The sequence below is a fragment of the Loktanella sp. S4079 genome, assembly GCF_000967725.1.
Lineage (GTDB): Bacteria > Pseudomonadota > Alphaproteobacteria > Rhodobacterales > Rhodobacteraceae > Yoonia.
The window spans coordinates 1-57,671 of the sequence record NZ_JXYE01000002.1 but is presented as its reverse complement, the minus strand read 5'-3'; the positions used below and the strand labels follow the sequence as shown (position 1 = coordinate 57,671).

The 57,671-nt window shown below is 55.1% G+C and carries 46 protein-coding genes, 1 tRNA gene and 1 pseudogene (1 of these 48 running past the window's edge); 24 read left to right on the top strand and 24 right to left on the bottom strand.

Annotated features, from left to right (window positions below):
• The 6 genes from TW80_RS01310 to TW80_RS01285 form a co-directional block, all read right to left on the bottom strand.
• On the bottom strand, positions 1 to 325 hold the 5' end (the start) of the coding sequence (locus TW80_RS01310; protein WP_045996930.1) for an NAD(P)/FAD-dependent oxidoreductase. Its footprint begins 878 nt before the window's first position; only the first 325 of its 1,203 coding nucleotides appear in the window; its start codon is at positions 323 to 325; its stop codon lies beyond the left edge, outside the window.
• On the bottom strand, positions 325 to 2,010 hold the full coding sequence (locus TW80_RS01305) for a hydantoinase B/oxoprolinase family protein (RefSeq protein ID WP_045995572.1): 1,686 nt from the start codon (positions 2,008 to 2,010) through the stop codon (positions 325 to 327). Before TW80_RS01305 ends, TW80_RS01310 begins: the two co-directional genes overlap by 1 nt.
• A complete protein-coding gene (locus tag TW80_RS01300) occupies positions 2,007 to 4,082 on the bottom strand; it encodes a hydantoinase/oxoprolinase family protein (protein ID WP_045995571.1) in 2,076 nt (691 codons plus the stop codon). Before TW80_RS01300 ends, TW80_RS01305 begins: the two co-directional genes overlap by 4 nt.
• A gap of 128 nt (positions 4,083 to 4,210) precedes the next feature.
• Positions 4,211 to 5,098, bottom strand: coding sequence for a LysR family transcriptional regulator (locus TW80_RS01295; RefSeq protein ID WP_045995570.1), 888 nt, complete (start codon positions 5,096 to 5,098; stop codon positions 4,211 to 4,213).
• Between the two features lie 15 nt (positions 5,099 to 5,113).
• Entirely contained in the window at positions 5,114 to 5,791 is a 678-nt protein-coding gene (locus TW80_RS01290; RefSeq protein ID WP_084625739.1) for a DUF4166 domain-containing protein, read from the bottom strand.
• Positions 5,792 to 5,827: 36 nt separating this feature from the next.
• A complete protein-coding gene (locus TW80_RS01285) occupies positions 5,828 to 6,388 on the bottom strand; it encodes a GbsR/MarR family transcriptional regulator (protein ID WP_045996928.1) in 561 nt (186 codons plus the stop codon).
• Between the two features lie 445 nt (positions 6,389 to 6,833).
• On the opposite strand from TW80_RS01285, the gene TW80_RS01280 reads away from it, so the two are divergent.
• The 3 genes from TW80_RS01280 (at position 6,834) to TW80_RS01270 (ending at position 10,310) form a co-directional block, all read left to right on the top strand.
• Positions 6,834 to 8,351 (top strand): phosphate ABC transporter substrate-binding/OmpA family protein, encoded by a 1,518-nt coding sequence (locus TW80_RS01280; RefSeq protein ID WP_204218460.1) that lies wholly within the window; start codon positions 6,834 to 6,836, stop codon positions 8,349 to 8,351.
• Between the two features lie 112 nt (positions 8,352 to 8,463).
• The gene (locus TW80_RS01275) at positions 8,464 to 9,000 is read left to right on the top strand and encodes an RNA polymerase sigma factor (RefSeq protein ID WP_045996927.1); all 537 of its coding nucleotides are present in this window, start codon (positions 8,464 to 8,466) and stop codon (positions 8,998 to 9,000) included.
• On the top strand, positions 8,997 to 10,310 hold the full coding sequence (locus tag TW80_RS01270) for a YfbK domain-containing protein (RefSeq protein ID WP_045995568.1): 1,314 nt from the start codon (positions 8,997 to 8,999) through the stop codon (positions 10,308 to 10,310). The genes TW80_RS01275 and TW80_RS01270 overlap by 4 nt, the downstream gene beginning before the upstream one ends.
• A gap of 27 nt (positions 10,311 to 10,337) precedes the next feature.
• Here the strand turns inward: TW80_RS01270 and TW80_RS01265 are convergent, their stop codons facing one another.
• The 4 genes from TW80_RS01265 to TW80_RS01250 all read right to left on the bottom strand — a co-directional run bounded on the left by TW80_RS01265 (position 10,338) and on the right by TW80_RS01250 (position 12,866).
• Complete coding sequence (locus TW80_RS01265; protein WP_045995567.1) at positions 10,338 to 11,021, bottom strand: helix-turn-helix transcriptional regulator; 684 nt, start codon at positions 11,019 to 11,021, stop codon at positions 10,338 to 10,340.
• Complete coding sequence (locus tag TW80_RS01260) at positions 11,021 to 11,383, bottom strand: VOC family protein (RefSeq protein ID WP_045995566.1); 363 nt, start codon at positions 11,381 to 11,383, stop codon at positions 11,021 to 11,023. Before TW80_RS01260 ends, TW80_RS01265 begins: the two co-directional genes overlap by 1 nt.
• Positions 11,384 to 11,471: 88 nt before the next feature.
• Complete coding sequence (locus tag TW80_RS01255; RefSeq protein WP_045995565.1) at positions 11,472 to 12,221, bottom strand: hydroxypyruvate isomerase family protein; 750 nt, start codon at positions 12,219 to 12,221, stop codon at positions 11,472 to 11,474.
• Between the two features lie 69 nt (positions 12,222 to 12,290).
• Entirely contained in the window at positions 12,291 to 12,866 is a 576-nt protein-coding gene (locus TW80_RS01250; RefSeq protein ID WP_045995564.1) for a DUF1285 domain-containing protein, read from the bottom strand.
• 70 nt (positions 12,867 to 12,936) lie between these two features.
• On the opposite strand from TW80_RS01250, the gene TW80_RS01245 reads away from it, so the two are divergent.
• Genes TW80_RS01245 through TW80_RS01230 form a run of 4 tightly spaced genes read left to right on the top strand, consistent with a single transcriptional unit; the run spans position 12,937 to position 19,679 of the window.
• The gene (locus TW80_RS01245) at positions 12,937 to 13,941 is read left to right on the top strand and encodes an AAA family ATPase (RefSeq protein WP_045995563.1); all 1,005 of its coding nucleotides are present in this window, start codon (positions 12,937 to 12,939) and stop codon (positions 13,939 to 13,941) included.
• A complete protein-coding gene (locus tag TW80_RS01240; protein ID WP_045995562.1) occupies positions 13,938 to 14,804 on the top strand; it encodes a DUF58 domain-containing protein in 867 nt (288 codons plus the stop codon). Before TW80_RS01245 ends, TW80_RS01240 begins: the two co-directional genes overlap by 4 nt.
• 55 nt (positions 14,805 to 14,859) lie before the next feature.
• Positions 14,860 to 17,616, top strand: a complete 2,757-nt coding sequence (locus TW80_RS01235) for a DUF4159 domain-containing protein (protein WP_045995561.1) — start codon at positions 14,860 to 14,862, stop codon at positions 17,614 to 17,616.
• The gene (locus TW80_RS01230; RefSeq protein ID WP_045995560.1) at positions 17,613 to 19,679 is read left to right on the top strand and encodes a membrane protein; all 2,067 of its coding nucleotides are present in this window, start codon (positions 17,613 to 17,615) and stop codon (positions 19,677 to 19,679) included. The genes TW80_RS01235 and TW80_RS01230 overlap by 4 nt, the downstream gene beginning before the upstream one ends.
• 7 nt (positions 19,680 to 19,686) lie before the next feature.
• Here TW80_RS01230 and TW80_RS01225 read toward each other — a convergent pair whose 3' ends face one another.
• Complete coding sequence (locus tag TW80_RS01225) at positions 19,687 to 20,025, bottom strand: hypothetical protein (RefSeq protein ID WP_045995559.1); 339 nt, start codon at positions 20,023 to 20,025, stop codon at positions 19,687 to 19,689.
• On the bottom strand, positions 20,022 to 20,720 hold the full coding sequence (locus tag TW80_RS01220; protein WP_045995558.1) for a DUF599 domain-containing protein: 699 nt from the start codon (positions 20,718 to 20,720) through the stop codon (positions 20,022 to 20,024). Before TW80_RS01220 ends, TW80_RS01225 begins: the two co-directional genes overlap by 4 nt.
• 81 nt (positions 20,721 to 20,801) lie before the next feature.
• On the opposite strand from TW80_RS01220, the gene TW80_RS01215 reads away from it, so the two are divergent.
• The 5 genes from TW80_RS01215 to TW80_RS01195 all read left to right on the top strand — a co-directional run bounded on the left by TW80_RS01215 (position 20,802) and on the right by TW80_RS01195 (position 26,119).
• A complete protein-coding gene (locus tag TW80_RS01215) occupies positions 20,802 to 22,235 on the top strand; it encodes an FAD-linked oxidase C-terminal domain-containing protein (protein ID WP_045995557.1) in 1,434 nt (477 codons plus the stop codon).
• Between the two features lie 12 nt (positions 22,236 to 22,247).
• Positions 22,248 to 23,330, top strand: coding sequence for a glycolate oxidase subunit GlcE (glcE, locus tag TW80_RS01210; protein WP_045996926.1), 1,083 nt, complete (start codon positions 22,248 to 22,250; stop codon positions 23,328 to 23,330).
• On the top strand, positions 23,330 to 24,646 hold the full coding sequence (gene glcF / locus TW80_RS01205) for a glycolate oxidase subunit GlcF (protein ID WP_045995556.1): 1,317 nt from the start codon (positions 23,330 to 23,332) through the stop codon (positions 24,644 to 24,646). The genes glcE and glcF overlap by 1 nt, the downstream gene beginning before the upstream one ends.
• 55 nt (positions 24,647 to 24,701) lie before the next feature.
• The gene (locus tag TW80_RS01200) at positions 24,702 to 25,511 is read left to right on the top strand and encodes a trypsin-like serine peptidase (protein ID WP_045995555.1); all 810 of its coding nucleotides are present in this window, start codon (positions 24,702 to 24,704) and stop codon (positions 25,509 to 25,511) included.
• Between the two features lie 140 nt (positions 25,512 to 25,651).
• On the top strand, positions 25,652 to 26,119 hold the full coding sequence (locus TW80_RS01195) for an Hsp20 family protein (RefSeq protein ID WP_045995554.1): 468 nt from the start codon (positions 25,652 to 25,654) through the stop codon (positions 26,117 to 26,119).
• Positions 26,120 to 26,158: 39 nt separating this feature from the next.
• On the opposite strand, the gene polA is transcribed toward TW80_RS01195, so the two are convergent.
• Entirely contained in the window at positions 26,159 to 28,972 is a 2,814-nt protein-coding gene (polA, locus tag TW80_RS01190; protein WP_045996925.1) for a DNA polymerase I, read from the bottom strand.
• 39 nt (positions 28,973 to 29,011) lie between these two features.
• Between polA and TW80_RS01185 the strand changes: the two genes are divergently transcribed.
• Positions 29,012 to 29,473 (top strand): hypothetical protein, encoded by a 462-nt coding sequence (locus TW80_RS01185; protein WP_045995553.1) that lies wholly within the window; start codon positions 29,012 to 29,014, stop codon positions 29,471 to 29,473.
• Here the strand turns inward: TW80_RS01185 and TW80_RS01180 are convergent.
• A complete protein-coding gene (locus TW80_RS01180) occupies positions 29,470 to 29,649 on the bottom strand; it encodes a zinc-finger domain-containing protein (RefSeq protein WP_045995552.1) in 180 nt (59 codons plus the stop codon). The genes TW80_RS01185 and TW80_RS01180 overlap by 4 nt on opposite strands.
• 87 nt (positions 29,650 to 29,736) lie before the next feature.
• Here TW80_RS01180 and TW80_RS01175 point away from each other — a divergent pair, with 87 nt between their 5' ends.
• Complete coding sequence (locus TW80_RS01175) at positions 29,737 to 30,666, top strand: ABC transporter ATP-binding protein (RefSeq protein ID WP_045995551.1); 930 nt, start codon at positions 29,737 to 29,739, stop codon at positions 30,664 to 30,666.
• A 43-nt stretch (positions 30,667 to 30,709) separates the two neighbouring features.
• On the opposite strand, the gene TW80_RS01170 is transcribed toward TW80_RS01175, so the two are convergent.
• Both TW80_RS01170 and TW80_RS01165 read right to left on the bottom strand, forming a co-directional pair.
• Positions 30,710 to 31,072 (bottom strand): HIT domain-containing protein, encoded by a 363-nt coding sequence (locus tag TW80_RS01170; RefSeq protein ID WP_045995550.1) that lies wholly within the window; start codon positions 31,070 to 31,072, stop codon positions 30,710 to 30,712.
• 8 nt (positions 31,073 to 31,080) lie between these two features.
• Positions 31,081 to 32,658, bottom strand: a complete 1,578-nt coding sequence (locus TW80_RS01165; RefSeq protein ID WP_045995549.1) for a DUF5928 domain-containing protein — start codon at positions 32,656 to 32,658, stop codon at positions 31,081 to 31,083.
• A 129-nt stretch (positions 32,659 to 32,787) separates the two neighbouring features.
• Here TW80_RS01165 and TW80_RS01160 point away from each other — a divergent pair, with 129 nt between their 5' ends.
• Complete coding sequence (locus TW80_RS01160; protein WP_239450476.1) at positions 32,788 to 33,609, top strand: sulfotransferase family protein; 822 nt, start codon at positions 32,788 to 32,790, stop codon at positions 33,607 to 33,609.
• A 49-nt stretch (positions 33,610 to 33,658) separates the two neighbouring features.
• Here the strand turns inward: TW80_RS01160 and TW80_RS01155 are convergent.
• Together TW80_RS01155 and TW80_RS01150 are read right to left on the bottom strand one after the other, a co-directional pair.
• A tRNA-Leu gene (locus tag TW80_RS01155) sits at positions 33,659 to 33,744 on the bottom strand.
• Positions 33,745 to 33,756: 12 nt separating this feature from the next.
• A complete protein-coding gene (locus TW80_RS01150; RefSeq protein ID WP_084625738.1) occupies positions 33,757 to 34,251 on the bottom strand; it encodes an Lrp/AsnC family transcriptional regulator in 495 nt (164 codons plus the stop codon).
• A 105-nt stretch (positions 34,252 to 34,356) separates the two neighbouring features.
• Here TW80_RS01150 and putA point away from each other — a divergent pair, with 105 nt between their 5' ends.
• Both putA and TW80_RS01140 read left to right on the top strand, forming a co-directional pair.
• Complete coding sequence (putA, locus tag TW80_RS01145) at positions 34,357 to 37,815, top strand: bifunctional proline dehydrogenase/L-glutamate gamma-semialdehyde dehydrogenase PutA (protein ID WP_045995547.1); 3,459 nt, start codon at positions 34,357 to 34,359, stop codon at positions 37,813 to 37,815.
• A gap of 31 nt (positions 37,816 to 37,846) precedes the next feature.
• The gene (locus TW80_RS01140; RefSeq protein ID WP_045996923.1) at positions 37,847 to 38,581 is read left to right on the top strand and encodes a rhomboid family intramembrane serine protease; all 735 of its coding nucleotides are present in this window, start codon (positions 37,847 to 37,849) and stop codon (positions 38,579 to 38,581) included.
• On the opposite strand, the gene TW80_RS01135 is transcribed toward TW80_RS01140, so the two are convergent.
• Both TW80_RS01135 and TW80_RS01130 read right to left on the bottom strand, forming a co-directional pair.
• Positions 38,571 to 39,365, bottom strand: a complete 795-nt coding sequence (locus tag TW80_RS01135; RefSeq protein WP_045995546.1) for an inositol monophosphatase family protein — start codon at positions 39,363 to 39,365, stop codon at positions 38,571 to 38,573. The genes TW80_RS01140 and TW80_RS01135 overlap by 11 nt on opposite strands.
• 123 nt (positions 39,366 to 39,488) lie before the next feature.
• A complete protein-coding gene (locus TW80_RS01130) occupies positions 39,489 to 40,394 on the bottom strand; it encodes a LysR family transcriptional regulator (protein WP_045996922.1) in 906 nt (301 codons plus the stop codon).
• A 90-nt stretch (positions 40,395 to 40,484) separates the two neighbouring features.
• Between TW80_RS01130 and metF the strand changes: the two genes are divergently transcribed.
• Positions 40,485 to 41,351, top strand: coding sequence for a methylenetetrahydrofolate reductase [NAD(P)H] (gene metF, locus TW80_RS01125; protein ID WP_045995545.1), 867 nt, complete (start codon positions 40,485 to 40,487; stop codon positions 41,349 to 41,351).
• A gap of 37 nt (positions 41,352 to 41,388) precedes the next feature.
• Complete coding sequence (locus TW80_RS01120) at positions 41,389 to 41,868, top strand: PaaI family thioesterase (protein ID WP_045995544.1); 480 nt, start codon at positions 41,389 to 41,391, stop codon at positions 41,866 to 41,868.
• Here the strand turns inward: TW80_RS01120 and TW80_RS01115 are convergent.
• Together TW80_RS01115 and TW80_RS01110 are read right to left on the bottom strand one after the other, a co-directional pair.
• Positions 41,830 to 42,897, bottom strand: coding sequence for a DUF2235 domain-containing protein (locus TW80_RS01115; protein ID WP_045995543.1), 1,068 nt, complete (start codon positions 42,895 to 42,897; stop codon positions 41,830 to 41,832). The two genes, TW80_RS01120 and TW80_RS01115, sit on opposite strands and share 39 nt — an antisense overlap.
• Entirely contained in the window at positions 42,884 to 45,184 is a 2,301-nt protein-coding gene (locus TW80_RS01110; RefSeq protein ID WP_045995542.1) for a xanthine dehydrogenase family protein molybdopterin-binding subunit, read from the bottom strand. Before TW80_RS01110 ends, TW80_RS01115 begins: the two co-directional genes overlap by 14 nt.
• Before the next feature lie 181 nt (positions 45,185 to 45,365).
• On the opposite strand from TW80_RS01110, the gene TW80_RS01105 reads away from it, so the two are divergent.
• The 5 genes from TW80_RS01105 (at position 45,366) to TW80_RS01085 (ending at position 52,072) form a co-directional block, all read left to right on the top strand.
• On the top strand, positions 45,366 to 45,743 hold the full coding sequence (locus TW80_RS01105) for a COG4315 family predicted lipoprotein (protein WP_052700859.1): 378 nt from the start codon (positions 45,366 to 45,368) through the stop codon (positions 45,741 to 45,743).
• Positions 45,744 to 45,822: 79 nt separating this feature from the next.
• The gene (locus TW80_RS01100; protein ID WP_045995540.1) at positions 45,823 to 46,320 is read left to right on the top strand and encodes an RNA polymerase sigma factor; all 498 of its coding nucleotides are present in this window, start codon (positions 45,823 to 45,825) and stop codon (positions 46,318 to 46,320) included.
• Positions 46,317 to 47,090 carry an anti-sigma factor family protein gene (locus TW80_RS01095; protein WP_045995539.1) on the top strand — a complete coding sequence of 258 codons (774 nt, stop codon included), beginning with the start codon at positions 46,317 to 46,319 and terminating at the stop codon, positions 47,088 to 47,090. Before TW80_RS01100 ends, TW80_RS01095 begins: the two co-directional genes overlap by 4 nt.
• 60 nt (positions 47,091 to 47,150) lie before the next feature.
• Positions 47,151 to 50,273, top strand: coding sequence for a valine--tRNA ligase (locus tag TW80_RS01090; protein WP_045995538.1), 3,123 nt, complete (start codon positions 47,151 to 47,153; stop codon positions 50,271 to 50,273).
• Positions 50,274 to 50,704: 431 nt separating this feature from the next.
• Positions 50,705 to 52,072 (top strand): DUF4041 domain-containing protein, encoded by a 1,368-nt coding sequence (locus tag TW80_RS01085; protein ID WP_045995537.1) that lies wholly within the window; start codon positions 50,705 to 50,707, stop codon positions 52,070 to 52,072.
• Between the two features lie 112 nt (positions 52,073 to 52,184).
• On the opposite strand, the gene TW80_RS01080 is transcribed toward TW80_RS01085, so the two are convergent.
• Both TW80_RS01080 and TW80_RS01075 read right to left on the bottom strand, forming a co-directional pair.
• On the bottom strand, positions 52,185 to 55,592 hold the full coding sequence (locus TW80_RS01080) for a TonB-dependent receptor (RefSeq protein WP_045995536.1): 3,408 nt from the start codon (positions 55,590 to 55,592) through the stop codon (positions 52,185 to 52,187).
• A gap of 14 nt (positions 55,593 to 55,606) precedes the next feature.
• A pseudogene (locus TW80_RS01075) lies at positions 55,607 to 57,671 on the bottom strand (DUF11 domain-containing protein); the annotation flags it as partial.

Here is a 57,671-nt window from a genome sequence, read left to right as displayed (position 1 = left end):
GTTGATTATCCGCCAAATACAGATAGCCAAAACGGTGAAACGCAATGTCCGGAACGCGCGGATCATCCCCCATATAGCGACGAAATTTCTTGATATAGTCAGCTCCGAACTGGGAAATCTTTACGTTGATCTCGGCGCTGAACTGCTGGCGGATACAGGAATTTGTGTGCGACGTAGATGCGAATGCATAGGTCGGGTCGCACTCAACAACCAACACCGAGCCGTCAAAATCTGGATTGGACGCCAAGAACCACGCGACCGAGGAACCCAGCATCGCGCCGCCGATAATTACGACGTCATAGGTCGTTTGCGTAGGGCTTTGCATCATATGGCCTCTCCTCTTGCGACAGCGGCAAGCACGGCGTCAACCTGATCAGCATCTAACCCGTAATCCGCAACGGCCGACTGGGCCGAGATATAGCCCCTCGCCAAGTCACGCTTGACGCTGGCGGGATCACGGGCCTCGGCAGGGCCATAGCCTGCCCCACCCGGCAACCCGAGCAAGACGCGCGCCCCTTCGGGAACGAATTGTTTACCCTTACCACGCATCTGCGTTCCGTCGTCGCGCGCGATTGTTGTTGGCGCGCCTGCCTCACCGCCTTGGCGCCCGCGCGCGGGGTGATTGACCCGGTCGAACATTGCAGAAAAATCGAATTCATGGCCAGCGACTGCGCCGACCTCCATATATTGTCCCAGACCACCACGAAACTGCCCAGCCCCGCCGCTGTCAGGTCGCAATTCCTTGCGCCAAATGATCACAGGACCACTGTGTTCGGTTGCCTCAACCGGCATTGTCATCACCCCAGATGGGAATGCTGTCGCGCTCAGACCATCAAGCGTGGGTCGCGCACCTGCCCCACCAGAGTTAAAGGCCAAGACTTCTGCCCGTGTTCCCGTGTTGCCAGCAGTGGGGCGCAAGCTGAGTTGAAAGTTGCACAAACAGCCCGCCCCTTCGGCGGGAACTGTCGCGGGCAGAATTTTATCAAGCGCATCGTAAACCGTATCAGGGATCATATGCCCAATCACATGCCGCAAAGCGACGGGCGCAGGATGTGGCGCGTTCACAATGCTGCCTTCTGGTGCAGTGATCTGGAACGGCGCAAGTGACGCCGCATTGTTTGGTATTTCCGGCGCAATCGCGCATTTCAAGGCATAGCAAGCGTAGGCCTTTGTATAGACCATCGGAACGTTGATCCCCTTTTTGTCCACCCCCGACGTCCCGGCAAAGTCGCAAGAGATATGATCACCCGCAAAGCTAAGCGACACCCGCAAATCAATCGGCGCGTCAAAACCGTCAATAGTCATCCCCCCTTGGGCCGACGCGGCGGGCAATTCCGCGATCTGGGCGAGCGTCGCGCGCCGCGAATGATCGAGAATGAAATCACCAATTCCATTCAAATCTGACAGCGAAAATTCGGTCATCATATCGATTAACCGACGCTGCCCAACCTCGTTGCAGGTGGCCAAAGCATAGATATCGCCAATCACTTGATCAGGTTCGCGCACATTGCCACGCAGCATATTGATCAAGGTCTGATCAACTTTGCCACGTGCTGCGAATTTCATGATCGGGATGTATATGCCTTCTTCGTAAACGCTCGCGGCATCCGCGCCAAAGCCGCGCCCGCCAATATCGACAACATGCGCAGTACAGGCAAAAAATCCGACATGCTTGCCGCGATAAAACGACGGTGTCACCACAGTGATATCATGAAGGTGCCCTGTCCCCTCCCACGGGTCGTTGGTGATATAAATGTCGCCTTCGTGGATATTATCAGCACCGATGCGACGTATGAAATGGGGAACTGCATCCGCCATCGCGTTGACGTGTCCGGGTGTTCCCGTGACGGCCTGCGCAAGCATCACCCCATCCGCGTTATAGACGCCCGCCGAGAGATCACCCGCCTCACGCACCGAGGTCGAAAAAGCGGTCCGCACCAGCGCCTGCGCCTGCTCTTCGACGATTGAGATCAGGCGGTTCCACATGACTTGATTTGCAACTGTGCTCATCTGGTTTCCTCTGAAATGTCTATTGTTCCATCAGGTTGCGCGCGTGCGCGACGACTGCTGGGGACCACGATTGTTGTCTCATCTTCCACGATGAGAGCCGGACCAGCGACACAAGCACCCGGCACTAAACTGTCCCGCGCATAAATCTGCGCAGTGACATATGCGCCTATCGCGGGGTCAAATAGTGCCCTTTCACCGACCGAAACTGCGGCCAGCTGCGGCGGTAGATCCCCGACCGGTTCTGGGGTGTGAATTTGGGTGGTGGCATTTACGGCCCACACAGTGATTTCGGGTTCCATCCCCGCGACTGTGCGCCCAAACAACCCCTCATAGGCTTGTTCAAACAAGTCCGTGAATATATCCGCATTTGGCGATTTCGCCTGATCGGCTGATAGACGGACGGGGATTTCCCACCCCTGCCCTGCATAACGCATGTAAACGCGTGTCTGAGCGTGAATAGGCTGGTCCGGGGCACAGTTTTGCACAAATGCAGTGGCCTCTTCGGTCATTTCGGCAAGTAACGATTGCACCTTTTCAGCATCGAATTGCGACATTCGCATGTAGACGCTGCGTGTCGCCTCAAAGCTAAAGGGCGCGCGCAAAAATCCAATTGCCGATCCGACCCCTGCCCCTTTCGGGACTAACAATCGTTTAACACACAGCTTTTCACAAAGCCGCCCCGCATGCAGTGGGGCCGCGCCGCCGAATGCGATCATCGTATAATCTGCGAGGTCTTCACCATTTTCGACAGCATGGACACGAGCGGCATTCGCCATGTTTTCATCGACCACCTCGGCAACGCCATAGGCAGCAGTTGTTGCGTCCATCTCCAGCGTTCTACCCAACTCTGCCAGCGCCTGTTCCGACGCGCCGGGATCAAGCGGGATACGACCACCAGCAAAATTTTCAGGGTCCAATTTGCCCAAGGCCAAATCAGCATCGGTAACAGCGGGGCGCTGACCGCCGCGCCCGTAGCAGGCAGGCCCTGGCTCTGACCCTGCGCTTTCCGGACCGACCCGAATTTGCGAGAGCGCATCAACATGAGCGATACTACCGCCGCCTGCACCAATCTCGACCATGTCAATGACCGGAATCGAAATCGGCATGCCTGAACCTTTTTTGAACCGATAGGTACGGGCAACTTCAAACACACGGGCGGTTTTCGGGGTTTGATCCTTGATCAAACATATCTTGGCTGTCGTACCGCCCATATCGAATGAAACGACCTTATCAAGTCCATAGCGCGCTGCGATATTCGCTGCAAAAACAGCGCCACCGGCCGGGCCGGATTCAACCAGCCGCACGGGAAACTCAGCCGCGCTTTCAAGACTGATAATCCCACCACCCGAGTGCATTAAGAACACAGGGCACGCGGCACCCGCAGCTGCCAAACGCCCCTTAAGCCGCAGCAGATAGGATTTCATCAAAGGCTTAATATATGCGTTTGCAACGGTCGTATTGAACCGTTCGTATTCGCGCATCTGCGGCGACACCTCGGAAGAGATCGAAACCATCGTATCAGGCAACCGCGCCGCGATCACCTCGCGCACCAGTTTTTCATGACTGTCGTTGAGATAGGAATGAAGAAATCCAACTGCGATGCTTTCAAACCCCATTGGGACAATGCTGTCGACCAGTGCCTCGACCGCATCACGTGATAACGGCAAGAGCGGATCGCCTGCGACATTCATACGCTCTTCTAGGGTAAAGCGATGCTGACGCGGTAACAGTGGCTCTGGCAGGGTCAGATTAAGGTCGTATTGCTCAAACCGGCTTTCGGTGCGCATTTCGATGACGTCACGAAAACCTTGTGTCGTAATCAAAGCCGTTTTCGCCCCGCGCCGTTCAATCAGAGCATTAGTCGCCAGTGTCGTGCCATGGATGATCTGCGAAATTGCCTCTGGGGTGACACCTGCATTTTCACAGACCTGCTGCATGCCGTCGATGATGGCATCCTCTGGCGCAGCATAAGTGGTCAGCACCTTGGTCGAGAACTGCGCCGATCCGACCTCTAGAACCACATCGGTGAAGGTCCCACCGATATCAACACCCAGCCGCACCTGATCCTGCATGGTTGATCAATCCCTCGCCTTGTTTAACGTCAGGCTACGACTGGTTTTTCATCACCACAAATTCTTTAATTTGATCAAATCAATAAAAGTTATCGATCACGCCGTCTTTGACGGCCTATTTGCAAAGTTTACCCGATGCCACCTGAAACTCTCGCCGCAAGCTCAGCGGCCCCGATCACTGCCGGTGTCGCGCGTTCAGCGTCATAGCGCGCATGGAATGCGAGCGGCGCAGGTGACCAATCATAGTGAATTTGCTTTAGCGCACCTTCGCACAGTTCCGTCGTGACCATTGCCGCGGGTAAGGTTGCGATGCCCATACCATTCAAAGACATATGTAGACAGGCCGCCAGATTGCTGGATGGCACCAATCGCACAGCCAAATCCCGCCGCTGCGCAAAATGGGTCGCGACCTCATCAAATAGGCGGGTATTGCGCGCGTGGGTCAAAATCGGATGCCCAGCGAGATCATCAATAGTCACCTCTGCCTCGGGCACGATCATCGGTGCGGCAACCCAGATCAACGGGTAAGCGCCGAGAAACAGATCACCCGAGGACATCCTGCTAAATGGCCCATTTTGCAGCGCAATATCGAGCGTACGATCCGCCAACGCCTTTTCCAAATGCACGGAAAGGTCAACAGTTAGCTCAATCACTAGGTTTGGATATTGCTCTTTGAGGCCGCGCAAATAGTCGCGCAGCCACGTGTGCACGATCATTTCCGTCACACCAAGACGCAGCGTCCCCGACCACAGGGCCTTTTGTTCTGCTGCGGCGATCAATTCATCCGCTGCACCCAACACCTTGCGTGCATGCGCGAGAAGCAATTGCCCCTTTTGCGTCAACTGAACGGAACCCGCGTCACGCGTCATCAATTGCGTATTCAGCAACGCCTCTAGCCCGGCAATACGGGCGGAAATATTCGGCTGCGTGGTGTTCAACCTTTCGGCGGCACGGCGAAAGCTGTGTAAATCCGCAACCCAGACAAAAGCCTCAAGCTGCTTAAGGTTTGGACGCAAGTGCCGTCTCCTGACTTAGGGTTCATCCACGTCTCGAAAGATCGCGTCTTGTTCTAACATGCGCCCAAAGATCGGGTGTGTCACGCACAAGGAAAACCGAAAGCGCCTGTCACCCAGTTCATGATGCCCGACAACAACATCCCCCGGCTCCAACATTTTTGGCAGACGAACGCGCGCACCCAAGATCTGCACAAAAAAATGATCGCTGACGAAATATAGCGCCTCATCGGTCGCCTTAACGCGCAACGCCATACCGATCCCATAGCCGATGTATTCCTCTAGCCCAGTCGGGCCAGCGAAGCGCTTTGAACTATGCACAACTTGGGGAAACCCACGTGCGCGCCCATATTGGCGTATCCAAAACTGCCCGTCGGTTGCGGCATCTTCGGTGACGACCACAACAGCAGGTCGGTCAAGCGCACGACGATCAAAAGGGAAAGGTGCGCCAATAATCCTAGCGCCTTGAGCCAGCAGCCAACCAAAGGCATTCATCTTTATCTTGGTAACCTGGCCCTGATAGGCGACGCTTTGTCCGCCTTTCAATCGCTTTCCAAACCGGCGTTGAATAGCAACCGGTAGCTGCGCCCACTGCCCAGGCCCCAAAAGATTACGGAAACGATTATCCGATACTAAGCTTTCAGGGATAACTTCTGCCGTCGGATAACTATTCGGAAAACTGTGGCGTAGGTGCATGGTCATCTCCAACAAACGCGCCCGCTATGACGTGCGCTACTTTTCGCGGCCTCCAGCAAATTTCAGCAATTTGATGACCTTATCCCCGAGCCCCAAAAGCCGCATCAACTGGGCCTTTGGAACACCAAGCATCTGATCATACCAATGTGTTGTGGTGGTCAGGAAATCTTGCATATCGGTCAACCGCTGTAAGGCAACGGGATCGACATCGCCGTCAGCGCGGGCGCGCGCAACGCATTGATCAATGACTGACACCGCAGGATCAATCTCTCGCTCTCGTCGGCCCTGTGCAATCCGCATCGCCATCTCCCACACATCTGCCTCGGCTTCGAAATGCTCGCGACGATCACCCGCAATCGGGACACGTCGGATCAACCGCCACGCAACCAATTCCTTGAGCGAGTTCGACACATTTGATCTCGCAATCCCAAGGCTCTGCGAAATCTGCTCTGCGTGCATCGGCGCGCTCGCCAAAAAGAGCAGCGCATGAATTTGCGCCACAGAGCGATTAACGCCCCACTGACTGCCCATATCTCCCCAATAGAGGATAAATTGCTCAATCGCTTCTGGGCGGGTTTCTTGCTTAATTTCTGTCATAACAGAAATATACGAAACAAGCCCAACGCACGCAAGCCCTTTCCACATCGCGCATAACAGAGCAGCCACAATCAAGCAGCAGAAATACAACTCAAAATCGAAAAGGCAGATATCAAGGAAACTAGAGGCACCTCTGAAAGCCGTGCGAACGATAAGCGAAATTGGTCACAAACAGAGAGTTTCACAAAATCTGCGAGTTCTGCGGTAATTTTTTATCACGTGCCCCTTCAGGACATCCACGAATGTAAAAATTTTAACCTTTTGGAATATTAACAATTTAATCCCGCTCGTTACAAAACCTTCACTTGTTTGTAACACTTCTGAATCGCATCCAAGCCATCTGTCTCTCGGCCCGATCTATGGGCCCACCACGGAACGAGACGACGAAAGGCTTCACATGCTCAGCCCCACAACAACCCTAAAGCGACTTATAGCTGCATCATGCATGTTCATAGCCCACCCCAGCCTCGCGCAGGAAGTATCACTCAGCACCAATGACGGTGAAATGGCCCTGACCGGCGAATTATTGGAATTCACCAACGGGTTCTACATCATGCGTACCGAAATCGGAGAGGTTCAGGTTCCGGCATCATTAGTAAGCTGCTCTGGGGCTGCCTGCCCTGAGGGTGGGCAAGTCGCGATCGACTTTACCATCAAAGGATCAGATACGATTGGCGCGGAGCTGATGCCGTTGTTGGTGCGTGGCTATGCGGAAAGCCAGCGGGCCGTTGTTGACAACCGCAAAGTCGGCGAGCGCCAGCATGTGCTCACTGTCATCGGTGACGAAGGCGTTGGCAGCACCTTATTCACCACGATGATCGAAGATCGCGGATCAAGCACTGGCTTTCGCGGATTGCTCGATCTTTCGACACAAATCGGCATGTCCTCGCGCCGCATCAAAGGCGAAGAAGTCAGCGCACTGGCCGATGCGGGGCTGGGCGATGCACTGAGCTTTGAACAAGAGCATGGGATCGCGGTTGATGGGCTATTGGTTGTGGTGCATCCTGACAATCCCGTCGATGCGCTGACCGAGGCACAGATTTCTGACCTCCTATCCGGCAAGGTGTCGAATTGGGCGCAACTCGGCGGAGCTGACTTGCCCGTGACTGTTTACACACGCGACGGAAACTCTGGCACCTTTGCCACCATCGCCGGCAAGTTCCTTGACCCGTTTAACACATCTCTAACTGGGCAAGCGCGGATCGTCGCGGGCAACGCCGAGATGTCCGAATCCGTCTTTGGCGATCCGGGCGGAGTTGGCTATGTCGGCTTTGCATTTCGTGGCGACAATAAACCGCTTGGCCTGATTTCCAGCTGCGGCATCGCGGCAGAGGCATCAACTTTCGCTGCAAAGACCGGTGAATACCCGCTTCAACGGACGCTGTACCTCTATACAACCAGCGCCGAATTGCCTGCACGTGCGCAGGGGCTACTTGCCTATGCGAAATCTCCGGCCGCGGATGGCATTATCGAAAAGTCCGGTTTTATCGGGTTCAACATCGACAGTCGGGATTTGTCGGCAACCGCCCGTAGTATCCGCGCCGAGATTGACACGAACCAAAGCCGCCAAGAGCTTGCTGCGCTGCGCGAGCTATATATTGATATGCTCGAATGGCGTCGCCTGTCGCCGACCTTTCGGTTCCAAACCGGGTCGTCAAATCTCGATAACGCATCCCGCCGCGATCTGCTGCGCCTGACCAACTACCTGACCACGTCACCAAACGTTAAAGAGGTCGCACTAGTGGGCTTTACCGATACAGATGGTGCTTTTGACGCGAATAGAAACCTTGGCTACGCCCGTGCAGAGGCCGTTCTGGACAGTATCGCAGCGCAGCTTACGGGGTCAGACTTTGACCCAAGCACCGTACAAATCAAAAGCTATGGCGAACTCAACCCCGTTGCCTGCAATTCTGACTTTGCCGGGCAGCGCCTGAATCGCCGGGTCGAGGTTTGGGTCCGCTAGGATTGCGTGGGCGGCAATAACCCGCCGCCCGCCTCCAACGGCGACGCATCAGAAAAATTTTGCAGTGCGCCAAGGATTGACCATTCTGTCACGTCCAATCACCGTGATGCGTATGACAACAACAGACGAAGACCTTGCAGAAGCAGCCGCAAATGGCGACGGACCAGCCTTTGCGGCGCTGCTCGATCGTCATTACGATCGGCTATTCGCCTTTTGTTTTCGTCTCACAGGTCAGCAGGCCGAGGCCGAAGACCTAACCCAAGATATATGCGCCGCCCTGCCTGCCAAACTGGGCAGTTACCAGCGGCGCGCCAAAGTGACGACATGGCTCTACCGCGTAGCAGTCAATGCGGCCCACGACCGTCGGCGCAAACGCGCGACCTATGCCAAGGCCACCACAGGCTGGGGAGATTGGGAAATCGCGCGCCAAGCCGAGCACAGCGAAACGACCGAAGCGCTCGACTGGCTCACTGCCGCGATGAACCAGTTGAACGAAGACTTGCGCGATACGCTTGCGCTGGTCCTCGACGATATGACCCACGCCCAAGCTGCCGAAATCCTTGGCGTATCCGAAGGCACGATTAGCTGGCGCGTTTCCGAGGCCAAGAAAGCCCTACGCGCGATCAAAGAAAAGGAGGCCGCACAATGACCGATGATCTTGACGACCTCAAATCCTTGATGGATCAGGCCACCCCGCGTGCGGATGCAACACGCCGCGCCGACAACATCGCACTGGCCCGCAAGAATTTTGACGACATCCATGCGCGCGCTACCCCTGAAATGACCGGCGGGACGGGTCTTAAACGTATTTGGAATATCATAACATCTAAGGCCGCGATCGGGGCCACAACTGCTGTATTTGCATGCGGTTTTCTATTTTTTACGTCAGGCGGTCAAAGCCTGCTTATACCGCACACCAGCGAGCCCGCCTTTGCAAAACAGGTCGGGTCTGCCGACTTGGCAACCGAAACTGCCTCGATCACGATGAGTGAAGCAAATCCGCCTTTGCCCGCGACACCCGCGCCAGAGCCATCAGCTATCGCCCGGACCGTTCCCCCCCTATCGCATGTCGAAGGAGGCATCGCAGAATTGATGTCGGATGATACCGCCACAGTTGCACGCACCGCACCCCAGTTCGACGGGGCCTCAAATACTCTTGCGATGGTCCTAGAAGCCCCGGTTATGGCGCCATCAATTGAGGATGACGGCAGCAGTTATGCCACTATTCAGTCAGCGTTGATGAACGGCCAGATACCACCGGCGAATACGATACGCGTCGATGAGTTGATCAACCATTTCGATTATGACTACCCTGCGCCCAAATTGGACGACGTCCCATTCCAAACAATAGTGACCCGTTTCCCAACGCCATGGAATGACGACACGGAATTGCTCTTCATTGTCCTCCAAGGGCAAAGGCCGGGCGGCAACTCTGTGACCGCGAGCAACGTGACGCTGCAATTGGATATCGACTCTGACCAGGAGGCTGAATACCGGCTCATCGGTTACGATGCCCTTAAGTCCCGCGACGCGGACCTGACGAACAATCCAGTTGATCTTGGCGAGGTCAGTTCAGGACGCTCATCAACTGTGATCTATGAAATTACGCTTACAAATCAAATGCCTGAACTCGGAAATCTGCTGCGCGATGATCCCGGCACGACGGCAGAAGCCCCCGACGAAATTGGCAATATTAAAATACACTATGCGGCGTCTGACAATCGTACCAGCGTGCCTATAGAAATATCGATTCCCGCGGTAACCTCCCCCAACACAGAGACAAATTTTGCCACTGCCATTGCGGGATTTGGTCAACTCTTGCGCGGTGATAGCCAGCTAGGCGACTGGGGATATGATCAGGCAATCGCTCTGGCCCACGACAATCGTGGGACCGACAATTTTGGACTTAGGGCCGAAGCGGTGCAATTGATGCGTTTGGCACAATCGTTATCCAGATAACTAAGTAAACCGACGCATAAAGGGCGGCTAACGCATATAGGCTTTGCAATCCATAAAGTGCTGCAACGTCTGCTCTTTTTGTGGGTGAAAGCTGCCCGCTTCGCTCAGTTGACTGATCCTGTCCAGACGGAACATGCGAAAATCATTCCGTAGTTCGCACCAGCAAACAGCGGTCCAGACTTTGCCCCAGAACCACACGCCCAGCGGACGCACGATCCGCTGACTTTGTTTGCCATGTTCGTCTTCGTAAGCAATCTCAAAGCGGGTATAGTCTTCGGCGGCAGCTTCGAATTGGTCAATATAATCGCGCCAAGTCCCGCCATGCCAAGGCATTGTCACGGCGTGCACATTGACCTGCCCTACCTTTTTTCGGGCGTCGTCCGGCAGGACTGTGTCGATTTTGACCAGCGCTTCTTGGGCGGCGGCGGCCATTTTGGTCCCGCCCCAGCTTTGTAGAATGCGGGCACCTGCCACCAGTGCGACGATTTCTTCTTGGGTGAACATGAGCGGCGGCAAATCATAGCCATCGCGCATGAGGTAACCGACACCCGCCTCGCCGTCGATAGGCACGCCAGAGCCAATTAAATGCGCAATATCACGGTAGATCGTACGCGGCGTGACCTCTAGCTTTTCGGCCAATTGTGCAGCCGTGATCAGCCGACCGCCCCGCAGATATTGCAATATCTGAAACAAGCGATCGGCCCGGCGCATTAAGACGTGGCCTCAAATAGCCCAAGCGAATTGCCATCCAGATCCTTTGCATAGGCAAAGCGACCCGGTGGAATTGTAACGATCGGGCTGACGATTTGACCGCCCGCCGTTTCACAGCGTTTCATTGCGGCTTCTAACCCATCTGGCACATTCAGATGAACCGTATTCCCACCGTCAGGGGCCGGTTTTCCGGGATAAAGGTGCCCGCCGACTGCGTTTTCTGTACCGCCAAACATGGCCATCGGATTGGGGCCAGAATTGTCAATTGTAGCGCCGAATTCAAATACTTCGTTATAAAATGCGACCGACTTTTCCATGTCCGTCACGGGAATTTCCGTCCATACGACTGCGTTCTTGGTCATCTCTCATCTCCATTGTTTGAGGTTGATGACAGATATTAAACATACCCCTACTGACAGCGTTCTGTCAGCATGGTTTCAGTAGGGACATTTATTTTATCCAGCCCAACCCAGCAGCAGTGGTGGTCGCGGGGCCGTATTCGCCACTGACCCAGCCGCCATAGCCGTCACGCGCGAGGGTCGCGAAAAACGCTGGGTAGTCTATTTCACCAGCTATTGGCTCTGTGCGGTGTGGAATTTGCGCGACCTGTACATGCGCGGTCAAATTCCGCATCCGTTCCCATGTGGTAAATACATCACCCGTGATTTTCGCCGCATGATAGGCATCAAACTGCAAGCCCAGATTGGGGGCATCGACGATCCCAAGCACCTCTGAGGCAAGAACAAAACTATTCAGAAAGTAGCCCGGCATATCCTGATCGTTGATCGGTTCAATCGTTAGCTTTTGTTTCGGTGCCTGCGCTGCCGCCCATTTCAAATTTTCGATATAGGTTTTCTGGGCCTCTAGGCCTTCTGCCTTGCCCGCCATGATATGGACGTATTCGGCTCCGAGGGTCTTGGCGTAACGAACCGCACGGGTGAAGTCCCTGCGAAAGCGGTCCTTCAGCTCTGGAACGGCGGCCCAGCCGGGCTCTCCACCTGTGTAATTTGGCGGCGGGCAATTAATCGACACCATTTTGAGATCGTGACGAACCAATTGGTTCACCACATCTTGCGCGTTTACATCATAAGGGAACTGAACCTCGACCCCGTCAAAGCCTGCCTCCTTTGCCGCAGCGAAACGGTCCATAAAGGGTAGTTCTTGAAACAGCCATGTCAGGTTGGCGCAAAATTTCGGCATGACGATTGTCCTTTGTGGTCAAGCCTTTGCAGCTAACACTGTCATACCAGTGGCTTCAAGCGTTGCAGGTTAACGCAGCTCTGCCGACGGAATAATCGGAAAGAATATGCCTGCTGACCGCACGCCAAACCATTCCGCACCTTCGTGTTCACAATGCTCGCCCACGTCAACAAGCCGGTAAAATGATTTGCGATCAATCAACGCCTCGAGGTCGGCGCGAATATGGATATAGGGGCTTGGTTCATTGGTTTGTGGATCGCGCACCACACGGATCGGATGCTCAGGACCCGCCTGCGCAAAATCTCCGAGGTTTGTCTCGAACACCAGCGCGTCGTCCTTTTGTTCAAAATCCACCGCGACAAAGGGCGCATCATCCACCGTGATTCCAACCCGCTCAACCGGAGTAACAAGTACATACTCATCGCCATCCTTGCGCAGAATCGTCGAAAATAAGCGCACGAGTTCCGGCCGACCAATAGGGGTACCCATGTAGAACCACGTTCCATCGCGTGCGATCCGCATGTCGATATGCCCGCAATGTGGCGGATTCCATAGATGAACCGGCGGTAACCCGCCTTTTTGGGCTGCACGCGCGCTTTGGGCGATGCTTTCTGCGGATGGGGTCACAATCTTTTGTGTGCTCATTGATTTTGCCATTGGGGTTCGTGCGAATATCTGTTGGTATAGACAAATATAGTTCAACCGGAGGAAAGTCATGGCCGATCACGCCGATCTTGTCGCGCAAATTGAAAGCCTAGGCACAAAATTGCAAGAAGCGCGCAGCAGCATTTCAAGACGGTTCATCGGTCAAACGCGGGTTGTTGACCTGACATTGACTGCGCTGATCTGTGGCGGACATGCCGTTTTGATCGGGCTTCCTGGTTTGGGTAAGACCCGACTTGTTGATACGCTTTCAACGGTCATGGGGCTGAACGGCAACCGTATTCAGTTTACACCTGACCTCATGCCTGCTGATATTCTGGGGTCCGAAGTACTGGAAACAGCCGAGAACGGAACCCGGAACTTTCGTTTCATCGAGGGCCCGATTTTCTGCCAACTCTTGATGGCGGATGAGATCAACCGCGCATCGCCACGCACTCAGTCCGCGCTTTTGCAAGCAATGCAGGAAAAAGAAGTCTCCATCGCAGGTGAACACCGCCCACTTGGCGAACCTTTTCATGTGCTGGCAACGCAGAACCCCATCGAACAAGAAGGCACCTATCCCCTTCCCGAGGCGCAGCTTGACCGCTTTTTGGTGCAAATTGATGTTCCCTACCCAGATCGCGCCACTGAACGCGACATCTTGATCGCAACAACAGGCGCAACCGAGGACGAAGCAACCGCAGTCTTTACCGCCGATGAACTGCGTGCAGCACAGGCCCTATTGCGGCGCATGCCTGTTGGCGACAACATCGTCGAAATGATCCTTGATCTGGTGCGTGCATGTCGACCAGATGATGCGGCCCCCGATATCGTTCGGCAAAACATCAGTTGGGGTCCGGGGCCTCGGGCGGCACAGGCGTTGATGCTGACGGTTCGCGCGCAAGCATTGCTTGATGGGCGGCTGGCACCCTCGGTTGATGATATCCGGGCGATGGCGGTGCCTGTTCTTGAACATCGGATGGCACTGTCATTTGCCGCCCGTGCACGTGGTGAAAGCATCGCCGACATCATCAACACAGTTGCGGACCAAGTAACCAACGTCGCATCGGCCGCATGACTGCACCACTCAACCTCCGGGCCGATGCCGAAGGGCTCGCCGCGCCCATGCCCGCGCTCTTGGCAGAGGCAGAGCACCTCGCGAACACCGTCCTGTTGGGCGAACACGGGCGACGCCGCGCCGGCACTGGGGATGCGTTTTGGCAATATCGCCCCGCCCAGCCCACCGATCCAGCGCGCAGTATCGACTGGCGCAGATCAGCGCGTTCTGACGCCAACTTTGTTCAAGACAAGGAATGGCAAATCGCCCAATCTATCCTGCTCTGGGTCGATCAATCGGCAGCCATGGAATTTCAGTCGAACGAAAACCCAACAAAATCGCGCCGGGCACGCATGTTGGGCCTCGCAATCGCAATCCTCCTCAATCGGGGCGGCGAACGTGTTGGGCTGACGGGGCTTCGGCTTCCGCCACGCCGGGGCGATGGTCAAATCATGCAGATGGCACAAATCCTATGCCAAGAAGCCAACACTGATTATGGCAGCCCAAATAGTCAAGGCATGCTTCCGCACTCAAGAGCGGTTCTGATCAGTGACTTCTTAGGTGACATCTCTGCCGTAGAAGACACGCTGCTAGAGGCCGCCGAACGCGGCGTGCGCGGTGCGCTCTTGCAGGTCCTCGACCCACAAGAGGAAGAATTCCCCTTTGAAGGGCGCACAGTATTTCACTCCATGACCGGAGCCATCGAGCACGAGACGCTCCGCGCGGGTGGCCTCAAACAACGCTATCTCCAACGCCTCGCGGAACGCAAAGATCGGCTCGCGCAATTGGCCCGCACAACGGGATGGCAGTTCCAGACCCACCACACAGGACAACCGGCGACCACCGCGCTATTATGGCTCTATCGCGCACTCGAAAGACGATGATGACCAGAACGCCCAGCCCTCGCTTTGTTCCAAATACTCAAAAGGACCCCGTTTCATGTGGTCAATTGGCCCGATAGGTTTCACTGCACCATGGCTCTTGGTTGCACTCGGGGCGCTGCCGTTGCTCTGGGTATTACTGCGCGCTGTGCCCCCTGCGCCGATCCGGCGTCGTTTTCCTGGCGTCGCACTTTTGCTCGGCCTGACCGATGACGAGAGCCAATCTGATCGCACCCCTTGGTGGCTTCTGCTTTTGCGTATGCTTGCGGTTGCGGCAATGATTATCGGATTTGCGGGGCCAGTCTTAAACCCACAGACGGCCCGCGAAGGGCGCGGTGATTTGGTCATTGCGATCGACGCGACTTGGGCCGGAGCAAGCGGCTGGCAGTCACAAATCGACCGGGTCTCATCGCTCTTGAACGAGGCCGCAATCGCAGATCGTCGGGTCGCAGTCGTCGCGCTTAGCAACTTGCCCGATGACGCACTGCCATTTGCCGCGCCCGCGGATTGGCAGAACCGACTACCGAACCTGCATCCCAGCGCCTGGCAACCTAGCAGCGCCATAGACTATTTCGCAGCTCAACAAGGCCAGTTCGAAACCTACTGGATTTCGGATGGGATCGACTATCCCGAACGCGCTGACCTGCTAGCTGCGTTTGAAGCGGCCGGATCAGTAACTGTTTTCCAAACGCCGCGATCCATTTTGGCCGTTCGTCCCGCCCGTTACGAGGACGGACAAGTCATCGTCGCCGCCACGCGCACCCCAACGGGCGCCGCGCTCGACACGCAAATCACGGCAATTGGGTTAGACCCATCCGGTGTTGAACGTCAGCTTGCAACCGTTCCGATCCGGTTCGAGACAGGCGCGGCCGACGCCGAAACGCCGATGATCCTCCCCCCGGAGCTACGCAACCGCATTACCCGCTTTGAAATCTCTGGCGCGCGCTCGGCGGGCGCGGTTAGCCTCACTGATGACGCGCTCAAACGGCGCGAGGTCGCCTTGATCGCGGGCAGTGATAGCCGGGAGGGGCTAGAGCTACTATCGCCGCTCTACTACTTGCGCGAGGCTCTAAGCCCAACGGCAGATTTGATTGATGGCACATTGTCCGATCTGCTCTTGGCAAACCCTGACGTGATCATCTTGGCCGATGTCGCCACCCTCAGCGAAGCCGAAGCCGACGCCGTGGACGATTGGATCGCGGCAGGTGGCATGCTGCTCCGATTTGCCGGCCCAAGGCTCGCCGCGAGCGACACGGGCCGCAATACAGAAGACCCTTTACTACCAGTACGATTGCGCAGCGGTGGCCGCACTGTTGGCGGCGCAATGAGTTGGGGAGAGCCAAAATCGCTCGCCCCGTTTGACAATGACAGCCCATTTTTCGGGCTGGCCATACCGGACGACGTAACCGTATCAAGCCAAGTCATGGCCCAGCCCGACCCGACCCTTGCGGACCGGGTGATTGCACAGCTCGCCGATGGGACACCTTTGGTGACGCGCAAACTGGTTGGCGAAGGTCAGGTTGTGTTGTTTCACGTCACAGCAAATGCCGAATGGTCGACATTGCCACTGTCTGGATTGTTCGTTCAAATGCTGGAACGTTTGGCTGTTTCCACCCGCCCCGCTATTCCCGACCTCACAGAACTGGCTGGCACGACTTGGCTACCGAGCAAGACGCTGGATGCCTACGGCAACCTACAAGACGGCAGCGCCCTGCCCGGTGTCGCAGGCGAAGTGTTCAGCACCGCGATGCCAAGCTCCGATCTGCAACCCGGCCTTTACATGGGCGAAGATCGCCAGCTCGCAGTGAACGTGATCAGTGCAGAAACTGTCTTGTCTCCGATCAGTTGGCCGCAACGGATCACCGTCGAAGGTCTGACCGTTCTGCGTGAGACCGCGATGAAAGGATGGCTGCTCAGCTTGGCTGTATTGCTCATGTTGGTGGACGTCATCGCATCGCTCGCCGTTGGTGGGCGGCTGCGCGGACCACGCGCTGATGTCGCCGCTTTGCTGGGTCTTTTGCTGCTCAGTGCGCCCGAGGCCCAAGCGCAAGTCGAAGCAGACGTATTCGCGCTTCAGGCGACATCCCAAGTCGTCTTGGGGCATGTTCTAACCGGGGATCCGCAAACGGATGAAATCGCCGAAGCGGGGCTTTTGGGGCTGTCGCAAACGCTGTTCCGACGCACATCAATCGAACCGGCCGCACCAATCGGGGTTGATCTTGAAACGGATGAACTCGCATTCTTTCCGTTCTTGTATTGGCCAATGACTTCTTCACAATCGCTCCCCTCGTCCGAGGCATACGCCAAGCTGAACCGCTACCTGCGCGGCGGCGGCATGATCATGTTTGATACGCGTGATGCAGATACCGCGGGTTTTGGGTCTGGCTCGCCCGAGGGGCGTAAACTCCAAGCCATCGCGCGGTCGCTGGACATCCCTGCGCTAGAGCCGATCCCCTCTGATCACGTATTGACCCGCAGTTTTTATCTGCTTCAGAATTTCCCGGGCCGTTACAACAGCCGTGATGTATGGGTCGAAGCAGCGCCAATCGACGCCGCACAAGTCGAAGGGATGCCATTTCGCAACCTAAATGACGGGGTCACACCTGTGATTATCGGGGGCAATGATTGGGCTGCTGCTTGGGCCGTTAATGCGAATGGCACCCCGATGTTACCCGTCGGGCGCGGTATGTCGGGCGAACGCCAGCGCGAAATCGCTCTGCGTTTTGGGGTGAATGTGATCATGCATGTGCTCACTGGAAACTATAAATCAGATCAAGTCCACGTCCCAGATTTGCTGGATAGGTTGGGTCAATGACAGAAACCATTATCTTTGATCCGCTCGTCCCCTCGGCCGTCGTCATTGCGACAATTGCCCTAACCATATTAGGCGTATCTATCGCCCTGTGGCGGCGATTGCCCGGTGTCTGGTTGCGTGCAGGCGCAGGTGCCGCGCTACTGCTTGCGCTGACGGGTCCGTCGCTTCAGCAAGAAGAACGCGCACCGCTGACAGATATTGTCTTGCTGGTTGTTGACGAAAGCGCGAGCCAACGGGTCGCAGATCGGCCGGATCAAACCGCCCAAGCAATCGCACAAGTCGAAAGCGAACTGTCACGCCAATCGAACACAGAACTACGGATCGTCCGTCTGGGCGATGGTGAGGGCGACATTGGCACCGCTCTGATGACGGCCACCGCCGAGGCGCTATCCGCAGAACCGCGCGGACGCATCGCTGGCGTTCTCTTGCTCAGCGACGGGCGCTTGCACGATCTTGATCGCGCCGTCACGCCTCCTGCGCCGATGCATCTGCTGCTCACCGGACAGCCAGAGGATTGGGACCGTCGGCTTGTGGTATCTCATGCGCCAGCATTTGCGATCTTGGGCGAACAATTCACCCTGACCCTGCGCGTCGAAGACCAAGGCGCTGCGCCCGCGACTGAGGCCGTCACCTTGTCAGTTGCAATTGATGGGGATGCCCCGATTACATTGTCCATCCCCATAGGGCGCGACATCGAAATCCCGATTGAACTGCCCCATGGCGGAATGAATGTTTTGCAATTCTCAATCCCGGAATCTGATGGCGAATTGACCACCCGCAACAACGCCGCAGTCGTTCAAATTAACGGGGTCAGGGATCGTTTGCGCGTGCTCTTGGTTTCCGGGGAACCGCACGCGGGGGAACGCACATGGCGCAACCTGCTTAAGTCCGACCAGACGGTTGACCTCGTCCACTTTACGATCCTGCGCCCACCGGAAAAGCAAGACGGCGTACCTGTCAACGAACTGTCATTGATTGCGTTTCCCACCCGCGAGCTGTTCTTGGACAAGATCCACGACTTTGATCTGATCATCTTTGACCGCTATCGGCGCCGGGGTATTCTGCCATCTAGCTATCTGGATAATATCCGCCAATACGTCGAACAAGGCGGCGCGGTATTGGTTTCCTCTGGTCCAGAATATGGCTCTGCCGAGAGTATCTACCGATCACCTTTGGGGCAGATCCTGCCCGGCGCACCAACAGCGCGCGTATTTGAAGAGGGCTTTGTCCCGCAAATCACCGATATCGGCCAACGACACCCTGTGACCGAAGGGCTCGAGGAATTCGCGCCGAGCACTGATGAAAATGGACCGGGTTGGGGCCGCTGGTTTAGGTTGGTAGACGTGCTCGTCCCCCAAGACGCAACAACTGTTATGTCAGGGCGAGATGATCGCCCGCTTCTCACGCTCAATCGCATTGGCGAAGGGCGTGTGTCGCTGATTGCCTCGGACCATAGCTGGCTGTGGGATCGCGGTTTCGAAGGTGGCGGACCTCAATTAGAATTGCTGCGTCGCCTTGCCCATTGGATGATGAAAGAGCCCGAACTCGAAGAAGAAACCCTGTGGGCCGAACCATCCGGGCAAACGATGCGGATCATTCGCCGCACCCTTAGCGAAGAAACAGGCGATGTCACTGTCACGCACCCCGATGGCAGCGAAACTGTCCTGACACTCGAAGAAGTTTCACCGGGCCGCTATGAAACGCTTTGGAATGGTCCAGAGATCGGGCTTTACCGGCTAGATGACGGTGAAATATCATCTGTGATCGCCCTTGGGCCTGCAGCACCCCGCGAGTTCGAGCAAACCATCGCAAGTGCAGAGGCTTTGTCGCCACTCATCGAAAGCACCGGCGGTGGCGTCCGGTCCATTTCTGACGGCGATTTTAGCATTCGCACGGTGCGTGCGGGCCGCCCAGCGCATGGGCGCGGTTGGATTGGCATCACCCCACGCGGCGCCTATCAGACCGCCGACATTCGGATAACTCCGATTTTGCCAGCTTGGGCATGGCTATTGCTTGGGTCAGTATTGATGATTGGGGCGTGGCTGCGTGAAGGGCGGCGCTAGATCGCAACTAGGGCAACAGGGGAACTTCGAACAGTTCCTCTGACCAGCCATCGACGTTACAGCGTGTACGAATAAAGATGGACGTCGCGCCCTGCGGGATCATGATCCCGGACTGGGATCGGGTAAAGGGTTGTTCATCTACATGCGGGTGAAACAGTTCGCGAAATCCGATCCGGTTACCGGCGGCGTCTAGGACCTCCCAACCATCCGCGTAATGGTCCCAACCTGTATCCGGATGCAATATCGTGACCGACACCTGATCACCCGTCACAGTCACATCTTGCACCTGTGGGGCATCTGCGAATGCCGCGCTCGAGATCAAGAGAGGGATCAACGCATGTTTCATGGCTTTTCGTTTAGCAGAATACTCCGTGGAATCGATGCAAATTCTCGTGTCCAGACGATCCAGACGGCAACCAGCGTCGCAATGATCAATGCGACAGACCCCAAGAGCCACGCCAGCGCGGCCAAGGCAAAATACATCGCCCGCAGACCCCGGTTAAAGTTCACGGCTGCACGAATGTTCAATTCAGCCGCCTGCGCTGCGCGTGGGAATGCGATTGGGTCTTTGGGGTCATTGGGCACTGCGGCCATCACCACGGCACAATAACCAAACACCCGGTTCGCCCAGACGAATTTCAAAAACGCATTTGCCAAGAACAAAACAACAAGCCCCAGCTTGAGCTGCCAAACCACCACCGGCACAGGCATATCAGACACCTCAAGCGCCACACCGCTGAGCGGATCAGTATTCCCGATCAATGCCAGCACACCACCAATGGCCAACAGACAAGTGGACGCAAAGAAAGAAGTGCTTTGACGTAAGCTACTGAGAATCTGACTGTCAAACAGACGCGGGGTTCGTTCGACAAAAACCTTCATCCAGTTCCGGCGATGTTCAGACATCAAGACAGTAACCGATGGTCGTTTGCTGCCCGAATGGTCGATCAGCGAACCAATTGTGTACCACGCAAGAATAATCAGCGCGGCAGCGCACCAATCCCAAATCGTGAGCAAGCTAAGGTGTTCGAAGAGTGTCATATTTCAATGTGTACTCAGTCCGCTTCGGACTTGCTATAGTGAAAAATTGGTAATATCTTTTTACCACAGAGGAGAGCAAAGATGGAAATGCCAGCCCCCAACGCCAGCGTCCTGTCGCAAAAAGATCAGATTCTGCGCCGATTGCGGGCAGTTCTACCGCATGACGCCGTGATCTCAGACGAGGCGCAAACGCGCGCCTATGAATGTGACGCTTTAACGGCCTATCGCTGCCCGCCTTTATGTGCCGTTCTCCCTGCGAACACCCATGAGGTCGCTGCGGTACTGAAGATTTGCTCGGAAATGGGTGTGCCCGTCGTACCGCGCGGTTCCGGGACATCTTTGGCTGGGGGCGCGCTACCGACTGCGGATTCGGTCATCCTCGGCGTGGCAAAGATGAACGCGGTGATCGAAACGAACTATCCTGACCGCTACATCAAGGTGCAAACCGGGCGCACCAACCTGTCCGTTACCGGCGCGGTCGAGGCTGACGGTTTTTTCTATGCACCTGATCCATCCAGTCAACTTGCCTGCGCGATTGCAGGCAATATCGCGATGAACTCTGGTGGGGCGCATTGTTTGAAATACGGGGTGACAACCAACAATCTGCTTGGCGTCACGATGGTCATGATGGATGGCACCATCGTAGAAATCGGTGGGGCGCATCTGGATGCTGGTGGGCTAGATCTGCTTGGCGTTATTTGCGGCTCCGAAGGGCAATTGGGCGTCGTGACCGAAGCCACATTGCGCATTATGCCCAAGCCCGAAGGCGCGCGGCCTGTGCTAATGGGATATGATAGCAACGAAACTGCTGGGCAGGTTGTCACCGACATTATCAAGGCAGGCGTCCTGCCCGTTGCTATCGAATTCATGGATCGCCCCTGCATCGAAGCTACCGAAGCCTTTGCCAAAGCGGGCTATCCGATGTGCGAAGCACTCTTGATTGTCGAAGTCGAAGGATCGGACGCCGAAATCGACGCACAGCTCAAGCTGATTATGGAAATTGCTGGCAAACATAACCCGGTCGAACTGCGCGAGGCCAAATCCGCGGATGAGGCCGCGCGCATTTGGCTCGGCCGTAAATCGGCGTTCGGCGCGATGGGGCAAATCAACGACTATATGTGCCTTGATGGTACTATTCCCGTATCACAATTGCCCTATGTTTTGCGCCGCATCGGAGAGCTGTCCACCCACTACGGTTTGGGCGTCGCAAATGTGTTTCACGCAGGTGACGGAAATATGCACCCGCTCATTCTATTTGATGCAAACAAACCCGGCGATCTCGAGCTTTGCGAAGAATTTGGCGCTGAAATCCTGAAACTCTGCGTTGAAGTTGGCGGATGCCTGACAGGCGAGCACGGCGTCGGGATCGAAAAACGTGACCTCATGACCGTGCAATATACGCAGGCCGATCTAGAGGCACAGATGGCCGTCAAAGATGTCTTTGACCCAGCGTGGTTGCTGAACGCGGCCAAAGTATTTCCGCTTGATAGCTCGCAAACGCGCCGCGTGGCGTAGATGGATCAACCTATGTTTCAACCTCAGACCGAAGCTGCGCTTTCTGATTTCATTCAAAGCGCCAATGCCCCCCTGAGCATCAAAGGTGGCGGCACCCGCGAATACGCCCATGTGTCAGGTGACATTGTCGATATGTCAGGCATGTCCGGAATTACCCTGTATGAACCCGGCGCATTGACGGTGGTGGCAAAGGCGGGAACGCCCCTCAAGGAACTGACCCAAGCGCTCGCTGCTGAAAATCAGCGCCTTGCCTTTGAACCGATGGATCATCGCACGCTGCTCGGCACCACAGGAGAACCGACAATTGGTGGCATTGTCGCCGCGAATATTTCCGGGCCGCGTCGGATCGCCGTTGGGGCCTGTCGCGATTTTCTATTGGGTGTTCGGTTTGTCGATGGCGCTGGCGCGATCATCAAGAACGGCGGGCGCGTGATGAAAAATGTAACTGGCTATGATCTGGTGAAATTGATGGCAGGCGCATATGGCACATTGGGCGTATTGACCGAAGTTTCATTCAAAGTATTGCCGAAGGTCGAAACAGAAACCACCTTGGTTTTCGACGGGCTCGATGACGCTACTGCAATCAGGGCCATGTCCGATGCGCTCTGCTCGCCTTACGAAGTGACGGGTGCGGCACACGACCCAAGTCAGGGCAAAACCTATCTGCGCCTTGAGGGGTTCGCAGATTCTGTTGCCTATCGCGCGCGATCGCTCACGCAGCTCTTGGGGCGTTATGGCACCGCAATTCAGGCGCAAACTGACTGGGACGCGATCCGCGATGTTGCTGCCTTTGCTGATCTTCCGGGGAATGTCTGGCGCATCAGCACCAAACCCTCTGCAGCACCAGCGCTGGTCGCGCAGATGAACGCCAAAGCTGTGCAGTATGATTGGGGTGGCGGGCTGATCTGGGCCTTAACAGATGACACGGACCTGCGCGCTAAACTGGGGCATTTTGACGGTCACGCGACATTGGTGAGAGGGACAGCGCCCGCCCCCCGATTCCACCCCCAGCCTGCGCCACTAGCCGCCATCAGCGCAGGCCTAAGACGTAAATTTGATCCGCGAAACATCCTGAACACGGGGTTAATGGCCTAATGCAAACCCAATTCACCCCTGCCCAGTTAGAAAACCGCGACACCGCGCGCGCGAATGAAATCTTGCGCGCATGTGTACATTGCGGATTTTGCACCGCAACCTGCCCCACCTATCAAGTGTTGGGTGATGAACTCGACAGCCCGCGTGGGCGAATTTATCTGATCAAAGATATGCTGGAAAACAATCGCAAACCCGACGCGAAAACCGTTCAGCATGTCGATCGCTGTTTGTCTTGCCTTGCCTGTATGACGACCTGCCCGTCAGGTGTGCATTATATGCATCTGGTCGATCATGCCCGCGCCTATATCGAAAAAAACTATGACCGACCTTGGTCTGATCGTTTCCTCAGGTGGGTGCTCGCACGGATATTGCCTTACCCTACCCGGTTTCGCGTCGCTCTGCTTGGGGCGAAAATCGCGCGGCCATTTCAGCGATTTTTGCCCGATGCACGCCTGCGCGCGATGGTCGCTATGGCCCCAAAGACAATTCCACCAGTCAGTCGCAATGATGATCCGCAGGTCTTTCCGACTGAGAACAAGAAAATGCGCGTCGCCCTGATGACGGGTTGCGCCCAAAAGGCATTGAACACGGATATTAACGACGCAACGATCCGGCTACTGACCCGACTTGGGGTCGAAGTCGTTGTTGCCGAAGGTGCCGGCTGTTGTGGTGCGTTGACCCACCATATGGGCAAAGATACCGAAAGCCATACAGCGGCAGCAAAAAACATTCGCGCTTGGACGCACGAGATGGAAGCCGGGCTTGATGCCATCGTCATCAATACCTCTGGCTGCGGCACAACGATCAAAGATTACGGTCATATGTTCCGCAATGATCCATTAGCCGAAGACGCCGCAAAGGTTAGCACGATTGCGATGGATATCTCAGAGCTTCTCGAGAGACTGGAACTGCCCCAAGGCGCCCCAAAAGACATCAAAGTCGCCTATCATGCGGCCTGTTCACTACAGCATGGGCAGCAGGTGAAATCTGCACCTAAGACGCTGCTCAACAAGGCTGGCTTTACGGTTTTGGAACCCGCCGACAGTCATCTGTGCTGCGGCTCTGCCGGAACGTACAATTTGATGCAGCCAGAAATCTCGGGCCAACTCAAGGCGCGCAAGGTAGCCACACTCGAGGCACTGACACCCGATATCATCGCTGCGGGCAATATCGGATGCATGATGCAGATCGGCAGCGGCACGGATGTTCCGATTGTACATACTGTTGAGCTTTTGGATTGGGCGACAGGTGGCCCGAAACCTGCAGCGATGCGTACCGATAACCCTGCAAAAAACAACGTGCCGATTTTGCGATAATGCCATATTCATGCCGCAAGTCTTGGCGAAGCTGCGCCAAAGAAAAAGGATGACTATGCGGCGACTGGTTTCACTTGTTTTGTATTTCGTGCTTTCCGCTTTTGCGGTGCAAGCCGATGAAACAGGTCTTGTGACGTTGCAAACACGTCAAGACAGCCAAGGCTGGGAAGCAGTTGGTCGCCTCGATATTGCGAACAAGGGGTTTTGTACTGCCTCGTTGATACGCGAACGTTTGATCCTGACAGCAGCGCATTGTTTGTTCGATTCCGATGGCTCAAGGATCGCGACCGAACGCTTTAGCTTTCGGGCTGGTCTACGGGATGGACGTGCATCTGCGACCCGCGCGATAACGCGGGCGGTACCGCATCCTGACTATCAAAATAGCGGCGATACATTTGTCGCTTCTGAGGTCGCGATGGACATCGCCGTTTTGGAACTTGATCGGCCAATCCAGCTATCTCGGGTCCGACCCTATCTGATTGCCCCACGTCCATTGACCGGGGACGAGATCGGAGTCGTGTCCTATGGGCGGGGCCGCGAAAGCGCGCCCAGCCTGCAAGAGGTGTGCAGCGTCTTGGGACGTCAAACGGGTATCATCGTAATGACCTGTGATGTCGACTTCGGCTCTAGTGGATCACCTGTATTTACGGTCCGAAATGGCGAAACACGGATCGTTTCTGTTGTCTCTGCGATGGCGCAGATTGATGGGCAAAAAGTGTCGCTTGGCACCTCGCTTGACGGACCACTATCCGCGCTGATGAGCCATTTTTCATCGATTGGCCCCGCGCGCCCAGGCGGAACGCAGCGGCTGATTTCCATTGGCGAGCGCAATGACACTGGCGCGAAATTCGTTCGGGCTAATTAGGCGGCTTGCAAGCCCCCTTGAAACTGCAAAATCAGCTTCCCACATAAGACTAACCAAGGCGCCAATAACGGGCCTTGGATCACTGCCTGTCCCAACGGGAAGGTTTCTGAATTGTTATCGCTTACTAAAGGATGACCCAAATGCGTAGTTTTGACCTAACACCCCTTTATCGTGCCACTGTTGGATTTGACCAAATCGCCGACCTTATGGATCGTGCACTCGCCAACGACGTGAGCCAAAACAGCTATCCCCCATATAACATCGAAAAAACGGCAGACGACGGCTGGCGCATTTCGATCGCAGTCGCAGGTTTCTCTGATGATGATCTCGCCATTGAGGTCAAAGATCGATCGCTGCACGTAACCGCCCGCAAAGCGGAAAGCGAAGACACACGCAACTACCTACATCGCGGCATCGCAACCCGCGCGTTTGAACGCCGTTTCCATTTGGCAGACCACGTGCGCGTGACGGGCGCCAGCCACGAAAATGGCATGCTGCACATTGATCTTGTCCGCGAAGTACCAGAGGCGCTCAAGCCCCGCCGGATTGAAATCACTGCGGCTGGCAAAAAGGATGCCAACCTCGTTGAGGCAAAATCCGTCAACTAACCGCAAACACGTAGGGTGGATTTAAATCCACCCTACAGATCAGTGCGCTTCGGCCCAGTTCGCGCCCTGCCCTGCATCAACCGCCAATTTCACATCTAGCTTTACAGCGGGATCGCTTGCGTTTTCCATCACATCGCAGGCGATTTCAATCAGTGCGCCGGCCTGTCCTTCTTCGACCTCAAAGATCAGCTCGTCGTGTACCTGCAACAGCATTTTCGCAGGCAACTCTGCAATAGCATCTGGCATACGGATCATCGCCCGGCGAATGACATCAGCAGCTGTCCCTTGGATCGGGGCGTTAATCGCAGCGCGTTTCGCGAAACCGGCATGCGGGCCTTTGGCATTGATCTCAGGCGTGTTGATCTTGCGGCCAAATAAGGTGCGCACATAGCCGTGATCTTTGGCAAAACTGACGGTTTCATCCATATATTTGCGGATACCTGGAAAGCGCTCAAAGTACCGATCAATAAAGCCTTGAGCCTCGCTACGCGGAATACGCAAGTTCCGGGCCAAACCGAAACCGGAAATTCCGTAAATGACACCAAAGTTGATGGCCTTTGCCTGGCGTCGAATTTCGGGCGTCATTTCATCAAGTGGGACTTCGAACATCTCTGATGCTGTCATCGCGTGAATGTCGATCCCGTCGCGAAAGGCCTGTTTCAGCGCATCAATACCCGCCACATGTGCCAGAATGCGCAGTTCAATCTGACTATAGTCGAGGCTCACCAAAACCTTTCCCGGCTCCGCGACAAAGGCTTCGCGAATGCGGCGGCCTTCTTCGGTCCGAACCGGGATGTTTTGCAGGTTCGGATCAGTCGAAGCAAGACGCCCGGTGTTCGCCCCCGCAATGGCATAAGAGGTGTGCACGCGCCCAGTGTCCGCATTGATATGTTCCTGAAGCGCATCCGTGTAAGTTGATTTCAGCTTGGACAATTGTCGCCAATCCAAAATTCGGCGTGGCAGATCGTGAATTGTCGCCAGATCCTCGAGCACATCGGCGCCCGTTGAATAGGCGCCTGTTTTGCCTTTGGCGGGCTTTTTCCCATCCGGCAGTTCGAGCGACATTTCGTCAAACATGATCTCGCCCAACTGCTTGGGCGAGCCGACATTGAATTTGCGCCCCGCCATTTCGTGGATTTCGTCCTCAAGGCCAGCCATCTTTTGGGCAAAGGCATTCGACATCCGCGAGAGCGTATCGCGATCAACTTTGACGCCGTGCATCTCCATCTGCGCCAAAACTGGCACCAAGGGACGTTCGAGCGTTTCATAGACGGTGGTGACCCGTTTGACATGCAATTGTGGCTTGAACTGCTGCCATAGCCGCAGCGTAATGTCGGCATCCTCTGCCGCGTATTTCACGGCGTCCGAAATCTGCACACGGTCAAAGGTGATTGCGGACTTACCTGTCCCTAGCAACGGCTTGATCGGAATTGGCGTATGCCCCAGATAGCGTTCGGACAAAACGTCCATGCCGTGATTATGCACGCCCGCGTTCATCGCGTAAGACATCAGCATCGTGTCGTCTATTGGCGCAACATTAAGCCCAAGACGCGCAAAGATCTTAGAGTCGTACTTCATGTTTTGACCGATCTTGATGATCGACTGATCCTCAAGCACAGGCTTTAGCATGGCCAAACAGCGGTCAAAATCCATCTGCCCTTCTGCCGTCGCGTCCGATCCAAACAGATCATCTGAAGCGGCGGCCTTGTGGGCGAGCGGTATGTAGCAGGCCTGTCCCGGCTCTACACACAGCGAAATACCGACAAGATCGACGACCATCTCGTTCAGACCTGTGGTTTCGGTATCAACCGCCACATAGCCGCGTTCACGGATGCGGTCGATCCACACCTGCAAAGCTGCCTCGTCCGACACGCATTCGTATTTTTCGGCATCAATTGGTACAGCCTCTGGCGCGGCGACTTCTGTTGTGGTTGGGGCAGCTTCGATCACGGGGGCCTCTGCGCCCAGCTTATCCGCGATCCTCTTGGTTACTGTGCGGAATTCCATCTGTGCAAGGAACCCCAACAAGGTTTCAGGATCGGGGTCGCGCACTTCAAGGCTGTCCAAATCAAAGGGCAGTTCCATGTCACAATCCAGCTGAACCAGCTTTTTCGACAATTCGATCTGCGCCCGATTATCAATCAATGTCTGGCGGCGTTTGGGTTGTTTGATCTCTTCGGCGCGATCCAACAGCGTTTCCAGGTTACCGTATTCATTGATCAATAGGGCCGCCGTCTTGATCCCGATGCCCGGTGCACCCGGCACGTTATCAACCGAATCCCCAGCCAAGGCCTGAACATCAACAACGCTCTCTGGGCCAACACCGAATTTCTCAAACACGCCGTCACGGTCGACCCGTTTGCTCTTCATTGGATCAAGCATTTCAACGCCGTCACCAACCAGCTGCATCAAATCCTTATCCGAAGATACAATCGTCACCCGCCCGCCTGCATCCCGCGCCATATGTGACAAGGTCGCGATGATATCATCAGCTTCGAAGCCTTCGATTTCTTCGCAGGCGATATTGAACGCGCGGGTTGCTTCGCGGGTCAGCGGCATCTGCGGCCGCAAATCCTCGGGCATGGCTTCGCGATTGGCCTTGTATTGATCATAGAGATCATTGCGGAAGGTATGACTGCCCTTATCAAAGATAACGGCAACATGGGTTGCTGCATCTGGCCCTGTGTTTCCTTCGACATAGCGCTGGAGCATGTTCACGAATCCACTAACGGCCCCTACAGGTAGACCATCAGATTTGCGCGTGAGCGGCGGCAAAGCGTGATAGGCTCGGAAAATAAATGCCGAGCCGTCAATTAGATGCAGGTGGCACCCTTTGCCGAATTGCGTTGCCATGTCATTCATCCCCTATTCGCATTTGTCAAAGGTTTTGCCATGTTCCGTCTCATCCTTCCAGTCGCCATCTGCATTGCCCAGTCAGCCAATGCGCAATCGGGCACCCAATGCGCTCTTACCGAGGACAATGAAAACTGTAATCGCGTGGTGGCATGCGTTGGTACGGACGGGCTATGGTTCAACGGACGCGCATTTGGGCGCGGCACCGGAACCTTTGCCGGCAGCATGAGTAACGGGGTCTCATGCGATGGCACTTGGGTGTCACGAAATGCCTTTGGACTGGGTGAGGCCGATGTCAGTTGCGACGACGGGATGACTGGCAAGGTGCTTTATACCTATCAAGACCCGTATACAGGGACAGCCGTCGGCCGTGGCCTTACGTCTGATGGGCGGCCCATTCAGATCTGGTCGGGCAATAACGTCCTCAGATACTTGCGCGAGGACACAGGAAAACCCGTAGCCATGTTGCCATGCGCCGCAGGTGCAATCCCGATGAGCTAAACTTTGCCCTCAAATTCGGCATGTACCAGTTTTGCATCGCAGTAAGGGCATTCAACAAAACCGGATTCATGTGGGATCTGCAACCAAACACGCGGGTGGCCAAGCCCACCTTCGCCACCATCACAAGCAACACGCCAGTCGTTTACAATGCGGGTCTCTGGGGCGGGCGTGGTCATGATATCACCTGTTAGCTTGCCGCGGGGCGCTGCCCGCCTTAGATCAGTACTGATATACCGCAGCCGTGGCGCAGGGGAAAGACCAGCATGACCGACAACGCAATAGAAATTTCCGGGCTCAAAAAGACCTACGCCGCCACCGGGCGCAGCCCCGCCAAAGAAGCGCTAAAGGGTATTGATCTGAATATCCCACGCGGGTCGATTTTCGGGCTTTTGGGTCCGAACGGTGCAGGAAAATCAACACTGATCAATATTCTCGCCGGGCTTGTGGTGAAAACAGAAGGCTCTGTGAAAATTTGGGGCTTTGACCAAGATTCAAATCCGCGCCAATCGCGCGCCTCAATCGGAATTATGCCGCAAGAGCCACATCTTGACCCGTTCTTTACTCCGGCCGGTTCGCTCGATGTACAGGCCGGTTTGTATGGCGTGCCCAAATCCCAAAGACGTACAGCGGAAATCCTCGACCTTATCGGGCTGACAGATAAGGCAGATGCCTATGCGCGATCCCTATCTGGCGGCATGCGGCGCAGATTGTTGTTGGGGAAGGCTCTTGTTCATTCACCGCAGATTCTGGTTCTAGACGAACCCACGGCGGGCGTTGATATTGAACTGCGCAATATGCTTTGGCAAAATGTCCGGCGCCTGAACGACGAAGGGATGACGATCATCTTAACGACACACTACCTCGAAGAGGCCGAGGAGATGTGTGACGACATAGCGATCATCAATCATGGTGAGGTCATCGTGCGCGACAGCACCGCCAACTTGCTTGGTCAGCTTGATAGCAAGACGCTGGTGATCACACCTGATGGCGCACATGACATCCCCGCGCTACCAGAGACGATCACAGGGCAACGGCTGGAAAATGGTGCTTTGGCGTTCACCTACCAAAGCACGCAGACCCCAGCCGAGGATGTCTTGAATATCGTGCGCAACGCCGGGATCACGATCAAAGACGTGAAAACACAGCAGGCTGACCTTGAAGATGTATTCTTATCGCTAACATCATCAGGCTAGCGCCGGGGAGAGATCAAATTTAGCTAAATTTGATCGCTGCCCCCTAAACCGAAAGCATCCGCCCCAGTGGCTTCCCGCCAATGATGTGCATGTGATAGTGCGGCACTTCTTGGACGCCATGGCCGCGCGTATTGGAAATACCGCGGAACCCCTCTTCGAGGCCCATTTGATCGCAAACGGCTGCGACAGCCTGAAAGAAACCAGCTTGTTCGTCAGCCGATGCGTCACGGGCAAAGTGATCAAGGCTCATGTACGGCCCCTTGGGAATGACCAAGACGTGAACGGGCGCTTGTGGCTGGATGTCATGAAACGCCAAAGCGTGGTCATTCTCGTACACTGTCTTATTCGGGATCTCGCCGCGCAGTATTTTGGCAAAGATATTCTGATCGTCGTAAGCGTATTCCATGCGTTTCCTCAATCAACAAAAAGATACGGGGTTTCGGCCAATAGCATTGCCAACTCAGCATTCACGCTCAGGAACTGACCAATGGCTGCGGCGTTTTCATCTAGGCTGGCGTTCTCGCGAATACGAAACGCGCCAGAGAAATCGGCGTCCCGCATGCTGTCTCTTTCGTGGACGATATCATTGCGGATCGTTGGCAATAGCCGCGAAATGGTTGCCTCACTAGCGCCTGCTCCGGCAAGCCCGACCCGTTTGGCGTGCCCTGCCAGATAGTCATCGTCAAATTCGCATTCGATTTCCAGCAAGCGGACAGTCGCCCTGTCGGAAAAGAAGTCGCGCATCAGTTCCAAGTCTGCGGTATCAAGGCAAATGACCAACCGGTCGCGCTGATAGTGATCAAATAACATCCGCAAGAAAGCGCGACGGTGTCGCCCGCGCTTTGACAGGGTTGTTTCGATCCCGCCCAAGTCAGGCAGTGGCGTTTGCTCTTCGTTAAACAAATACTCGACCGCCGGAACATCTGTGTGTTCGCGTATATTCGCCACAAGACGTTTTGCAACATGCCACTTTTTGCAAGCAATGATCAGCAGTTCACGACTGCGCCCAAGGCTGGTTTCGACCTCCCAGAACCGTGGCGCAAAGCGCCGCCCGATCCGTCCACGATCTGCGAGAAAGCCAAACAGATTCCGGCCTTCATCGGAAATGACAAAATCCATCTTATCGCTCGCATAAAGCGCACCAAGCTGATCACGCAGATCGCGGGCCTCTGCACTGATTTTGCGCGCGAACAACCCGTTTTGCCCCAACAGCAGGTCATAGTGATCGTTATAAAAAGTCACCGGCATCCCGTAGTCGGTGAACATCAGAAATGTGAGCGTTCGATTTTCAATTTCTTGACTGGGCACAAGATGGCGCGCCAGCGTCTGGAAAAAGGTCTCGTCGGGAATCCATGTCGTCCGAAAAAACCGCATAACGTCCTTACGTTCGGCGACAAAATCCAACATCGCCTCGATGGTGCGCCGGCGCAGACACCACCATTGACTGCCAATCATGACTTTCACATCTGCAGGGATTTTTCGGGTAATCCGGAACTTTTGCTGCAATTCAAACGAGGTATAAAACAGCCATTTTTGCGTGCGCTCGTTGAACCAGTGGCGGTAGATTAGCCGCTCTTCGCGAAAGCCAGTCTTAATCCAATTGCTTTCGAAAAAATCGTAGCATTCGATAAAATCGCGGTCATGACGGTCCAGAAACTGATGCGTAAATTCTGCCGATTTGATTGGCATACAATCGCCGGACACCATGTAGAAATGGCTCGCTCGCGGAAATGCATCGACCGCAGCCTGAATGGCATGCAGCGTTGCTTGAACGAGGCTCCATTCCCCCCAGCCACATTTTTCGCGACGTTTAGCAAAGGTGACATTCGGATTATCCGAAAGGGCCGCCGTGATTGTGGCATAATCATCGGCGCTGGCAGAGGCATCAAAGTGAATCGCTATGAAATCGCCCGCAGCAGTGAGCTGTTCGGCCTGTTTAACAATGGCCTCGGGGTTCTTGTGACATAGAAGGATATAGGCGATTCTTGCCATAAAAAGGTAGGGCCCTTGTGATCAGTACACGCGTTTACAGCATCTTGCAGTGAACAGTCATTGAATAAACGGTGTTTCTTTGCTCTTAAAGGGAAAATGACTGCGGTGTTTCGCAAAAGGAGATCATAAATGGCGAGTTTCCCCGGAACGTGGATGACAAATAGCGAAAGCGTCATCTATCGGGTGGTGCCGAAATGCGCCTGTTCGACCATTGGTCAGATCATGTATTATTCAGATCACGGCGAATTTTTCGACGGCGACATTCACGATGCACAGGCAGGCATGCACAAATGGGCAATAGCCGATAGCCAACCCCCGATCATCAACAATGTGACCCAACACAAGAGCTATGCCTTTACCTGCGTGCGTAACCCCTACACACGCATTCTGTCGTCGTTCTTTGACAAGATCTGCGGCATCCAACGCAACGGCAAATACTATCGCGGCAACCTCGTTCCACTGCTGATCCAGAAATACGGGATCGAGGTTGGTGACCCGAACAACGGTTTTGAATTTGATCAGATCAAGAGCTTTCGCCGCTTTTTGCTCTTCGCACGTGATACCATTCGGTGGCGGCGTCCGATGGAGCCGGACATCCACTGGTCAGCCATGTCGGGCCATATTTCGACCTACATCGTAAACGGTGGACGCTACGACAACATCTTTTGGACCGAAAAGTTCAACGAAGGCATGCAAAGCGTTCTCGATCACATCGAAACACCTAAGCCCGTAGATCTGGCACAGATTCCACGTTTCAACGAAAGCGAAGGCCACGGCCCTAAACGGCTGCACCCGGTCGAAGACTACTTTGATGATCTGTCAATGCATCTGGTCTACGAGATGTACAAAAAGGATTTTCGAATCTTTAAATATGATTTCGAGAACCCAGCCAACAAAATGCCGATCGGCGAAATTGATCTAGACGAAGTTCACGCAAAGCTGGGACAGTAGAAAAGAGTCAGGAAAAGAAGCGTTTTTATGGTTCTTTTCCTGAATTCGGTGGTACCCGCGGCCGGACTCGAACCGGCACGGCCGTTAGGCCAAGAGATTTTAAGTCTCCGATGTCTACCATTCCACCACGCGGGCACGGTGCTATTCCTACGCGGACGCGCCCGGAGGGGCAAGCGGTGAAAGTCCTTCTTCTTTCACGGCCTGCATCGCCACATAGGTCGAGGTATTCGCGACATGCGGTAAAGTCGATATTTTCTCGGCCAGCACGGCACGATAGCCGGTCATTCCAGCGGTCCGCACCTTGAGCAGATAGTCAAAAGACCCAGCAATCAGGTGGCATTGTTCGACCTCTGGCACCCGCATCACCGCTGCGTTAAACGCAGCAAGCGCGGTTTCTCTGGTATCGGTCAGTTTCACCTCGACAAAGGCGACGTGATCGCGCCCAAGTCGGATCGGATCAAATAACGCGCGATAACCGCGGATGACCCCGGTATCCTCGAGCCGTTTTAGACGTGCTTGGGTCGGCGATTTTGACAGACCGATTCTGCGGGCAAGCTCGGTCACGCTGACCCGCCCCTCCACAGCCAAGACGTCAAGTATTTTTCGGTCAAAACCATCTAAGTTTGAACTCATATCGACCATCATTTTCGCCTTCTTTGGTATATTCGCCCATGAATTGCGGAAATAGCAACCAAACGGACTTCGCGCAATCGGTTAGAATGGGGAAAAACAACAAGGACACCGCCAATGCCCAGTAACCCATCTCAGATGCACATAAATATCGACGCAAAAATGTACTGTGACGAAAGCAAAGCTGTGCAGGAACTGGTCGATGCGGCCCAATTGACCCAAGAAGATCGCGACCGCATCTGCGACAAAGCCGCCGATCTGGTTCGACAGATTCGCAACAGCTCTGAACCGGGATTGATGGAAGTCTTTCTCGCCGAATATGGGTTATCCACTGACGAAGGCATTGCCCTGATGTGTCTGGCCGAGGCGCTTCTGCGGGTGCCAGATGCAGATACGATCGATGCGCTGATCGAAGATAAAATCGCCCCATCCGATTGGGGTAAACATCTGGGGCATTCGGCGTCTTCACTGGTTAATGCCTCTACATGGGCGCTGATGTTGACGGGTCGCGTTTTGGACGATGACAAACCCGGCATCACGGGCCACCTGCGCAGCGCGGTTAAGCGATTGGGCGAACCTGTCATTCGCACCGCTGTCGGGCGCGCCATGCGCGAGATGGGCCGACAGTTTGTATTAGGCGAAGACATCAACAAGGCAATGAAACGCGCAACGGGCATGCAGGAAAAGGGGTTTACCTATAGCTATGATATGCTGGGCGAAGCCGCACGCACTGACGCTGACGCGCGCGCCTATCACCTCGCCTATTCGCGGGCGATTAGTGTGATCGCCGATCATTGCGTTCATGGCACTGTCGCCGAGAACCCCGGAATTTCCGTCAAACTGTCAGCGCTACATCCCCGCTATGAAATTGCCCAAGAAGAGCGCGTCATGACCGAATTGGTCCCGCGGGTACGCGCGCTTGCCATGCTCGCGAAATCCGCTGGAATGGGGTTTAACATCGACGCAGAAGAGGCAGACCGCCTCTCGCTTTCGCTGGATGTAATTAGGTCCGTTTTGTCAGAGCCGGCACTTGCTGGCTGGGACGGTTTTGGCGTTGTGGTACAGGCCTATGGGCAGCGCGCAGGGATGGTGATTGATCAGCTTTACGCGTTATCCCAATCCCTAGACCGCAAGATCATGATCCGCCTCGTCAAAGGCGCATATTGGGACGCCGAGATTAAGCGTGCGCAAGTCATGGGAATTGACGGCTTTCCCGTATTTACCACCAAGGCACATACTGACATCAGCTACATCAGTAACGCGCGCAAACTCTTGGGGATGACGGACCGCATCTACCCGCAGTTTGCAACGCACAACGCGCATACCGTTGCGGCCGTGATCGACATCGCCCAACAGCTGAACGTCAACACTGATGCTTTTGAGTTCCAGCGCCTACACGGCATGGGAGAGACATTGCATACCATCGTGTTAAAATCTCAGCAGACCCGCTGTCGGATTTACGCCCCTGTCGGCGCCCACGAAGACCTGCTTGCCTATCTCGTGCGTCGTTTGCTTGAAAACGGAGCGAACTCGAGCTTCGTGAACCAAATCGTCGACGAAGACGTCCCCCCAGAGGTCGTCGCAGCCTGCCCGTTCGCCGCCCTTGGTCAGTCATCGCAATTGCCCACAGGTCCAGAGCTATTTGAACCCTCACGTAAAAACGCACGCGGCTGGGATCTGACAAATCGGGTCACATTGGCAGAGATCAACAGTGGACGTGACGATTTGCGCAACGCCACGCTTGAGGCACGCCCCACGCAACTGACAGCACCCTCCAACGGCCCGCTTGAGCAGGTAATCAACCCTGCCCTGCCAAGTGACGTTGTCGGCACTGTGCAAATCGCCAGCCAAGACGATATCGCCGCTGCACTTGGCGCGGCCCAACCATGGGCGGCCGATGCGACGACGCGGGCAACAATTCTGAACGTTGCTGCAGACGCCTACGAAGCCGAGGCAAACGCCCTGTTTGCGATATTGGCCCGCGAGGCTGGTAAAGGTTTGCCCGATGTAATTGCCGAACTCAGAGAAGCTGTCGATTTCTTGCGCTACTATGCCAGCCAAGCCAATGACGAAGGTGAACTGCGCGGTATCTGGACATGTATCAGCCCTTGGAACTTTCCGCTGGCCATTTTTACCGGACAGATCGCCGCTGCATTAGCCGCAGGCAACGCGGTTTTGGCGAAACCTGCAGAACAGACACCACTGATTGCCGCCCGTGCTGTCGCCCTACTGCACCAGTCGGGCGTTCCCCAAAGCGCGCTGCAACTGCTGCCCGGCGGCGGAGAGGTCGGCGCCGCCCTTACGGCAGATCCACGCATCAGCGGTGTCGCCTTTACCGGTTCAACCGCGACCGCACTAAAAATTCGCGCAAACATGGCGAAACACTGTGCCCCCGGAACCCCCTTGATCGCTGAAACAGGCGGGCTCAATGCGATGATCGTGGACAGCACTGCGCTGCCAGAACACGCGGTCCGTGACATCGTTAACGGCGCATTTAGATCGGCGGGGCAGCGGTGCTCTGCTTTGCGCTGCCTTTATGTCCAAGAAGACATCGCGCCCGGCCTTTTGCGTATGCTCAAAGGTGCGATGGATGAACTGCGGATTGGCGATCCTTGGCTTTTGGAAACCGATGTTGGCCCGGTGATCGACACCGCAGCAAAGCGTACGATCGACGCGCATATCGCCCAAGCCAATAGTGAGGGGCGGATTATCCACCAGCTTCCTGTTCCGACGGATGGCGGGTATTTCGTGCCCCCGACAGTTATCCAAATCAAAGGTATCGCCGATCTTAAACAAGAGATCTTTGGCCCTGTTCTTCATGTGGCAACCTTTCGGGCAGATGAAATTGATGCGGTGATTGAGGCAATCAACGACACCGGATATGGCCTGACGTTCGGCCTGCATACGCGAATTGATGATCGTGTTCAGACGATTATTGAAAAGATCGAAGTCGGCAACATCTACGTGAACCGCGATCAGATCGGTGCCGTCGTAGGCAGCCAACCTTTTGGCGGAGAAGGACTATCTGGAACAGGTCCCAAGGCAGGCGGCCCGCACTATCTGCCGCGCTTTAGAAAGCAGACTGCCCAAGCAACAACGGCAAGCTGGGAAAAATCAGCAGATATGAACGCCCTCACAAAGGCATTGCATCAGCCTGCGATGATCACTGCTATTCCACCCACCGATTTACCCGGACCGACTGGTGAATCTAATCGGCATAGCATCAAACCGCGCGGCCCGATCCTATGTATGGGCCCCGGCGCGGAGGCCGCAACAGCCCAAGTCGCTGCCGTAGAATCGCTCGGTGGGATCGCCATCAATGCAAATGGGGATGTACCCGTGGATGCGCTGACAACAATTGCACCGCTCGCTGCTGTGGTTTGGTGGGGCGATGAGGAAACAGGACGCGCCATTGAAGCCGCCCTGAGCCAGCGGTCAGGGCCAATTGTCGCTCTCGTGACTGACATGCCGGACACGGCACATGTCAATCACGAACGCCATGTCTGCATCGACACCACGGCGGCAGGCGGGAACGCCGCATTATTGGCGCAGGTCGCTGACAAAGCTTTGACTTGACGCTCAGCCCAGCTTGAACCACGGTCGCGGTATGTTTTTTCCGTTCCGCGACCACAATCCATCGCAGCGTATCGCTTATGTTACCTTTACACTGATCGCTTTGAATATTCTGATATTTTTGGGAACATATGTGGCCCAAAGCGATCAATTGATCGCCCGCACGTTCTTTGAATATGGTTTGATCCCTGCTCGCCTTTCACATGGCGACGGCTATAGCACGATCTTAACATCTATGTTCTTGCACAGCGGCTATATGCACCTGATCGGGAACATGGTCTTCCTGTTCATCTACGGGGACAATCTAGAGGATAAACTGGGTCATATCCCTTTTGCCGTATTCTATCTGCTATCAGGGCTTGCAGCGGGTTTGGCGCAATTTGCGTCAGAACCCGGCTCTGTTATTCCAATGGTCGGCGCGTCAGGCGCTATCGCTGGGGTTATGGGGGGGTATCTGCTGCTATATCCCAAAGCGCGGGTCGACGTTTTTGTATTCTTCGTCATTTTCTTCAAGGTCATCCCGATACCCGCGTGGATCACCTTGGGATTTTGGTTCGCAGCGCAACTCTTCAACGGGTTCAGCGCGCCAGCCGGAACCGGAGGCGTTGCCCATTGGGCGCATGCGGGTGGCTTTGTCGCGGGGTTCGTGCTCATCCTGCCTCTGTGGCTGGCAAGCGGCGGCCCGCGCTTTTGGCAACGCACAGATGGGCACCCGGATCACCCCGAGGCCCACTATGGACGTAGCAATATTCCGACTGTTAAGCGTTAGGCTTGCGGATGACTTTGGCAAAGGTTTCAAAGATTGGCTCGTTTGAACAAATCACTTCACCATCAGCCAAGATATCACCCTCGGGATTGATCGGCTCAACCATTCCGCCCGCTTCGCGAACGATGATTAGACCAGCGGCCATATCCCAGATTTTCAGGTTCCGTTCCCAAAAACCGTCATACCGACCAGCGGCGACATAAGCCAAATCCAAAGATGCCGCGCCAAAACGACGAACACCCGCAGTTGCTGGCAGCAGACGCGCCAAATCCTGAAGCGTTTCAGGCAAATCGCTGCGCCCACCAAACGGCAAACCAGTTGCAAAGATGCTTTCAATCAGACGATGACGGCCAGAAACGCGTAGGCGACCTTCGTTGAGCCACGCACCTGCGCCTTTTTCGGCATAGAACATCTCGTCTTTGACCGGATCATAGACGACACCAGCAACGACTTGCCCCTTGTGTTCTAGCGCGATTGAGACGGCCCAATGCGGCAAACCGTGCAAAAAGTTGGTCGTCCCATCCAGCGGATCTACGATCCAACGGCGCGTTGGGTCGGCACCTTCGATCTCTTTGCCTTCTTCACCCAGAAAGCCATAGCTTGGGCGGGCGTGCAGCAATTCTTCGCGAATAACCTTTTCGGCAGTACGATCCGCACGGCTAACAAAGTCGCCGGGACCTTTGGCGCTGACTTGCAGCTGTTCGACTTCGCCAAAGTCTTTCAGCAATGCACGCCCTGCCTTACGGGCGGTTTTCATCATCACGTTCAGGTTCGCGCTGCCAGCCATTCGATATACTCCGGGTTCGGGATCAAGCCGGGCGTATAGGCCGTCAGAGCGCGCGGAACAAGGGGTAAACCGGCATTTGGGTAAACCCTAAACAAGAACGTTACGCCCAAGGGCCACACAGTGTCATGTACGTTGCAGTTTAACGGCCTCTTGTTTCGCCAAACGAATAAGATGCGCCATGAACGGACGCGCGGTATCTTCGGACCGGGTTGCCGCATAGAGCCGCCTTGTAATGCCGTTCTTGGTCAGTGGTCGGGTCACATAGTCAGAGTTGTATCGCACTTGGCTCACTACCCAATCGGGCAGCACGGCAACCCCACGGTTAGAAGCCACCAAGAGCAGGATCACCGCCGTCAGTTCAACCTGCCGCACAGAGCCGGGTTCCACCTTGGCCGGGGTCAACAACTGCGAAAAGATATCAAGCCGCGCGCGATCCACTGGATAGGTAATAAGCGTCTCACCGCGAAAATCTTCGGCCTCGATCACGTCCTTTTGGGCCAAAGGATGCGACGAAGAGGCGACAAACACGGGTTCATAGTCAAACAAGGGGGTAAAATCTGTGTCAGGCAAATCCTCGGGGTCCGAGGACACGACAAGATCAACGTCTTCTTTGCGCAGTGCGGGCAAAGCGTCAAACGCAAGCCCCGGACGAATATCGACATCCACCTCTGGCCAAGCCTTGCGAAACTGTTCGAGCACCGGAAAGAGCCATTCAAAACAGGCATGACATTCGATCGCGATATGCAGCCGCCCTGATTTACCTTTGATAAGGCCCGAAAATTCGGCCTCGAGCGCAGCAACTTGTGGCAAGATCGCCTCGGCTGCGGCAAGCATCTTCATTCCCGCTGCCGAAAGCCGCAAGGGTTTGGAACGGCGCACGAACAATTCAACACCAGCCTGATCCTCGATCCCTTTAATTTGGTGGCTCAGGGCGCTTTGCGTGATGTTCAGTTGGTCCGCCGCCCGCGCAAGACCGCCCGTGTCGTGGATGGCTTTGATCGTGCGCAAGTGCCGAAATTCGATATGCATATGAGCCGCCCTCATGATCGTGGTGAAAGTTATGAATTTGCCTCAACTCAATAATACTGAGATAACAGCAAAGCAAGAGAGAGGTCCGTCATGTCCACGCCGTCAATTTCATTTGAATTCTTTCCGCCCAAGTCGCTCGAAGGGTCATTTCGCCTGTGGGACTGCGTCAATGTCTTAGCACCACTGGACCCGACATTTGTGTCCGTCACTTATGGGGCGGGTGGCACAACGCGTAAACTCACCCACGAGGCCGTAGGCACTATCCACCGGACAAGTGGTTTGAACGTCGCAGCGCACCTGACATGCGTTGATGCGACCAAAGCAGAAACACTCGAAATTGCCGAAGGCTACGCCCAAGAAGGTGTGCGCGAAATCGTAGCGCTCCGTGGTGACGCCCCCAAAGGATCGGACGGTTTCAAGCCTCACGCAGAGGGCTTTGAAAGCTCAGTTGACCTGATTTCAGCGCTGGCGGACACCGGAAAGTTCAAGATCCATGTTGGCGCCTATCCTGAAAAGCACCCTGAAGCAGTTGATCAGGCGGCCGATATCGCATTCCTCAAGCGCAAAATTGATGCAGGTGCAACATCAGCGATCACGCAGTTTTTCTTTGAAGCTGATACATTCTTTCGGTTCCGCGATGCCTGCGTAAAGGCAGGGATTGATGCACCAATCATTCCCGGCATCCTGCCAATTGAAAACTGGTCGGGCGCACAACGCTTTGCAAAGATGTGCGGCACCAGCATTCCGCAGATCGTCACAGATGCATTTGAACACGCCACGCGCGAAGGCACGACTGATCTGCTGGCCACTGCGCTGGCGACAGAGCTGTGCGATGATTTGTTGCAAGGCGGCGTTGACCATCTGCATTTTTACACGCTGAACCGCCCAGAGCTGACCCGCGATGTGTGTCATGCGCTTGGTGTGACCCCAAAAGGGCGGTTGCAAAACGTGGCCTAAGCGGTCAGCTTCGGGCAAAACAAAGCCCGAGGCAGTGATGACCACCACCCCCTATGCAGTTCCCGACCGCGACCGTATGCTGTCGATGTCGGGACTTGATTACCTCTATACAATGCTCAAAGAGCCCGCATTGGCTGCACCAATCGGGAACGTCATCAATTATTGGCTTGATGCCGTCGAGCCGGGCAAAGTTGTCATTCGCGGCAAACCAGAACCGCAGCACATGAACACGATGGGTGGTGTGCACGGCGGCTGGTATGGAACGTTACTTGATAGTTGTATGGCCTGCGCTGTCATGACGGCAGTGCCCAAAGGTGCGATTTATACAACGCTGGAATACAAGGTGAACCTGACCCGTGCGATCCCCGTCGGGACCGAGATCATTGCGACCGGATATTTGGATCATGGCGGGCGTACGACGGGCGTATCACATGGCGAAATTCGCGGTGCCGCAGATGGTAAGCTATATGCGACAGGCTCAACTACTTGTTTGATTATGCAAATCCGTAACGACTGACGGGTTATCCGTAGCAACATCGACAGTGTCATGAACCCGTTCAGACGGGTCTTGCCCCACCATCCGAGACCGACGCGACAAGAAAATCTTGGACCAGCCGCGCCAGCTCCCGATTGACGGAGCGCGTGCGTCCTGCGGAAAGCGATCTCGCCAATTTTCGGGAAATGAGACGCCGCATTGTTCGAGCCGTTCAAGCATCCAAACTAGCGGAATATTCGCAAGCGGACGTGCCTGCGGATGTTCCCACACTTGCCCGCCAATATCGCCATGATTTCCGCGAAACCAGACTTGTTCCATATGTCCGGGCCATTCAGGGCGACTAAACCACATCACAGGTTCATACGCCCGGCGGCGTTCATCTAGGGCAAGCGCATGGAAGCCATTCAAAACATGCGGCCCCAATTCGTGATTATGAAAATCATGCTGCGCCGGCGCCCAGCGCCACAGGATCGGCACACGTAGTCCCAGCGCTTTGACTGTATCCCACACGCCGACAACTTCGATTTTGACATCATCGTGGCAGTATAATTCGCTAAACCGCTGGGCAGCCGGGTTTACGGCCCCATTGCGGTAGTGTCGATAGGCTTGCCGAATTGCACGTACTGTCGCATGTTCTGCCCGCACCAGACCGACACGGTCAATTACGCCTGCCAGAGACCGCACAGCATAGGCCCCGCGCGAATAGCCAACCAACGCGATCTTATCGCCGGGTCGATATCGCGACGCGACCACCCCATAGGCGCGCTTGATTTGGCGATTAATCCCTTTGCCCGTCATGACATCCCATGTACCGGCCCAGTCCCGCCACTGTATGCCCGCCTCGTAATAGACGGTTAGGTTGCTGGTTTGGCTGACTTCATTCAGCAACTTAAAGGTCAAGCCCGCGTTAGTCTCCTTGCCCGGCGCAAGCGACGACATTGTGCCATCGAGAATAATGACATGTGTTGCAGGACCACGCCCACGAATGCCGCCCTCTTTGGCACGCGCGCGGCGACCAAATAATCCAAAGAACCAATCACGCAGCTTCACTGTTTTTCTTTGCCGCCTCGATAGTTTCCCAGATCCGGTTTGGCGTGAATGGCATCTGCACCTGACGCACGCCCAGCCCCCAAAGAGCATCAATCACCGCGTTTGCCACAGCGGCAAGCGCCCCGACAGTGCCTGCTTCGCCGCAGCCCTTCATCCCCATCGGGTTGTTCAACGATGGGGTCGGCTCTGTCGCGAATTTGATCATCGGCATATTATCCGCACGTGGCATCGCATAATCCATAAACGTCGCCGTCAACAGCTGCCCGTCTTGGTCAAAGACCACTTGTTCGGTCAATGCCTGCCCGATGCCCTGCGCCACACCACCGTGGACTTGCCCTTCGGCGAGCATTGGATTGATCAGATTACCGAAATCATCAACCACGGTGTAGCGATCAACGGTTACGACCCCGGTTTGCGGATCAATCTCAACCTCGGCCACATGTGCGCCATTGGGGAAACTGCGGTTCTCTAGATCAATTGTCGCCAAATGAACCAGCAAATCATCGCGCCCCGCGTCGCGGGCCATATCAACGACCTCTAACATTGTGGGCGTCAGGTTTGATCCATCGATACGAAAACGTTCATCATCAAAGCTGACCGCAGACAGTGCCACATTTTGATCCTCTGCCAGAAAGGCGGAAAATGCGTTGATCATGACCTCAACCGTTGCCAATGTCGCCGTATTCTGCACCGTCACGGAACGCGATCCGCCCGTTCCGCCCCCTTTTGCGATTTGATCACTGTCGCCTTGGACAACTGTTATCTGATCCGCCGGAATCCCCGTCTGATCTGCAAGGAACTGCGCATAAACAGTTTCATGCCCCTGCCCATTGGACTGGGTTCCAACGAAAATCAACGCCCCATCAGGCGTAAACTCAACCTTTGTTGTCTCTTCGGTATCGCCAAGGATGCTCTCGATATAATAGCAGAGCCCTTGCCCGCGTAGCTTGCCCGCCGTCTCGCTTGCCGCGCGACGATCGGCAAATCCCACGCGATCTGCCTCGGTGGCGGCGCGACGCAGCACTTTGGGAAAATCCCCTACATCATAGGTCACGCCAGTGACCGAGGTGTAAGGAAACTGATCAGCTTTGATAAAGTTCTTTTGACGAAGTTCCCAGGGATCAACGCCAAGCTGTCGCGCGGCTTCGTCCATCGCACGCTCGAGCACGAAAATAGCTTCGGGGCGACCTGCGCCGCGATAGGCATCAACTGGCGTTGTATTAGTGAAAACACCGACGCAATGCATATAGGCCGTCTGGACGTCATAGGTGCCCATCATAACCTTTGCGAACAGCTCTGTCTGGATTGGCTGCGCATATGACGAATTATAAGCGCCCATATTTGCCAGCGTATTCAGATGATAGGCGATGATGCGATGGTTTTCATCAAACGCCAGTGTCGCGGTTGTGGTCAAATCGCGCCCGGCATTGTCGGACAACATTGCCTCTGTCCGTTCTGACATCCAGCGCACAGGGCGGTTCAATACCCGCGCAGCATGTGCGACAGCGAAATATTCAGGGTAACGCATCCCTTTCATGCCAAATCCGCCGCCAACATCAGGATTGGTGACACGTATCTGCGCAGGGTCCATACCGAAATGCTTGGCCAAGTCAGATTTCAGCCCCCAGACACCCTGCCCGCCAAAGGCAAAATGCAAACGCCCGTCTTGGACCTCGGCATAGCAACCGCGTGGCTCCATTGAATTGACGATAATGCGGTTATCAAAAACCTCGGTCCTGACAACATGCGCGGCCCCATCAATTGCGGCTTTGACTGCTGCCTCGTCGCCAAGACCAAAGTCAAAGGCGCGGTTTTCAGGGGCTTCGGCATGAATCATTTCACCACCAGTGGCCAAGTCTACGTGGACAGGCAGGTCATCGATCTCAAGCCCAATCATTTCAGCAGCATCTTTGGCCTCGGTCAGGCTGTCAGCAACCACCATGGCGATTGCCTCACCAACATGGCGGACACGCCCTTGTGCCAATATGGGGCGCTGCGGTTTTGCGCCGCGTGAACCATCACGGTTCTTAACAACTGTGGTGCCAAGCCCGATTTTCACCCCAGCTTTGATCAGATCTTCGACCGTGACGATCAAATGCACGCCCGGCATCTGCTGCGCGTCCTCGAGATCAAGCTGAGCAATTTCACCATGCGCCACCGGCGAACGCAGAAAAAAAGCAAACAAAGCGCCCTCTGGTGCGATGTCGTCAACATAGCGCCCATGCCCTGTGACAAGGCGCATATCCTCAACCCGTTTGACCGATTGGCTTTTTCCGAACTTTTCCATCGGGCTGGCTCCTCATGTTTGCCACATATTTATACCCTAATCCGCAGGGCGCAGTTGTCCAGAGACTGCCATGACACAAAAATAATTTCCCTTATCGGGATTAAAATCAGTTCCCCGCGCATTGGTATCATGACTGTCGCAAAAACCGGCAGCACATCAGTTATCAAACCGGAGACATATTATGAAACTTTCACTTATCGCCTTTACAACAATTGTTGGCCTAAGCGCCTGTGACGCCTACGCAGCGGGACATGGCACCGTACCCGCAATGGATACCAATGGCATTCTTACGGACGCAAACGGGATGAGCCTTTATACATTTGACCCGGATACGGCGACGTCATCTGCATGCAACGGGGGCTGCGCACGCAGCTGGCCACCATTGGCCGCCGCAGCCGATGCCGAAGCAAGCGGCGCATTCACAACGATCACCCGCAATGACGGCAGCAAACAATGGGCTTACAACGGCCAGCCGCTTTATCTTTGGGTCAATGATCGTGCACCTGGCGACACGACAGGTGACGGCGTCGGCGGAAATTGGCACCTTGCGCGCCCTTAAGATACATTCCTTTACGGAAAGCGTCGCGGCCGCTAGTTTTGGCCGGGAACATAATCAGACATGGGACTTGCGACTCCATATGGGTGATTTTCATCAGCAGATCGAAAACTGCCTTCCTGATTTATGGCGCTATGCCTTTGCATTAACGCGTAACCGCGACGCTGCGGATGATTTGCTCCAAGATGGGGTTGAACGCGCTTGGCGTAAACGTGCGTTATGGCAACCTTCGGGCACGGTCAAAGCATGGGCGATGAAGGTCTTGTTAAACACCTATCGCAGCCAAGTCAGATCACCTGCCCTGAAACAAGAGACTGCACCTCTTGATGACATATCCACCACTGTGGCGGCAGTGGACAGATTGAATGATCAGCTCGCGCTCGGTGAAACTGCACGTGCTATGGCACAATTGCCGCCAGAACAACGCGAGGCCCTGCTGAGTGTTGTGATCGGTGGACTTAGCTACAAAGAGGCGGCAGAAACGTTAGAGATACCCATTGGCACGCTGATGTCCCGTTTGGGTCGCGCCCGCGCGAACCTTAAGGCGATGATGCAAACGAACGAAGGCCCAGTAAAATGACCGTAGAAGACGACGGCCAGATTACAGAAGAAATGCTCCATGCCTTTGTCGATGGACAGCTTGATGATGCGCAAATGGACCGGGTCGAGGCTTATTTGAACAAGCACCCAGAGCGGCTTGAGGATCTCGAGGCATGGACCGCACAAAACGCTGCGATAAACGCGCTTTATCCGCATCGGGATATGCCGCCGCAAATGCCTGCGCTGACCACTCAGACACCAACCGCCAACACAAACGCCGCACCTTCGGGCCTATCATGGGCCGCCATCGCTGCATCGATGGTTATGTTGGCACTGGGTTTGGCGGGCGGATGGATCGCACGCGGTAATCAGGCGAACCCTCAGCTCATGGCAAGCCTCGTCCAAGAAGCGGTCCAAGCCCACGCCGTCTATAGTATCGACCCTCACCGCCCGGTCGAGGTCGCAGCATCCGAGGAAGAAACGCTTATCCGGTGGCTATCAAATCGCGTCGGTGAGCCTCTGCAAGCCCCTGACCTGACGGCTAATGGTTATACGCTTGTCGGTGGACGACTGGTTTCCGCCGCCGAAGGCCCCGCCGCACAGTTCATGTACGAAGATGCAACAGGTAAGCGTATCACGCTCTTTGCAGTGAAAGGCGCGACCGGGCAGTTGGCCTCATTCAACTATAACCAAACTGGCAACACCGGCAGTTTCTATTGGGAAGACGCGAACCTAAGCTATGCCATCGTCGGCGAGGCGGACCGCGACATGCTGAACCAACTGGCGATCAGTATTTATAACCAGCTATAGGCCCTTTCCCTTGGCAAGCCCATTGGGTATTCGGTCACAAACCATATTGGGAACGTGACAATGGCCATGGACAAGACATTCGACGCAAAATCCGCTGAACCACGCATCTACGAGATGTGGGAAAAATCCGGAGCGTTTAAGGCTGGCGCTAATGCCAGCCGTGATGAAACCTTTACCATCATGTTGCCGCCCCCCAATGTGACCGGCCACCTGCACGTCGGTCACGCCTTTAACCACACCTTGATGGATATCCTGACGCGTTGGAAACGGATGCAGGGTTATGACACGCTTTGGCAGCCGGGGCTTGATCACGCCGGTATCGCCACGCAGTTGATGGTGGAAAAGGAACTGGCGGCCACTGGCCAACCCAAACGCACCGAAATGGGCCGCGACGCGTTCTTGAAAAAAGTTTGGGAATGGAAGGGCGACAAAGGCGGCGTAATCGAACAGCAAGCCCGCCGTTTGGGCGACAGCATGGATTGGGAACGTTCCGCCTTTACCATGTCCGGTGCCGAAACCGCCCCTGCAACAGAAAAACCCGGCAACTTTCACGATGCCGTGCTGAAAGTCTTTGTCGATCTTTACAACAAAGGCATGATCTACCGCGGCAAGCGTCTGGTGAACTGGGATCCGCACTTTGAGACCGCGATTTCGGACCTTGAGGTCGAAAACATCGAAGTCGACGGCCACATGTGGCACTTCAAATACCCGCTCGCGGGCGGGGAAACCTATGAATACGTCGAGAAAGACGAAGACGGAAACGTCACCCTGCGCGAAACCCGCGACTACATTTCGATTGCCACGACCCGCCCTGAAACCATGTTGGGCGATGGCGCGGTTGCGGTGCACAAAGACGACGAACGCTATGCGCCAATCGTTGGCAAACTGTGTGAAATCCCTGTCGGCCCCAAAGAACAGCGCCGCCTGATCCCGATCATCACCGATCCTTATCCAGACATGAACTTTGGCTCGGGCGCGGTAAAAATCACCGGCGCACACGACTTTAACGACTATGAAGTCGCCAAGCGCGGCAATATCCCGATGTATTCGCTGATGGATACAAAGGGCCAGATGCGCGCAGACGGCAAACCCTACGCCGAAGAAGCCGCCACTGCCCAAGCCATTTCCAACGGCGAACAGGAATTCGACGAGGCGATGATCGCCGCGATGAACCTTGTGCCCGACGAATACCGTGGGCTGGATCGTTTCGAAGCACGCAAAAAGGTTATTGCCGATATCACCGCCGAAGGTCTGGCCGTGATGCACGACGTGACCCGCACAGAAAAAGACGAAGACGGCAACAAAGTCGAAGTGACTGAAACCGTGCCTTTCGTTGAAAACAAGAAAATCATGCAGCCCTTCGGTGACCGCTCCAAGGTGGTCATCGAACCGATGCTGACCGATCAATGGTTCGTCGACACTGCCAAAATCGTCGGGCCTGCGCTGGATGCGGTCAAAGAAGGCCGCACCAAGATCATGCCGGAATCCGGCGAAAAGGTTTACTATCACTGGCTGGAAAACATTGAGCCATGGTGCATCTCGCGCCAGCTGTGGTGGGGACACCAAATTCCGGTTTGGTATGGTCTTGACCTTGGCGTCGAAGACGAGAGCAATCCATCAGGTGACTTGGACGAAGTTGAAATCCTTGGTCTGCTGCTAGATGGTATAGTGCATCGCGGTACAGTAATGCATTGTGCTGCCGACTTCGAAAGTGTCAAATCCGCTTTTGTGTTCGACAATGCCGACACGCCAAGCCCCATTAGCCATGCGACGGTCGTTGAGGTTGCTGATAAGGCCGAGGCAATTGAACGCTTCTCTGCTGGTCTCGCCGCATACAATGTTACGCAAGACCCGACGAAGCTAGAGTTCCCAGTCTGGCGCGACCCCGACGTGCTCGACACTTGGTTCTCCTCTGGCCTCTGGCCCTTTGGCACCTTGGGCTGGCCCGAAGATACCGACGCGATGAAATACTTCCCCGGTGATGTGTTGATCACGGGGCAGGATATTCTGTTCTTCTGGGTGGCGCGTATGATGATGATGTCCACCGCCGTGATGGACGACATCCCGTTCCACACCGTCTATCTGCACCAGTTGGTGCGTGACGCGAAGGGCGAGAAAATGTCGAAAACCAAGGGCAATGTGATTGACCCATTGGTGATGATCGATGAATACGGCGCTGACGCGCTGCGGTTCTCAAACGCGGCGATGGCGGCGCTGGGTGGTGTGCTGAAAATTTCCGAAGACCGGATCAAAGGCTATCGGAACTTTACCACAAAACTGTGGAATGCCTTCAGCTTTGCCAATCATTACGAGATTGCCTACCCCGGCGACGCGGTACGCCCTGAGGCGCAGCAAACCGTAAACAAGTGGATCATCGGTGAAACTGGCAAAGTCCGCGCCGAGGTGGACGCTGCACTGGAATCCTACCGCTTTAACGACGCCGCCAACGCGCTTTACGCGTTCACATGGGGCAAGGTCTGCGACTGGTATTTGGAATTTTCCAAACCAATCCTGCAAGGTGATGACGCAGCAGCCAAAGCCGAGACAGAGCAGACCCTGCGCTGGGTACTGGACCAATGTCTGATCCTTCTGCACCCCATCATGCCTTTCATCACCGAAGAATTGTGGGGCCACGCCGACAGCCGCGCCAAAATGCTGGTCCACGCCGATTGGCCGACCTATGGCGCGGAACTGATCGACGCAGATGCAGACCGCGAAATGAACTGGGTGATCGATCTGATCGAAAACACCCGATCAGCCCGCGCGCAAAGCCACGTCCCTGCCGGTGCAAAAGTGCCGCTGGTTGTCATGGGGCTTGATGCCAAGGGACAATCCGCATGGGACAATAACGCGGCCCTGATCCAGCGCCTTGCCCGCATTGAAAGCCTGACAGCAGTCGACGCCTTCCCCAAAGGTTGCGTCACGATCCCGATGGACGGCGGCACATTCGGCCTGCCGTTGGCTGACCTCATCGACGTGCCCGAAGAAATTGCGCGGCTTGAAAAGACACTACAAAAGCTAGCCAAAGAACTTGGCGGTTTGCGTGGTCGTCTGAACAACCCCAAATTCGTGGCCTCCGCCCCGGATGAAGTCGTTGCAGAGGCCAAAGAAAACCTCGCACTACGTGAGGGCGAGGAAGCACAGATCAAAGCCGCCATCGCGCGCCTGAAAGAGATCGGCTAACGAAAAAGGCCGCCCATATCGGGCGGCCAAACCTATTCGCGACGATCTGGGCATCTACAGCAACCAGTTTAAACCGCATAAATCAAAAGGGCCCCATCATCTGATGGCGCATTCCGGATTTTGGGACACAAAAGCAGCGCTTCCCGAGTTTTTGCTCGGCACCCGCGATACGGTTGGGGGCAGATGCACGCAGGATGACCTAAACTACGCGCGTGCGCCCTGATCCACGGCGCATCCTTGATAGTACATGGCTGTATCACGGAACGCCGCTATGGAAGAAGTTCGAGACACGGTAAAAACTCTTTTTGTTGAGGTTGTTGGATTAGCACGATCCAAGGAGATTGTTGTTTGCGACACCGCAAAACCATAACTACCCTATCGGCTGTGCAGGAGCGTGACTTTTCAATTCAATTTGCGAAATAGGAACTTTCATGGACCCTTATACTATCATCGTATTGCTCTGGTTTTTCAGTGCTCCTCTATTTTTTATTCTATGGATCTTGGCCCGAAAGAAGCTGGCTAAAGCATCGAAAGAAGCCGAAGCAGTTGATGAAGAGTTGGGTAATCTTAAGACAAAATATTCAGCGATTACATCCATCGAAACTGAGGTCGAACGCTTGCAGAGGGATGCTGCCGAGCTTGAAAGTGGCATTCAGAAAACGCGGGCATCATATGCGGAGAAGCGCAAGCTGCTTGGCCAATTGAAGGAACAGGTTGCAGTCTATGACGACCGATTGGCTTTTGCAGAACTCGGTATCTATGAGCCACATTTTGATTTTGGTGATAGCGAAACCTATAAGGACCAGATCAAAGAAATCCGGGCCCGCCAGAAAGCGATGGTATCGGCCAAGGAAGCAACAATTTGCCCGACAGATTGGACCGTCGAAGGTAGTCGCGCAAAAGGGCAAACCATGATCAACCGCCAAACTCGATTGACCATGCGAGCTTTTAACAATGAGTGCGAGGCCGCAATTGCCAACACGCGTTGGAACAATGTGGTTGCAATGGAAAAGCGGATTCTGAATGCCGCCAAAGCGATCTCGAAAGAGAACACCTCAATGAATCTCCACATCAATGATGATTATGTGGCGATGAAAATTGATGAACTGCATCTGACCCATGAATACCGCGAGCAGATGAAAATCGAAAAAGATGAGCGGGCAGAACTCGCCAGGGCGGAAAGAGAAGAAAAGAAACTCCTCGCGGAAGCTCGGGCTGCTGAGAAAGAGGAGCAGAAGTATCAAGCGCTGCTCAAAAAAGCTCGGAAAGAAGCAAGCGTTGGCGAGACCAGCAAGGCCATGAAGAAGAAGCTTCAAGAACTTGAAGCCGCATTGGAGCAAGCTCACGCCACGAGCGAAAGGGCGCGTGCTATGGCGGAAATGACCAAATCTGGCTATGTCTATGTCATCTCAAATATCGGCTCCTTCGGAGAGGACATGGTCAAAATTGGCTTGACCCGACGCCTGGACCCCAATGATCGCGTTCGGGAGTTGGGCGATGCCAGTGTTCCTTTCACCTTTGACACTCATGCGATGATCTATTCTGAGGAGGCTCCAGCATTGGAGGCAGCTCTCCATAAAGAGTTTGCGGAACAGCGTGTGAATATGGCGAATATGAGGAAAGAGTTTTTCCGAGTTTCACTGGATGAGGTGGAAAGTGCGGTGGCCAGACTCGCTCCAGACGCTGACTTTTTCACTGACCGAGAAGCTCAGGAGTGGCACGAGACGATGGCTCGGAGAAAGGAGAAGCTAATGGCAACAAATAATAAAGAGGTAGAGGAGCTTCCTGCTGAGATCTGATCTTATTCAAACCAAGACCCCGAAAGTGAGAGACCTCGGCAAATGTTTGCCGAGGTCTTTTTGTGTCCCAAAATCCGGAATGCGCCAATCATCTGATGAGGCCCTTTTATTTTTAGAACTTTGCAACGAGGTTGATGAACACCCCTTTGTCGTCGTAGGTCACATCCCTCAGATCATCCGAGAAGCGTCCGGTATTATATCCAACACCAACTTTGAAATTCTCACCGACATGGCGATAGACCGCACCAAGGGCGCTATATTCCGTCGTGCCGATATCTTCGGCATGAAGCGCGCGCCCTTCGACCAAGATGTCCCAGTTGTGCACAACGTGATAGCGCACATTGAGAGCAGCCAAGACAGCGTCATTACTTACAAAATCCTCGCCCACATCAGCTTGCTCTGACCAACGTGCGCCGACTTTTGCGCCCAAGGTCCACTCTGGGTTCAGATCGTAATTTGCGTTCACGTTGATGATATGCGCGCGCTGGCGTGGCCCCTCTTGGGCGGTGCCATTCACGGTTTGCCCGGCCATATCATAGAGATAGGTATAGGACGCGAGCACATTCAAAGGGTCACTTTGTGCAGGACGATAGGCATAGCCCAAGGTGCCTTCGACGTATTCCGTGTCAGGCAATCCGGTCAGGCTGGTTTCAGTGTAGAGCGCATCAAACTCGGCGAGCAGATACTGCTTTTCGTCAATCTGATGGCGGGCGTCCGCCGCAATCAACCACGTGTCAGAGTCGCGGTTGCTGGCACCATCGACACCACGTTCGTTACGGTATTCCAATCTGCCGCGTGCGCTCAGGCGATCGGCGTCTTTGTACACAACACCAAAGGACACAGCATTCCGGTCAAAGTCACCGTTGGTGTCATCATTGATGCGGCCCGTTTCGACAGTGGCCGTGTAGGTCAGAAGGCTGGTCGGATTATACTGCACGCCGTAGATATTGGTCAGCGCGGTGCGGTTCCCAAACAGGTCATAGTTGGTTTCGCCAAACACCTTGGTGCGTTCGTTCACTTGGCGACGTGCACCAGCGACAAATGACCCATAGTCTTGGCCAAAGCCGGTCTGAGAGGTGTTGCGATCTGGATCGAGCGTGTAACCGAAATAGGCGGTGTTGTTTCCATCGCGGTCGTATTCTGCCAACACACGTGCGCCCGCACCTGATGTTCCGCCAGAAATTTCACCCGAGACCGCAAAACTATCAGACAGTTGGACACGTCCGCCGACACCGATGCGGTTGTTTTCCTCAAGACCGTCAGTATCCCCAACGGTGCCTTGAGCATAGCCATAGACCGCCAATGTATCAGAGTACTGATGATCGACACGCAAGGCTGCATCTGTCCGTGATCCGGTCTGCGCAGCGCTCGTGGGCGTGACCCGTTCTTGATGCGCCAAACCAAATGTCAGCGCTGTTTGCGCGTTCAATTGATGTGTCACATTCAATTCGGTTTCACGCAGCTCTTTGCCCGCGTCATTCTGATAGTCGTCATAGCTGAGCTTGATCCGTGTCGCCTCGGAAATGGCTGTTTCAGCAGCAACGCCCCAGAGCGTTTCATTCGCATCGACTTGGTAATCAAGCGTCGAGAAACCAGCCGTACGGTCCTCGTAATAGGCTGAAACAACGCCTTCTCCGGTTTCGCTCACGTCGGCTAGGTCGACTTGTCCTTCGACCCGCAAGGCGCTACCGGCCCCATCGACAGATGCGGTGTCATCGACGGTCAAGCCACCGTCTGTTGATGATGTATAGCCAAATCCGGGGCCATCCGTTTCGGCATATTCCGCCTCGACGAATGTTGTCTCAGAACGTTGATAACGCAGATCAACACCGACAGCCTCTTGATCGGCGGCACCCGTTTTTTCCGCCATACCAGACACACCAACGCGCAGCTCATCCGAAACCCAGGCCTGTGCCCGCGCACCATATGAGAACCCATCAGCCTCGAGCGTGGGTGAATATTCATATTGCGCGATCAGGTTGACGTCATAGTCCCCGTTGGGGTTTGCATTGATGAGCGAGCCATCTGAAACGCGGCTAGTCAGCGGACGATTCAGCAGAACGATCCCTTGGACATAATTAATGTCGTAGTCCGCCCCAAAGACCAGTCGCCGACGGTCAATGACACGCCCTGTTTCGGGGTCGCGTACTTCGACAGTTAGGGTTTCAGACCCGACAGAAACATCCTGTTGACGCAACACATAAGACGAGCCACCCGTCCCACGAAAAACATCACGTTGCGGCAGGTTATCAGGCTGGGCGGCGTACACCTCGCCCGCGACCCGTGCGTCACCGTTTGCCGTAACCTGATCGGAACGGTACACACCCTGCGCACCATAAAGCGTGCGTTCATTGCGCAGATATTCTGTACCCGTAATGCTGGACTTGAAATCGCCCCATAGCGCGTGGGTCTCGTTTCTTTCGACACGTACGTAAAACTTACCAGAGGTCGGGGTGTCATCAACAATGGTCGATCCATCGCCATAAATTGGATAGGCAAGATCGCTGTCCATCCGCCCCATCAAAGACCGTGGGTCGTTTTGATCAAGGTTGGTAAAGATATCCTTTAGATCCTCGTCACCCGTATCCGCCGAGGCCGTGACCGTTGTTCCGTTTGCGTAACGACCTTTGGTGTAGAACGCCAATCGACCGCGCGAATAATCACCTGTCTCTGCGGCGACGCCATCACCTTCATTGCGGCCAAAGGTCAGATCAACCAGACCGACCCCAACCCATTCCGATGTCGGCACGGTGACGTCGTGTTCGATAATCTGGTTGCGGTGCGCAGGATTGATCACACGGACTTCGATTGGATATTCACCGGGTGGCAAAATCCGTTGAATAACAAAACCGCTGTTCACCCCTGGGCGAATGACCTCGCCCATCGCAAGGACAGATGCGCCGGGGGCGACGTTCTGACCTGAAATGGTTACGGCACCACCAGTGACACGAATATTGCGTACCACTGTTCGGTCAGTGCCTTCCTCGATGCTGGCCGAAACGGGGCGTGCATCACCACGTGTCAACGACAGCGGGCTGGTTTCGTCATAACGCCCCTCGGCATCATAAACACGGTGTACATAGACCAGTTGCTCCCCCGCAGGGACAACCGTTTCAACCCGGCCATTGGCATTGATCGGGACGATGGCCACGGTCTTTGGCCCTGCATCTGCGCCGGTATCAATGATGCGGATTTCGCCGCGCGAGATATATGCCGGATAGTTGGTCCGACTTTGAAAGGTCACCGCGCTGCCGGCACTATAGGAACCGCCCGGCAGGGTCATCGCATCCAGCCGCGGCGTCGCGTAGAACCCATCGTATTGAACGTTAATGTCGGCTTGCCGCAGTGCGATGGCCGCCGCACGGGTATCCGTGACTTCGATCACATCGCCCGCAACGGTGTCACCGTTCAGGACAATCGAGAACCCAGCCTCTTCGGCTCGTGCCGTGCCCAAGGCCAAACACAAGGCCGAACTGGTCAATAGCAGTGAAAGTTTGGTGCTTTTCTTGCGATCAGACATTTCTCTCGCTCCTATTAATACTGACGTTCAATTTGACGTTCGACGTTGACGTTAAACCGCCCGCGCTTGCGCCATTCGTCGCGGATCAGCTCTTCGAGCACATCCAACCGCGCCCGTGCCAATTCGCTGCTTTCGCTGCCACGGTTGTAAGTCAGACGAATGACCGATGGTTTCTGAGCAAGCTGTGCAACGAGCGCCTTCACACCGTCTTCGAGGTCTTCGATGACTTCCGGCTCATCAGCCGTACCTTGAAAGGCATCCGCGCTCAGCACGATATCAACGACATCGGATGCACCGACACCAAAGTTGATCTGCGCCATCGTACCCGCCGTCAAACGCACAACACGTGGGTTTTCCGTTGTGACACGATAGCCAGTTGGCAGGCTGTTTTCATCCACTTTCAGGATAAAGTTCGCCCCGATCCGGCTTGGCAGAGCGGCACATGGCACACTGTACAAGCCATTCTCATCGGCCGTAATGATATCACCAGTCACGGTCATGATCCGTGCACCAGCAACACCGTCTTCACCGGCGTCCTGATAGCCATTCCCGTTCAGATCATAGAACACCTTGCCGATCACATCCGAGCAGTCGAACACATGCTCGGGTGCCAAGGTCACCGTTGCGCGTGCCTCATTCGAGATCGGCTGAGCAGTGACAGGATCCATAACAATCGCCCGGTTTACGATATCACCCAACTCTGCTGATGGAGACACCCGCGCGGTCAAGATCAAGGTCCGCGTTTGCCCGCGCGCGATATCTTGGTTTGGCCAAGACAGCTGACGTCCAGACACCTCAGGCTCGACAGCAACTCCATCCAAAGTTGCCGAACCAGGCATATAAAGCAGACCAACCGGAAGATTATCGATCAGCGTGATGTCGTTGCGATCAAACCCAAGCACATCATTCTCGAATGTCATGGTGTAAGTGACCACTCCACCCTTCTCAACAGTCGCGCGATCTGCCGATTTCGTCGCAACAATGTCCAGCGGGTTCAATGCGCAATCGCGCAGCGGGATGTTGTTGTTAAACACCATCGGGTCGCCTGCCTGAATGTCAAAAGAGACATAGAAGGATGGGTTGGCGGCCTCGGTATAGTCGGCCAATTGACCGGTTGCACCAAACTCACCAGCGCCCAACACACGCGGATCAGTGTCAGTCGTACCCGTCACCACATCGACCAAATCAGCCGGACGGACCGCAGATGACGTCACCGGGCGATTTGTCGATGCAACACCCACCGAAGGATAGGTGATGTTCATCGTGTAAACACCTTCTTCGGTCACATACCACTGGTAGAACCCAGTCGAGCCATCCTCGACGATCGTGATATTGTTCGACGTCCCGATGCCAGACTGCGTACCCAGCGGGCCAGAGACTGACACCTCACCGCCACTTAGGATACGGCCATCTTCTTCACAGTAAAAATAGCCAGTCGGGTCGTAGTCAGCCTGATCGTTGATCCCATCGCCATCGCGGTCTTCGGTCGCAGATTCCTCGCTATCAAAGGCTTTGTCTTCATCCTCATCTGTCAGCACTTCCTGAACATCAAGCGTGATCGGCTCTGGCAGCTCAGAAGCGGTCAACACAACGGCGCTGCCCTCTCCCGGTGTGCCATTCGCAACCGAGAATTGGAAACGTACATTGATGGTTGCCGTCTCACCCGGTGCCAATTCAGACGCACCAGACAAGAGCTGCGTATCATTCACACCGTCATAGCCAGAATTCGGTACCGCTGGGCCAAATCCAACCACAGTCACACTTGGCGTCCCCAACAACTCGGCTGGTGACAGATAAGCAGCAAGATCGTCCAACACACCGATGTTGTTCAGTGTGACGTTACCGTCGTTGGTTACTGTGACCACATACTCAGCCTCATAAACCGTCGGGAACAGGCGCTCCAATTCGACCAGCGTATTATCGGCAACAGCTTCTGGCACTGCTTCAATCACAACGACCGTTGGGTCATCGTCACCCGTCGCATCGGACGGATCATCAGACACCGCAGAGGTTCCTTCGGAATCTGGCCCCTGCCCCGAGACTGTCGCCGTCTGGCTGATGCCGCCCGCGTCAATGTCA

Coding starts and splice junctions, on each gene's coding strand:
- TW80_RS01305 (WP_045995572.1), bottom strand. CDS start 2,010: ATGAGCACAGTTGCAAATCAAGTCATGTGGAACCGCCTGATCTCAATC.
- TW80_RS01300 (WP_045995571.1), bottom strand. CDS start 4,082: ATGCAGGATCAGGTGCGGCTGGGTGTTGATATCGGTGGGACCTTCACC.
- TW80_RS01290 (WP_084625739.1), bottom strand. CDS start 5,791: ATGCACCTACGCCACAGTTTTCCGAATAGTTATCCGACGGCAGAAGTT.
- TW80_RS01285 (WP_045996928.1), bottom strand. CDS start 6,388: ATGACAGAAATTAAGCAAGAAACCCGCCCAGAAGCGATTGAGCAATTT.
- TW80_RS01280 (WP_204218460.1), top strand. CDS start 6,834: ATGTTCATAGCCCACCCCAGCCTCGCGCAGGAAGTATCACTCAGCACC.
- TW80_RS01275 (WP_045996927.1), top strand. CDS start 8,464: ATGACAACAACAGACGAAGACCTTGCAGAAGCAGCCGCAAATGGCGAC.
- TW80_RS01270 (WP_045995568.1), top strand. CDS start 8,997: ATGACCGATGATCTTGACGACCTCAAATCCTTGATGGATCAGGCCACC.
- TW80_RS01265 (WP_045995567.1), bottom strand. CDS start 11,021: ATGCGCCGGGCCGATCGCTTGTTTCAGATATTGCAATATCTGCGGGGC.
- TW80_RS01260 (WP_045995566.1), bottom strand. CDS start 11,383: ATGACCAAGAACGCAGTCGTATGGACGGAAATTCCCGTGACGGACATG.
- TW80_RS01255 (WP_045995565.1), bottom strand. CDS start 12,221: ATGCCGAAATTTTGCGCCAACCTGACATGGCTGTTTCAAGAACTACCC.
- TW80_RS01250 (WP_045995564.1), bottom strand. CDS start 12,866: ATGAGCACACAAAAGATTGTGACCCCATCCGCAGAAAGCATCGCCCAA.
- TW80_RS01245 (WP_045995563.1), top strand. CDS start 12,937: ATGGCCGATCACGCCGATCTTGTCGCGCAAATTGAAAGCCTAGGCACA.
- TW80_RS01240 (WP_045995562.1), top strand. CDS start 13,938: ATGACTGCACCACTCAACCTCCGGGCCGATGCCGAAGGGCTCGCCGCG.
- TW80_RS01235 (WP_045995561.1), top strand. CDS start 14,860: ATGTGGTCAATTGGCCCGATAGGTTTCACTGCACCATGGCTCTTGGTT.
- TW80_RS01230 (WP_045995560.1), top strand. CDS start 17,613: ATGACAGAAACCATTATCTTTGATCCGCTCGTCCCCTCGGCCGTCGTC.
- TW80_RS01225 (WP_045995559.1), bottom strand. CDS start 20,025: ATGAAACATGCGTTGATCCCTCTCTTGATCTCGAGCGCGGCATTCGCA.
- TW80_RS01220 (WP_045995558.1), bottom strand. CDS start 20,720: ATGACACTCTTCGAACACCTTAGCTTGCTCACGATTTGGGATTGGTGC.
- TW80_RS01215 (WP_045995557.1), top strand. CDS start 20,802: ATGGAAATGCCAGCCCCCAACGCCAGCGTCCTGTCGCAAAAAGATCAG.
- glcE (WP_045996926.1), top strand. CDS start 22,248: ATGTTTCAACCTCAGACCGAAGCTGCGCTTTCTGATTTCATTCAAAGC.
- glcF (WP_045995556.1), top strand. CDS start 23,330: ATGCAAACCCAATTCACCCCTGCCCAGTTAGAAAACCGCGACACCGCG.
- TW80_RS01200 (WP_045995555.1), top strand. CDS start 24,702: ATGCGGCGACTGGTTTCACTTGTTTTGTATTTCGTGCTTTCCGCTTTT.
- TW80_RS01195 (WP_045995554.1), top strand. CDS start 25,652: ATGCGTAGTTTTGACCTAACACCCCTTTATCGTGCCACTGTTGGATTT.
- polA (WP_045996925.1), bottom strand. CDS start 28,972: ATGGCAACGCAATTCGGCAAAGGGTGCCACCTGCATCTAATTGACGGC.
- TW80_RS01185 (WP_045995553.1), top strand. CDS start 29,012: ATGTTCCGTCTCATCCTTCCAGTCGCCATCTGCATTGCCCAGTCAGCC.
- TW80_RS01180 (WP_045995552.1), bottom strand. CDS start 29,649: ATGACCACGCCCGCCCCAGAGACCCGCATTGTAAACGACTGGCGTGTT.
- TW80_RS01175 (WP_045995551.1), top strand. CDS start 29,737: ATGACCGACAACGCAATAGAAATTTCCGGGCTCAAAAAGACCTACGCC.
- TW80_RS01170 (WP_045995550.1), bottom strand. CDS start 31,072: ATGGAATACGCTTACGACGATCAGAATATCTTTGCCAAAATACTGCGC.
- TW80_RS01165 (WP_045995549.1), bottom strand. CDS start 32,658: ATGGCAAGAATCGCCTATATCCTTCTATGTCACAAGAACCCCGAGGCC.
- TW80_RS01160 (WP_239450476.1), top strand. CDS start 32,788: ATGGCGAGTTTCCCCGGAACGTGGATGACAAATAGCGAAAGCGTCATC.
- TW80_RS01150 (WP_084625738.1), bottom strand. CDS start 34,251: ATGGTCGATATGAGTTCAAACTTAGATGGTTTTGACCGAAAAATACTT.
- putA (WP_045995547.1), top strand. CDS start 34,357: ATGCCCAGTAACCCATCTCAGATGCACATAAATATCGACGCAAAAATG.
- TW80_RS01140 (WP_045996923.1), top strand. CDS start 37,847: ATGTTTTTTCCGTTCCGCGACCACAATCCATCGCAGCGTATCGCTTAT.
- TW80_RS01135 (WP_045995546.1), bottom strand. CDS start 39,365: ATGGCTGGCAGCGCGAACCTGAACGTGATGATGAAAACCGCCCGTAAG.
- TW80_RS01130 (WP_045996922.1), bottom strand. CDS start 40,394: ATGCATATCGAATTTCGGCACTTGCGCACGATCAAAGCCATCCACGAC.
- metF (WP_045995545.1), top strand. CDS start 40,485: ATGTCCACGCCGTCAATTTCATTTGAATTCTTTCCGCCCAAGTCGCTC.
- TW80_RS01120 (WP_045995544.1), top strand. CDS start 41,389: ATGACCACCACCCCCTATGCAGTTCCCGACCGCGACCGTATGCTGTCG.
- TW80_RS01110 (WP_045995542.1), bottom strand. CDS start 45,184: ATGGAAAAGTTCGGAAAAAGCCAATCGGTCAAACGGGTTGAGGATATG.
- TW80_RS01105 (WP_052700859.1), top strand. CDS start 45,366: ATGAAACTTTCACTTATCGCCTTTACAACAATTGTTGGCCTAAGCGCC.
- TW80_RS01100 (WP_045995540.1), top strand. CDS start 45,823: ATGGGTGATTTTCATCAGCAGATCGAAAACTGCCTTCCTGATTTATGG.
- TW80_RS01095 (WP_045995539.1), top strand. CDS start 46,317: ATGACCGTAGAAGACGACGGCCAGATTACAGAAGAAATGCTCCATGCC.
- TW80_RS01090 (WP_045995538.1), top strand. CDS start 47,151: ATGGCCATGGACAAGACATTCGACGCAAAATCCGCTGAACCACGCATC.
- TW80_RS01085 (WP_045995537.1), top strand. CDS start 50,705: ATGGACCCTTATACTATCATCGTATTGCTCTGGTTTTTCAGTGCTCCT.
- TW80_RS01080 (WP_045995536.1), bottom strand. CDS start 55,592: ATGTCTGATCGCAAGAAAAGCACCAAACTTTCACTGCTATTGACCAGT.